This window comes from Micromonospora sp. NPDC051925 (assembly GCF_044548625.1).
GTDB lineage: Bacteria > Actinomycetota > Actinomycetes > Mycobacteriales > Micromonosporaceae > Micromonospora.
Window position 1 is genome coordinate 1 of the sequence record NZ_JBIUCH010000005.1, and the last position, 57,384, is coordinate 57,384.

Annotated in this window: 51 protein-coding genes, 1 tRNA gene and 1 pseudogene; 22 read left to right on the forward strand and 31 right to left on the reverse strand. The window is 71.4% G+C overall.

What is annotated here, in order from left to right; all coding sequences use genetic code 11:
* Positions 1–1,126 precede the first annotated feature (1,126 nt).
* Positions 1,127–2,041, forward strand: a complete 915-nt coding sequence (locus tag ACIG87_RS08015; RefSeq protein WP_396849272.1) for a hypothetical protein — start codon at positions 1,127–1,129, stop codon at positions 2,039–2,041.
* A gap of 59 nt (positions 2,042–2,100) precedes the next feature.
* Here ACIG87_RS08015 and ACIG87_RS08020 read toward each other — a convergent pair whose 3' ends face one another.
* Positions 2,101–2,829 carry a hypothetical protein gene (locus ACIG87_RS08020; protein ID WP_396849273.1) on the reverse strand — a complete coding sequence of 243 codons (729 nt, stop codon included), beginning with the start codon at positions 2,827–2,829 and terminating at the stop codon, positions 2,101–2,103.
* Positions 2,830–2,983: 154 nt separating this feature from the next.
* On the opposite strand from ACIG87_RS08020, the gene murF reads away from it, so the two are divergent.
* Positions 2,984–4,375, forward strand: a complete 1,392-nt coding sequence (murF, locus tag ACIG87_RS08025; RefSeq protein WP_396849275.1) for a UDP-N-acetylmuramoyl-tripeptide--D-alanyl-D-alanine ligase — start codon at positions 2,984–2,986, stop codon at positions 4,373–4,375.
* Between the two features lie 12 nt (positions 4,376–4,387).
* Here the strand turns inward: murF and murC are convergent, their stop codons facing one another.
* The 3 genes from murC to ACIG87_RS08040 form a co-directional block, all read right to left on the reverse strand.
* Positions 4,388–5,833: a UDP-N-acetylmuramate--L-alanine ligase gene (murC, locus tag ACIG87_RS08030; protein WP_396849277.1), complete on the reverse strand. Its 1,446-nt coding sequence runs from the start codon at positions 5,831–5,833 to the stop codon at positions 4,388–4,390.
* Positions 5,834–5,978: 145 nt separating this feature from the next.
* Positions 5,979–6,467, reverse strand: coding sequence for a helix-turn-helix domain-containing protein (locus ACIG87_RS08035; protein WP_396849279.1), 489 nt, complete (start codon positions 6,465–6,467; stop codon positions 5,979–5,981).
* A complete protein-coding gene (locus tag ACIG87_RS08040; protein ID WP_396849280.1) occupies positions 6,468–6,728 on the reverse strand; it encodes a hypothetical protein in 261 nt (86 codons plus the stop codon).
* A 260-nt stretch (positions 6,729–6,988) separates the two neighbouring features.
* On the opposite strand from ACIG87_RS08040, the gene ACIG87_RS08045 reads away from it, so the two are divergent.
* From ACIG87_RS08045 to ACIG87_RS08070, 6 genes and pseudogenes are all read left to right on the forward strand, one after another.
* Positions 6,989–8,179 carry a helix-turn-helix domain-containing protein gene (locus tag ACIG87_RS08045; RefSeq protein WP_396849282.1) on the forward strand — a complete coding sequence of 397 codons (1,191 nt, stop codon included), beginning with the start codon at positions 6,989–6,991 and terminating at the stop codon, positions 8,177–8,179.
* Between the two features lie 101 nt (positions 8,180–8,280).
* On the forward strand, positions 8,281–9,105 hold the full coding sequence (locus tag ACIG87_RS08050; protein WP_396849283.1) for a class I SAM-dependent methyltransferase: 825 nt from the start codon (positions 8,281–8,283) through the stop codon (positions 9,103–9,105).
* Positions 9,106–9,195: 90 nt separating this feature from the next.
* On the forward strand, positions 9,196–9,495 hold the full coding sequence (locus tag ACIG87_RS08055) for a hypothetical protein (protein ID WP_396849285.1): 300 nt from the start codon (positions 9,196–9,198) through the stop codon (positions 9,493–9,495).
* 57 nt (positions 9,496–9,552) lie between these two features.
* A complete protein-coding gene (locus ACIG87_RS08060; RefSeq protein ID WP_396849287.1) occupies positions 9,553–10,155 on the forward strand; it encodes a Uma2 family endonuclease in 603 nt (200 codons plus the stop codon).
* A gap of 103 nt (positions 10,156–10,258) precedes the next feature.
* Positions 10,259–10,477, forward strand: a complete 219-nt coding sequence (locus ACIG87_RS08065) for a DUF2945 domain-containing protein (RefSeq protein WP_396849288.1) — start codon at positions 10,259–10,261, stop codon at positions 10,475–10,477.
* Positions 10,464–10,808, forward strand: a pseudogene (locus ACIG87_RS08070) (DUF3140 domain-containing protein); the annotation flags it as partial. The gene ACIG87_RS08065 and the pseudogene ACIG87_RS08070, both read left to right, overlap by 14 nt.
* Before the next feature lie 162 nt (positions 10,809–10,970).
* Here ACIG87_RS08070 and polA read toward each other — a convergent pair.
* From polA to ACIG87_RS08125, 11 genes are all read right to left on the reverse strand, one after another.
* Positions 10,971–13,679 carry a DNA polymerase I gene (gene polA, locus ACIG87_RS08075; protein WP_396849290.1) on the reverse strand — a complete coding sequence of 903 codons (2,709 nt, stop codon included), beginning with the start codon at positions 13,677–13,679 and terminating at the stop codon, positions 10,971–10,973.
* A 192-nt stretch (positions 13,680–13,871) separates the two neighbouring features.
* Entirely contained in the window at positions 13,872–14,624 is a 753-nt protein-coding gene (locus ACIG87_RS08080) for an amino acid ABC transporter ATP-binding protein (RefSeq protein WP_396849691.1), read from the reverse strand.
* 50 nt (positions 14,625–14,674) lie between these two features.
* Positions 14,675–15,664: an amino acid ABC transporter permease gene (locus tag ACIG87_RS08085; protein ID WP_396849292.1), complete on the reverse strand. Its 990-nt coding sequence runs from the start codon at positions 15,662–15,664 to the stop codon at positions 14,675–14,677.
* A 5-nt stretch (positions 15,665–15,669) separates the two neighbouring features.
* The gene (locus ACIG87_RS08090) at positions 15,670–16,575 is read right to left on the reverse strand and encodes an ABC transporter substrate-binding protein (RefSeq protein ID WP_396849294.1); all 906 of its coding nucleotides are present in this window, start codon (positions 16,573–16,575) and stop codon (positions 15,670–15,672) included.
* Between the two features lie 30 nt (positions 16,576–16,605).
* On the reverse strand, positions 16,606–17,316 hold the full coding sequence (locus tag ACIG87_RS08095; RefSeq protein WP_396849295.1) for an ABC transporter ATP-binding protein: 711 nt from the start codon (positions 17,314–17,316) through the stop codon (positions 16,606–16,608).
* Positions 17,306–18,151: an ABC transporter ATP-binding protein gene (locus ACIG87_RS08100; RefSeq protein ID WP_396849297.1), complete on the reverse strand. Its 846-nt coding sequence runs from the start codon at positions 18,149–18,151 to the stop codon at positions 17,306–17,308. The genes ACIG87_RS08095 and ACIG87_RS08100 overlap by 11 nt, the downstream gene beginning before the upstream one ends.
* The gene (locus ACIG87_RS08105) at positions 18,144–19,289 is read right to left on the reverse strand and encodes a branched-chain amino acid ABC transporter permease (protein WP_396849299.1); all 1,146 of its coding nucleotides are present in this window, start codon (positions 19,287–19,289) and stop codon (positions 18,144–18,146) included. Before ACIG87_RS08105 ends, ACIG87_RS08100 begins: the two co-directional genes overlap by 8 nt.
* Positions 19,286–20,236 carry a branched-chain amino acid ABC transporter permease gene (locus tag ACIG87_RS08110; protein WP_396849301.1) on the reverse strand — a complete coding sequence of 317 codons (951 nt, stop codon included), beginning with the start codon at positions 20,234–20,236 and terminating at the stop codon, positions 19,286–19,288. The genes ACIG87_RS08105 and ACIG87_RS08110 overlap by 4 nt, the downstream gene beginning before the upstream one ends.
* A gap of 105 nt (positions 20,237–20,341) precedes the next feature.
* Complete coding sequence (locus tag ACIG87_RS08115; protein ID WP_396849302.1) at positions 20,342–21,502, reverse strand: branched-chain amino acid ABC transporter substrate-binding protein; 1,161 nt, start codon at positions 21,500–21,502, stop codon at positions 20,342–20,344.
* Positions 21,503–21,762: 260 nt separating this feature from the next.
* Complete coding sequence (locus tag ACIG87_RS08120; RefSeq protein ID WP_396849304.1) at positions 21,763–23,001, reverse strand: hypothetical protein; 1,239 nt, start codon at positions 22,999–23,001, stop codon at positions 21,763–21,765.
* Between the two features lie 62 nt (positions 23,002–23,063).
* A complete protein-coding gene (locus ACIG87_RS08125) occupies positions 23,064–23,687 on the reverse strand; it encodes an ANTAR domain-containing response regulator (RefSeq protein ID WP_396849306.1) in 624 nt (207 codons plus the stop codon).
* Between the two features lie 95 nt (positions 23,688–23,782).
* Between ACIG87_RS08125 and ACIG87_RS08130 the strand changes: the two genes are divergently transcribed.
* Positions 23,783–23,865 (forward strand) — tRNA-Leu (locus tag ACIG87_RS08130).
* A 181-nt stretch (positions 23,866–24,046) separates the two neighbouring features.
* Positions 24,047–25,042 carry an LLM class flavin-dependent oxidoreductase gene (locus tag ACIG87_RS08135; RefSeq protein WP_396849307.1) on the forward strand — a complete coding sequence of 332 codons (996 nt, stop codon included), beginning with the start codon at positions 24,047–24,049 and terminating at the stop codon, positions 25,040–25,042.
* Between the two features lie 271 nt (positions 25,043–25,313).
* Here the strand turns inward: ACIG87_RS08135 and ACIG87_RS08140 are convergent, their stop codons facing one another.
* On the reverse strand, positions 25,314–27,605 hold the full coding sequence (locus ACIG87_RS08140; protein ID WP_396849692.1) for a cellulose binding domain-containing protein: 2,292 nt from the start codon (positions 27,603–27,605) through the stop codon (positions 25,314–25,316).
* 216 nt (positions 27,606–27,821) lie between these two features.
* On the opposite strand from ACIG87_RS08140, the gene ACIG87_RS08145 reads away from it, so the two are divergent.
* Entirely contained in the window at positions 27,822–29,264 is a 1,443-nt protein-coding gene (locus ACIG87_RS08145) for a pyridoxal-dependent decarboxylase (RefSeq protein WP_396849309.1), read from the forward strand.
* A gap of 22 nt (positions 29,265–29,286) precedes the next feature.
* Here the strand turns inward: ACIG87_RS08145 and ACIG87_RS08150 are convergent, their stop codons facing one another.
* Both ACIG87_RS08150 and ACIG87_RS08155 read right to left on the reverse strand, forming a co-directional pair.
* Entirely contained in the window at positions 29,287–30,378 is a 1,092-nt protein-coding gene (locus ACIG87_RS08150; protein ID WP_396849311.1) for a sulfite exporter TauE/SafE family protein, read from the reverse strand.
* A 114-nt stretch (positions 30,379–30,492) separates the two neighbouring features.
* Entirely contained in the window at positions 30,493–30,963 is a 471-nt protein-coding gene (locus ACIG87_RS08155) for an RrF2 family transcriptional regulator (protein WP_396849313.1), read from the reverse strand.
* Positions 30,964–31,273: 310 nt separating this feature from the next.
* On the opposite strand from ACIG87_RS08155, the gene ACIG87_RS08160 reads away from it, so the two are divergent.
* Positions 31,274–32,785 carry a protein kinase gene (locus ACIG87_RS08160; RefSeq protein WP_396849315.1) on the forward strand — a complete coding sequence of 504 codons (1,512 nt, stop codon included), beginning with the start codon at positions 31,274–31,276 and terminating at the stop codon, positions 32,783–32,785.
* A 28-nt stretch (positions 32,786–32,813) separates the two neighbouring features.
* A complete protein-coding gene (locus ACIG87_RS08165; RefSeq protein WP_396849317.1) occupies positions 32,814–34,580 on the forward strand; it encodes an extracellular solute-binding protein in 1,767 nt (588 codons plus the stop codon).
* A 106-nt stretch (positions 34,581–34,686) separates the two neighbouring features.
* Here ACIG87_RS08165 and ACIG87_RS08170 read toward each other — a convergent pair whose 3' ends face one another.
* The 3 genes from ACIG87_RS08170 to ACIG87_RS08180 all read right to left on the reverse strand — a co-directional run bounded on the left by ACIG87_RS08170 (position 34,687) and on the right by ACIG87_RS08180 (position 37,800).
* Positions 34,687–35,556, reverse strand: coding sequence for an acyl-CoA thioesterase (locus ACIG87_RS08170; RefSeq protein ID WP_396849694.1), 870 nt, complete (start codon positions 35,554–35,556; stop codon positions 34,687–34,689).
* A 170-nt stretch (positions 35,557–35,726) separates the two neighbouring features.
* Entirely contained in the window at positions 35,727–37,175 is a 1,449-nt protein-coding gene (gene pyk, locus ACIG87_RS08175; RefSeq protein WP_396849319.1) for a pyruvate kinase, read from the reverse strand.
* Positions 37,176–37,434: 259 nt separating this feature from the next.
* Positions 37,435–37,800: a YciI family protein gene (locus tag ACIG87_RS08180; protein WP_396849320.1), complete on the reverse strand. Its 366-nt coding sequence runs from the start codon at positions 37,798–37,800 to the stop codon at positions 37,435–37,437.
* 238 nt (positions 37,801–38,038) lie between these two features.
* On the opposite strand from ACIG87_RS08180, the gene ACIG87_RS08185 reads away from it, so the two are divergent.
* From ACIG87_RS08185 to ACIG87_RS08195, 3 genes are all read left to right on the forward strand, one after another.
* On the forward strand, positions 38,039–40,165 hold the full coding sequence (locus ACIG87_RS08185; RefSeq protein ID WP_396849322.1) for a PP2C family protein-serine/threonine phosphatase: 2,127 nt from the start codon (positions 38,039–38,041) through the stop codon (positions 40,163–40,165).
* Between the two features lie 30 nt (positions 40,166–40,195).
* The gene (locus ACIG87_RS08190) at positions 40,196–40,813 is read left to right on the forward strand and encodes a hypothetical protein (RefSeq protein WP_396849324.1); all 618 of its coding nucleotides are present in this window, start codon (positions 40,196–40,198) and stop codon (positions 40,811–40,813) included.
* A 140-nt stretch (positions 40,814–40,953) separates the two neighbouring features.
* A complete protein-coding gene (locus ACIG87_RS08195) occupies positions 40,954–41,820 on the forward strand; it encodes an aldo/keto reductase (protein ID WP_396849696.1) in 867 nt (288 codons plus the stop codon).
* Positions 41,821–41,876: 56 nt separating this feature from the next.
* Here the strand turns inward: ACIG87_RS08195 and ACIG87_RS08200 are convergent, their stop codons facing one another.
* Entirely contained in the window at positions 41,877–42,818 is a 942-nt protein-coding gene (locus ACIG87_RS08200; RefSeq protein WP_396849325.1) for a lipase family alpha/beta hydrolase, read from the reverse strand.
* A gap of 303 nt (positions 42,819–43,121) precedes the next feature.
* Between ACIG87_RS08200 and ACIG87_RS08205 the strand changes: the two genes are divergently transcribed.
* Positions 43,122–44,072, forward strand: coding sequence for an FAD-dependent oxidoreductase (locus ACIG87_RS08205; protein WP_396849327.1), 951 nt, complete (start codon positions 43,122–43,124; stop codon positions 44,070–44,072).
* A gap of 310 nt (positions 44,073–44,382) precedes the next feature.
* On the opposite strand, the gene ACIG87_RS08210 is transcribed toward ACIG87_RS08205, so the two are convergent.
* From ACIG87_RS08210 to ACIG87_RS08235, 6 genes are all read right to left on the reverse strand, one after another.
* A complete protein-coding gene (locus ACIG87_RS08210; protein WP_396849328.1) occupies positions 44,383–44,748 on the reverse strand; it encodes a DUF3237 domain-containing protein in 366 nt (121 codons plus the stop codon).
* Entirely contained in the window at positions 44,640–45,902 is a 1,263-nt protein-coding gene (locus ACIG87_RS08215; protein WP_396849330.1) for a DUF3237 family protein, read from the reverse strand. The genes ACIG87_RS08210 and ACIG87_RS08215 overlap by 109 nt, the downstream gene beginning before the upstream one ends.
* A gap of 750 nt (positions 45,903–46,652) precedes the next feature.
* A complete protein-coding gene (locus tag ACIG87_RS08220) occupies positions 46,653–47,078 on the reverse strand; it encodes a hypothetical protein (RefSeq protein ID WP_396849331.1) in 426 nt (141 codons plus the stop codon).
* Between the two features lie 5 nt (positions 47,079–47,083).
* Entirely contained in the window at positions 47,084–47,533 is a 450-nt protein-coding gene (locus ACIG87_RS08225) for a hypothetical protein (protein ID WP_396849333.1), read from the reverse strand.
* Positions 47,534–47,881: 348 nt separating this feature from the next.
* Positions 47,882–48,145 (reverse strand): DUF6244 family protein, encoded by a 264-nt coding sequence (locus tag ACIG87_RS08230; RefSeq protein ID WP_396849335.1) that lies wholly within the window; start codon positions 48,143–48,145, stop codon positions 47,882–47,884.
* Between the two features lie 119 nt (positions 48,146–48,264).
* The gene (locus ACIG87_RS08235) at positions 48,265–48,486 is read right to left on the reverse strand and encodes a winged helix-turn-helix domain-containing protein (RefSeq protein ID WP_396849337.1); all 222 of its coding nucleotides are present in this window, start codon (positions 48,484–48,486) and stop codon (positions 48,265–48,267) included.
* A 901-nt stretch (positions 48,487–49,387) separates the two neighbouring features.
* Between ACIG87_RS08235 and ACIG87_RS08240 the strand changes: the two genes are divergently transcribed.
* The 3 genes from ACIG87_RS08240 to ACIG87_RS08250 are packed head-to-tail and all read left to right on the forward strand — an operon-like array spanning position 49,388 to position 51,146.
* Positions 49,388–49,822, forward strand: a complete 435-nt coding sequence (locus ACIG87_RS08240; RefSeq protein WP_396849338.1) for a hypothetical protein — start codon at positions 49,388–49,390, stop codon at positions 49,820–49,822.
* Entirely contained in the window at positions 49,819–50,583 is a 765-nt protein-coding gene (locus tag ACIG87_RS08245; RefSeq protein ID WP_396849340.1) for a hypothetical protein, read from the forward strand. The genes ACIG87_RS08240 and ACIG87_RS08245 overlap by 4 nt, the downstream gene beginning before the upstream one ends.
* Positions 50,580–51,146, forward strand: coding sequence for a hypothetical protein (locus ACIG87_RS08250; RefSeq protein ID WP_396849341.1), 567 nt, complete (start codon positions 50,580–50,582; stop codon positions 51,144–51,146). Before ACIG87_RS08245 ends, ACIG87_RS08250 begins: the two co-directional genes overlap by 4 nt.
* A gap of 146 nt (positions 51,147–51,292) precedes the next feature.
* On the opposite strand, the gene ACIG87_RS08255 is transcribed toward ACIG87_RS08250, so the two are convergent.
* Positions 51,293–51,493, reverse strand: coding sequence for a hypothetical protein (locus ACIG87_RS08255; protein WP_396849343.1), 201 nt, complete (start codon positions 51,491–51,493; stop codon positions 51,293–51,295).
* 391 nt (positions 51,494–51,884) lie between these two features.
* Here ACIG87_RS08255 and ACIG87_RS08260 point away from each other — a divergent pair, with 391 nt between their 5' ends.
* A complete protein-coding gene (locus ACIG87_RS08260; protein ID WP_396849344.1) occupies positions 51,885–52,232 on the forward strand; it encodes a hypothetical protein in 348 nt (115 codons plus the stop codon).
* A 105-nt stretch (positions 52,233–52,337) separates the two neighbouring features.
* On the opposite strand, the gene ACIG87_RS08265 is transcribed toward ACIG87_RS08260, so the two are convergent.
* Positions 52,338–53,012: a hypothetical protein gene (locus ACIG87_RS08265; protein WP_396849346.1), complete on the reverse strand. Its 675-nt coding sequence runs from the start codon at positions 53,010–53,012 to the stop codon at positions 52,338–52,340.
* Positions 53,013–55,652, reverse strand: a complete 2,640-nt coding sequence (locus ACIG87_RS08270; RefSeq protein WP_396849348.1) for an FtsK/SpoIIIE domain-containing protein — start codon at positions 55,650–55,652, stop codon at positions 53,013–53,015. It lies immediately after the preceding gene.
* A 164-nt stretch (positions 55,653–55,816) separates the two neighbouring features.
* Between ACIG87_RS08270 and ACIG87_RS08275 the strand changes: the two genes are divergently transcribed.
* On the forward strand, positions 55,817–57,355 hold the full coding sequence (locus ACIG87_RS08275; protein WP_396849350.1) for a M1 family metallopeptidase: 1,539 nt from the start codon (positions 55,817–55,819) through the stop codon (positions 57,353–57,355).
* Positions 57,356–57,384: the final 29 nt, after the last annotated feature.

Genomic DNA, 57,384 nt, shown 5'->3' on the forward strand with positions numbered 1-57,384 from the left:
ATCCTGCACTGGTCGTACTGGCGGCGAACATCCCAAGCCCGAGCCCGACGATCCCACTACCAGCGCAGACAGGCCAGGTGACGTTGGAGTATTAGTCAAGAAGCGGGATCGGCAAGGCCGATCCCGCGAAGAAGGAAGGAAGGGAGGAAAGGGCGTGGGCGGGGTCGGGGGCTGCGGCCTTCGGCCGGTCCCCCGCCCCGCCCCAGAAGGAAACAGAACGCACAGGACACCGGCGACGACCAGCAGGCACGGCGATCCGACGTAGGGAGCCAGACGGCGAACCCTGAGCACGGACACACACCACCCCGCCACCGACCACAGCGGGCGACGGCACGAGCCGACAGTCACCGCACCCGGCGGGACTGGGCACGAGCCGAACGGCAGCCGTCGTCGGGACGCCAGGCACCTCGCCGCCACCGCACCTCACCGAAGCGGCCAACATCGGCCAGAACCCGCAGGCCGCGATACGCCGACGCCGCCGACGCCGCCAGGCACAGCAGCGGTCCGGCTTTGAGGTGCTGCCGCGCCGGCAAGCCGGCTTGCCCTCGAATACCGGGCTGAGCACCGCAGACACCAAGCCGGCAGGCCAGGGGACTACCGCCGGCTACGCGCCGTCTCGCATCGCCAGCCTTGCCTCCTTCCCGAGTGACGCCGACCCACACGGGTGCTCTCACTTATGAAAGGGGACCGTTCCGGGGCCGAATATTCCAAGATCAACAATTAACTCGATGCTCGGCGAAGGTTATTTCTGGCCTCCGCGTACGCTCGTGAGATCAAGGTCAGGCCGGTGAGGGTGCCGGTCCGGCTGTCGGTGTGGAGTCGGGCGACGGCGAGCGCTCGCGGTGGGGGCCACGCAAACGGCATGGCAGCCGCACGCGATCCTTCGTACGCTTGTGCGGCCCCCGGCGGTGTCCGCAGCACGCCGGGGGCCGCACAGGGGTCAGTGTCGATCCCGGCCCCACCGCCGACAGGCGGCCCGGCGTGTCCCACCCAGCCCACGGCGACGTTGGGAGGACACGAACCCGTGCCCGAACACCGAGTGCCCACAAGGCACCCCTACGGCATCGTTCTGCCCGGCCACCTCAAGTTCCAGACGCCACCCGCCACCGACGAGCCGCCCGACCTGGTGACGGCGCTCGCCAAAGAAAAGAAGCTGCCCGCCGGGCGGGTCCTGGCCGCAGCTATCACCGTCCACCGGGTCGGCGTGCCGAAGGGATTGATCACCGGCACCGACGACAGCAGCCCGGCCCGCGCGGACGAGGTGCTCCGCCACATGTTGTCAGACGGCACCGCCCCAGAGACGAAAGACCAGGTGTGGCGGCACATCATCACCCAGGTCCGCGACGACCCCGACAACCGCGAGGACTGGAACCTCTACGCCCTCGGCGTCGCCACCCCCGGACTCCTCACCCGCGCTGTCCGGCTCGCGCTACCAGACGAACACGACCCCGACGAACGCTTCGGCAAAGCGCAGTTCGTGCTGATCGTCGCCCTTCTCGAACGGATGCAGGCCACCGTGACCACCGCGGCCGGTCACACCCGATGGCGGCTGGACATCGACCGGCCCAACGTGTTCTCCCGGCTTCTCGGCGGCGCGTACGACCACGCCAGCGGACGCACCGAACACCGCCGCAAGCAACGCACCCGCCGCCACGACGAAACCGCAGCAGAGCACCAAGCCCGCATCGCGCGCCTCAAAGAGGAACAGCCCCGCGAGGTGCCCATGGGAGACAGCGAGATCAACGCCCGTGCCGCCGAGCGTCAGCCCGACCCCGACCCCCGAGGCATTGACGCTGTCATAGCCCGCCTACAGGAGTACGTCGCGCAGTCCGCGCAGATGCCGGCCGCGTATCGCATCGACGCCACCAACGCCGAACTACTCGCCCGCACCTACCTCGGAGGCGAACCGCTCGGCCACGTCGCCGCCGAGCTGAACCTGTCGCAGAGCAACGCGTCCAAACGCCGCGCGACCGCCGTTCGGCAGCTCCGACGCGTCATCGCCGCCAACAAGAGCGATCCCCGCCAACAGCCGCACAGCTAGGCGCCGGAGTCCGGCCGTCCGTGGCGCGGGACCTCATCCACGGAGGGCCGGGGTCATCCTCACCCGACCGGAGTAACCGGCGAAGCGTGCTTGTCCCCGCCCCAGCCGTAGCGGGCTGCCTCCGCCACCACCCGCGTCACTGCCCCTTCGATCAACTCCCGCGACTCCGCGTCGTCTTCGATCCGCCACCCGTAGCGGGAAGCCGAATCCAGGAAGACCACGATCGCGTCCACCACCGGACTGATCCGGACCACCAGCGACCACGACGGCCCATGAACCCGCAGCACGACCCCACCGGAGCCGGAGTCGACCCGCAGCACTCCAGGCCCGCCGCGCTCCACCACACCGGGAGCATCCGACAGGGGTTGCCGCATCGCGGGATCATCGCCCACCCGCGACGGCATCACCCGTTGCGCGATCACGTCCGCCTCGCCGTGCCACACCCCGCGCGGCAGCGGGTTCACCAACGCGTCGCACACCTGCTCCGCCAGCGCCCGACGCCGCCGCGCCGCCTCCGACAGCCCTTCCGGCTCCGCTGCCAGCTCGGCGAACGGCATCGCCGGATCACCCACCGGCAGCACCATCATCGGCGTGTCCTCGCCGGCCGCTTGAGCCCGCCACACCTCGTCGTGGATGGCCGCAGTCCGCGCGTTGTAGAGATCATCAGCCCACGTCGCCCAGGCCGCCCGAGCGCGCGGCTTCGGCAGCGCCCAGCGCGAGGAACGCAAGCGCCGACGCGCTGCCAGCCGAGCCCAGGCGGTCCGGCGGACGGGCGAAATGCGGTACATAAAATATAGCTTGGCATAGCCGCAGCTGGCCTAGCGACAGTTGACCTTCCGCGAGTAGCTGTCGACGGTCAAGGCCCCACAATTCCGACTACACCCGTCGGTGACCCACCCCACTCCGCTCATCCCCGCACGGTAGGTTCACCTTGTGCTTCCGATGACCTTGCAGGAGATCGCGGCCGTTGTCGGCGGGGCCGTCCACGACGCCCCCGGAGCAGTGACGGTAACGGCCCCGGTGGTGTTCGACAGCCGGCGCGTGGAGCCCGGCGGGATGTACGTGGCGTTGCCCGGTGAGCGCGTCGACGGGCACGACTACGCCGCCCAGGCGATCGAGGCTGGTGCGGCGGGAGTGCTGGCGTCACGGCCGGTCGGGGTACCTGCGGTGGTCGTCGAGGACGTTCCGGCCGCGTATGGGCGGCTGGCCCGCGCCGTGGTGGGCCGGTTGCCGCAGACCACGGTGATCGGGGTGACCGGATCGGTGGGCAAGACCTCGACCAAGGACATCCTTGCCCAGGTTCTCCCCACCTGGGGTGAGACGGTGGCCAACCGGGCGTCGAACAACAACGAGCTGGGATTGCCGTACACGGTCACCCGCGCCACCGCCGACACGCGGTATCTCGTGTTGGAGATGGGAGCGCGCGGGATCGGGCACGTGGCCTACCTAACCCGTATCGCCCCGCCCACGATCAGCGTCGTGACCCGCGTCGGGCACGCGCACCTGGGCGAGTTCGGGTCGGTGGAGAACATCGCCCAGGCAAAGGGCGAGATCGTGGAAGCCCTGCCCGACACCCACGACGGCGGGTTGGCGGTTCTCAACGCCGACGACGCGTTGGTGGCCGCCATGGCGAGCCGCACCAGCGCCCGCGTGCTGACCTACGGCATCGAGAACCCGGCCGACGTGCGTGCCGAGAACCTGACCATGGACGAACTGGGCCGCGCCGGCTTCCGGCTGACCTATGACGGCCAGGCCGCCGAGGTGCGGTTGCGTCTCTACGGGCTGCACCAGGCATCCAACGCCCTGGCCGCCGCCACCGTCGCGCTCGGGCTCGGCCACCCCATCGAGGCGGTAGCCGACGCGGTATCGCACGCCGAGGCGGTGTCGCCGGGCCGGATGCAGGTCACCACCCGGGGCGACGGCGTGACGATCATCAACGACGCCTACAACGCCGCCCCCGACGCCATGCGCGCCGCGCTGCGCGCCCTACACACGATGACCGGGGACAGCCGCCGGGCGGTCGCGGTGCTGGGCGAGATGGCGGAACTGGGCGAGCACGCCCCCCAGGTGCACCGGGAGATCGGGCAGCAGGTAGCCGAGATCGGGGCCGGATGGCTCGTAGCGATCGGCGGAGCCGACGCCGCCCAGTACACGGCCGGAGCCGCCAGCAACGGCACGACGGTGGACCGTGCGGCGAACGTGGCCGAGGCGTGGGAGTTGCTCCGCGACGGGCTACGGCCCGGTGATGTCGTGTTGGTCAAGGCGGCCAACAGCGCCGGGCTCCTCGCGCTCGCGGACAAGCTGATCGAGGAACCCGGCGCTGTCACCGCCTGACAGGGGAAGGACTCAGGCGGACAGAGCCACCTCGGATCGGCTGCTCAGGGCGTCCAGGATCGCGGCAGCGTAGCCGGACACGTCACCGGTCCCCATCGTGAGCACCACGTCACCCCGCCCGGCCTTGGAGGCGATCACCCGGGCCGCATGGTCGGGTCCGAGAGGCATGCAGAAGTCACCCTCGCGCAGCCGGGCCAGAATCGCCGTGGTGTCCGCCGGAGATCGGCCGTCCGGCACCGTGCCGTGCACGTCGAGCAGCAGGACGTGATCGGCCTTCTCCGCGAGAATCCCGCCGATCCGATCTCCGAACGCCAGGACGCGGGCATGTCCGGACGGCTGGAACACCACGAACACCCGCCCCCGCGCCAGGGTCCGCACGCCGTCCAGATCGGCGGCGATCTCGTTCGGGTGATCGGCGTACGAGTCGATCACCGTCACCCCGGCCCGGGTGTCGACGTGCTCGAACCGGCGACGCACCCCCGCGAAGGTGCACGCCGCCCCGGCCACCTCGGCGGGGTCCAGACCGAGAGCCACCGCGCACGCCACGACCGCCGCCGCGTTGTCCAAGTGGTGGCCCGCCGGGGTCGGCAGGGTCAGCCGCACCTCGGCACCATCCGGTACCCGCACCGTCGCCGACGCGCTCCACCCCTCGGCATGCACGTCCAGGAGCCGCACGTCCGCCGCCCGGTCCCGGCCATACCGCAGCACCGTCACGTCGGGCCGCTCGTCTGCGATGACCTGAGCAGCCACCGTCGCGCCCACACAATCGGCGTTGACGATCAGGAACCCGCCCGACGCGATCCGGCAGCCGAACCCCACGTAGGCACGCAGCACATCGGCATGGTTAACAAAGTTCTCCGGGTGGTCATCGGTCACGTTCGTGATCACCGCCAACGACGGGGAAAGGAAGTGGAACGACCGGTCCGACTCGTCCGCCTCCGCGACCACCAACCGCGACCGCCCGAGCCGGGCACCCGACCCGTGCCCCCTCAGGTCCGCACCGACCAGGTACGTCGGGTCCTGACCCAGCGTGCGCAGGACGTGAGCGAGCATGCCTGCCGTGGTGGACTTGCCGTGCGATCCGGACACCGCCACCAACCGGCGCGAGGCGGCCAACGTGTCGAGCACCTGCGCCCGGTGCACCACCGGGATACCGGCGACGCGGGCCGCGCGAACCTCCGGCGTGCACTTCACAACCGTGGTGTACACCACGCAGCTTGCGCCCTCGATCTGCGCCGCGTCGTGGCCCACGTACACCCGCACACCAGCCGTACGCAGCGCCGCGACGGTGGCCGAGTCCTGGGCGTCGCTGCCGCTGACCTGGTGGCCCAGTTCGGCCAACAGCCGGGCCAGGCCGGACATCGCGGACCCGCCCACGCCCACGAAGTGCGGACGAGACAGGTCGATAGGGCCGGAGTACGCCTCGATGGTCGGGTTACCAGTGATCGTGTCGGTCATGATGCCGTGCCTCCTTCGATAGAGCTGACGGATTGGTGCCACAAGCTGACGTGCGAGGTGATCCACTCCTTTCCATAAGTGATTCGTTGCGCGCGGCCGAGTCGGCCACGCTCCCGGGGCGACTCGCCGGGGGTCCGCGTCGCCGTCATCCGTGACCCCGTTCGTCCGCTAGGCCGGACGCAGCGGACGGGGCATCAAGGAACGACATCGCGGCCAGTTCTCTTAGCAGGCGGTGAAGATCCCGACACACGCACATGTGCGGCGCTTGAAACGGAACCTGTCGAATCCGCTCCGCTGTTGCCTGATCACGCAGCCGCCGCGCCAGTTCCGCCGCAGCAACAGACCTCGCTACCAGCACTCCATTCGCGCCCAACGCGATGTCGCACGCCACCCAGAACTCCCGGGGAGCCGGCTGCCGCCCGATCTCCACATTCGCGATCGTGCTCCGCGACCACCGCACCTCCTTGGCGAGCCGCGACTGAGTGACGCCCAGACCCCTGCGCGCCGCTCTCAACTGAGTGCCCAGCAGCCGACGAGCATCCGCCAGCGCCTCCGGCGTCACGTGCCGAGGTACCGGATCAGCAGTCACGCACTCCGCAGCGGCGAGCGACAGCATCACGGCGTCGGTACTCATCTACGGAACCGGGAACAGCGCGGGCGCACCGACACGGCGCGCGTTGATCAACTCCGGACGCGTCGCGCCGGGCCGTCGACTCGGAAGGCGGAGCGTCCGAGAGAACACCGTCACCGCCCCCTCCCTCTTGTAGCAGGGGCCGTGTGTGCCGCACGCCAGGCATCGGCCGGTGGCGCTGGAGGTGATGTGCGTGTCGAGCGTGCGCTGTGCATCGGATAGCTGTTCCTCGGCGGAGTTCGCGTAGTAGGTGGTGGCGCTCATCCCGTCCCCCTCAGGTGAGCCGGCACGCGGATCGTTCGTTCGGGGGTGGTCTGGCCTCGTCAGCAGCCGGGGCGCACCCATCCGCGCACCTACTCATGATCGACAGTCGCTAATCTGGGGTCGCGGCGGCCGACACGTGTCGGGTTCGTCGGTCGCCGCGCCTGGACACAGCGTTGCGAGACGAGCACGCTTGTTGAAGTACCGCGCCGTCTACAAGCGTCGACAGTTGGGGCGTTCCTGTGGTCGATACCTTCGGGCAAGTGCTGAGATCGATACGTGAGGCAGCGGGCCTCAGTCTCTCGGCACTGGCAACGCGCACCCGGTACCACAAATCAGAGATCGGCCACGTCGAGACCGGTCGCAGACGAGCGAGCTTTGCTCTTGCCGCTGCCTGCGATCGGGAACTAGGAACCTCCCCGCTGCTCTCCGTCCTTCTGGAACTTGACGACGGACAGGGAGACAACGTGAAGCGACGAGCGATGTTGGCAAGCATCGGCGCGGCCACAACGATGGGTGGCCTCGGGTTGACCGTCCTTGCCGATCTAGTGCGGGATGGCCTACTCGACGCCGCCGAGGGAGGCGAGGACTGGGATGCCACGATTGCGGCGTACAACCGGCGCTTCGTAACTGAGCCCTCCACCGAGTTCGGCCGCTCACTGCTGAGTCAGCTCATGCTCGCCCGGCACCAGATCGCGGACCAGGGCAAGACGCCCGAGCGGTTGAGAGCCGTTGCCGAGCTGGGGCAGTTGTACGGGCTGTGGCTCGGCAACCAGGGCGACGTGTCGGCGGCTCGCAATTGGTACCGGACCGCCGCCCACCTCGCGGACCGCAGTGAGCACACCCCGACGCGCGTCTACGTACGTGGTCGTGCACTCTCACGGGGGATCTATGAGGGCTACACGGTGAGGGAAACCATCGACGGAGTAGACGAAACCCTCAGCCTTTCCAAGGTTCCCACGCTCGGCGCGCTTGAGGCGTACTCCGCCCTCGTGCACGTGCACGCCCTGACCGGCAACCTGGCGGAGGGGCGGCGGGCGGTGATCGGCATGCGCAGGGTCGCGGATGGGCTGCCCGAGGCTGACGTGTTGAAGGTTGCCGGCCCGGTCCAACGAACGGCGTCCTTCAACAGCTACCTAGAGTGTCGGATCGGGTCGATGAAGGAAGCCGAACGAGCCTTCTCCGAGGCCGAGCCCGTGCTACGCCCCGTGCCGGTATGGCTGGCCGACGCCCGGATCTACTACGGACGGGCAAGGGTGAGTCACGGCGACACGGCCGGCGGCGTGGCTTTCGCCCTGGACGCGATCAGGCGTCTCCGTCATGACGTCCGGGTTGTCGGCCTCGGCGTGAGTGACCTGCTCACCGCCGTCCCCGCCGGCTACCGCTCAGACGAGTTGGACGAGTTGAGGACCTTCGCCGCTGCTGGCTCGGCTCCGTGGGAGAACCTGTCCTGACCTCGCAGGCGCGTCACGGGACGGTCCCTCCCGGGGCCGTCCCGGTTCAGTTGGGCGCGCTATAAGCCCTGCCAGGTGCCGCGAACCGTAACGTTACCGGGATGACCCAGCACCCGGAGCCGACTGAACCCCTAGTCATCCGTCGAACCGTGTCGGACAGGGAGACGAGGGCGGCAAACCGACGTTGGTGGGACAGGGACGCCGACAACTACCAGGAGGCGCACCGGGCATTCCTAGGCGATGTTGACCTGGTGTGGTGCCCCGAGGGTCTTCGCGAAGCCGACGCTCGGTTGCTCGGCGACGTCAAGGGGACCCGGGTCCTGGAGATCGGCTGTGGCGCGGCGGCCGGCTCCCGATGGCTCGACGGCCAGGGAGCCGACGTGACCGCCCTGGACCTGTCCGACGGCATGTTGCGCCATGCCAGGCTCGCCGCCGAACGCTCAGGCGTATCCGTGCCGCTGGTGCAAGCTGACGCTCTGGCGATGCCGTTTCCTACCGGCACCTTCGACGCCGTCCACACGGCTTTCGGTGCCGTTCCCTTCGTCACCGATACCGAAGCGCTCATACGCGAGGTGTTCCGAGTCCTGCGCCCCGGCGGCACGTGGGTCTTTGCCACCTATCACCCGATGCGCTGGGTTTTCCTGGACGAACCAGGCGAGGCCGGTCTCATGGCGGTCAACTCCTACTTTGATCGCCGCCCGTACGTGGAGCATGACCCGGCGGGGGTGCCCACCTACGTCGAGCAGCACCGCACCTTCGGTGATCACATCCGCGTACTCAACGCCGCAGGCTTCTACCTTCTTGACGTCATCGAACCCGAGTGGCCGGCAGGCCACGAAGAGGCATGGGGACAGTGGAGCCCCATGCGTGGCCGACTCTTTCCCGGCACCGCGATCTTCAAGGCGCTTCGGCCGGATGCCTCGTGACGCAGGCTGAGAACGGCCGCGTTGACGGCGCGTTGAGCACGTCGGGCATCTGAGCAGGCGTTTTTGATATTGCAAGATCATACCCACTTGATGCGCTGGATCTTCCTGGACGACCCGGGCGCGGGCGGGCTGACCGCGGTGCACTCGTACTTCGACCGCTCACCCTACGTGGAACAGGACGAGCGGGGGGTGGCCAGCTACGTGGAGCAGCACCGCACCCTCGGCGACCGGATCCGCGAGCTGGTCGACGCGGGTTTCCGCCTGGTCGACCTGGTGGAGCCGGAGTGGCCGGCGGGACACCGGGAGACCTGGGGACAGTGGAGTCCGCTACGCGGGCGGCTCTTCCCCGGCACCGCCATCTTCGTCACCGAGAAGCCGGCCGACACCTGACCGGAGTCGCACCGTCGGTGCGACACGGCCTTCCCTCCCCGGCGGTACGCTCCCCCCATGAGCGCCGAGCCCATCCCGACATCACCTGGCCCCTGGTGTCCGGACCCGATGCGGCAGCAGCGTGCCGACTACACGCTGGAGGATCTGCTCGCCCTGCCGGACGACGCCCCCCGCGTCGAACTCGTCGACGGAGTAATCCAGGTGACACCCTCCCCCACCCTGGGCCATCAGGACACCGCGAGCCTGCTGTGGCTGTGGTTGCGCTCTCACGCGCCGGACCACCTCCGCGTCGCCCAGGCGGTCGGGGTCGGCTTGAGCCCCAACACCAGCCGTCAGCCGGATGTGCTGCTGTACCGGGCCGAGGTGCCGGCCGACCGGTTCCGGTTGCGGCCGTCGGACGTCGTGCTCGCCGTGGAGATCGTCTCGCCCGGCACCCGGCGGGTCGACCGGTTCGCCAAACCGGGTGAGTACGCCGCCGCCGGCATCCCGTTCTACTGGCGCGTCGAGCAGGACCCGGTGCACCTCTACGCGTACCGGGTCGGCGACCGGGTCGGCCCCGGCGGCGAGCGGCAGTACGAACTGGTCGCCGACAGCGCCGAGCTGATCGAGTTGGCCGAGCCGTTCGACATCAAGCTGCCGATCGCCGAGATCACCCCGTAGCCCCGCCCCTGCAGCCGGCGGGATCGACAGGTGGCCGGCGGGATCGACCCGCACGCGGCCGACGCCCGTCGTTTCGGGGCATCGGCGTCGGGTATCCCCGAGCATGGGTAAGCAGCGGTTTCGCAAGGGTGACCACGTCTCCTGGGCCAGCCACAGCGGTCGCGCCCACGGGGTGGTGCAGGAGGAGATCACCGAACGTACGCACGTCCGCGGACACACCGTGAACGCCGCGCCGGACGACCCGCAGTACCGGATCCGCAACGACGACTCGGGGCGGGACGTCGCCCACCGGCCGGAGGCGCTGCGTCATGAGCTGCGGTGACGACCCGCAGGAGACCTACCGGGAGTTCACCGAGGCGGTGAACATGAAACCCGGCGAGTTGTCCTCCTGGTTGCAGACCGACGAGTCCAAGCGGGTCGGCTGGCACAAGGGCGGCCGGGCCGGCGGCGGCGAGTCGGTCGGGCACTCGTCCGGCCGACGGATCGTCGACCTGCTCCGCCGCAAGCGGGCCGAACTCTCCGCCGCCGACTACCAGCACATGCGCACCGTGGTCGGCTACGTGCACCGGCACCTGGCGCAGCGGCCCGCCGGCGACGTCCGGGAGACGAAGTGGCGCTGGTCGCTGATGAACTGGGGCCACGACCCGCTGCGCTGAGCACGGTGCCGCGTGGCAGGCAAACGGCCCGCCGGCCGGGGATGTCAGGCCGGACCGGTGAGGTCGACGTCCCCGGTCTCGACCGGCTCCCGCAGGCCAGGCTCGATTTCTCCCGCGAGAGCGGTCCACGAGTGGCTGAGGCTGGCGGGCCCCACAGGGCTAGTGGTCGGCGCTGTTCCAGTCCCGGCCCTCGCCGACGGAGACCTCCAGCGGCACCGACAGCGGGTACGCGGCACCCATCTCCCGCCGGACCAGCGCCTCCAGTGCCTCCCGCTCACCGGGGGCGACCTCGAAGACCAGCTCGTCGTGCACCTGGAGCAGCATCCGGGACCGCAGGCCGGCGTCGCGCAGCGCGGTGTCGACGCGCAGCATGGCGACCTTGATGATGTCGGCCGCCGAGCCCTGGATGGGGGCGTTGAGCGCCATCCGCTCGGCCATGTCCCGGCGCTGCCGGTTGTCGCTGACCAGGTCGGGCAGGTAGCGGCGGCGCCCCAGGACGGTGGAGGTGTAGCCGTCCTGGCGGGCCCGGGCCACCACCTCGTGCAGGTAGTCGCGGACCCCGCCGAAGCCGGCGAAGTAGTTCTCCATCAGGCCGCGTGCCTCCTCGGCGGTGATGCCGAGCTGTTGGGACAGGCCGAAGGCGCTCAGCCCGTACGCCAGGCCGTAGTTCATCGCCTTGATCTTGCGACGCTGGTCGGGGGTGACCTCGCCGACCGGGACCTCGAAGACCGAGGACGCGGTGGCGGCGTGGAAGTCGTGACCGGAGTTGAACGCCTCGATCAGCGCCTCGTCCAGTGACAGGTGCGCCATGATCCGCATCTCGATCTGACTGTAGTCGGCGGTGAGCAGCGTCTGGTAGCCGTCACCCACCACGAAGGCCCGGCGGATGCGCCGCCCCTCCTCGGTGCGGATCGGGATGTTCTGGAGGTTAGGGTCGGTGGAGGAGAGTCGACCGGTGGCCGCCACGGTCTGCTTGAACGTGGTGTGGATGCGGCCGTCCTCGGCGACCGACTTGAGCAGGCCGTCCACGGTGGTCTTGAGTTTCGCCACGTCCCGGTGGCGCAGCAGGTGCTCCAGCACCGGGTGCGGGTTCTGGGCGTACAGCCACTGGAGGGCGTCGGCGTCGGTGGTGTAGCCGGTCTTGATCTTCTTGGTCTTCGGCAGCCCCAGCTCCCCGAAGAGCAGCTCCTGGAGCTGCTTGGGCGAGCCCAGGTTGAACTCCCGCCCCACCGCGGCGTATGCGCTCTGCGCGGCGGACTTCACCTCGCCTGCGAAGTGGGCCTCCAACTCCTGGAGATAGTCCAGGTCGGCACCGATGCCGACGCGCTGCATCCCGGCGAGCACCTCGGACAGGGGCAGCTCCACCTCCGCCATCAACCGGGCGGACTGCTCGCCGTCACGGGACAGCTCGGCGTCGATCGCGTCGGCCAGGTCGAGGGTGGCTCGGGCCTGGAGCATCAGGTTCTGCTCGGCCACGCCGTCGTCGCCGAGGCCGTCGAAGGTGAGCTGCCCGGTCTCCGGCGCGTCGACCCGCAGCTCGCGGTGCAGGTAGCGCAGCGCCAGATCGGCCAGGTCGTAGGAGCGCTGGTCGGGGCGGGCCAGGTAGGCGGCGAGTTCGGTGTCCCGGGCGACGCCGGCCAGGGGCCAGCCCCGGCCGGCGAACGCCAACCGGGCGTGCTTGCTGTCGTGCAGCACCTTCGGCTGTGCCGGGTCGGCCAACCAGGCGGCCAGGGCACGCTCGTCGGCCTCGACCAGGGTGGTCGGGTCGAGCCACGCCGCCGGGCCGGTGGCCAGCGCGAGGGCCAGCGCGTCGAGCTGCGGCTCGTAACGCTCGCGGGGGTTCGTCGGCTTGGCCGGGGTCTTCACCGCCACGCCGACCTGGGTGCCGACCGGGGCGTGCGTGGTCAGCCAGTCGGCCAGCGCGCCGGGCTCGGTGAGCACCTCGCCGGCCAGGTCGAAACCGGCCTCGGCCTCCGGCTCCACCGCCTCCAGGTACTGGTAGAGCCGGTCGCGCAGGATCCGGAACTGGAGGGTGTCGAAGACCTGGTGCACGGCCTCGCGGTCCCAGCCCTGCCAGCGGGCGTCCTCGGGGCGGATCGGCAGCTCCAGGTCGGAGACCAGGCAGTTGATCTCGTAGTTGCGGATCACGTCGGCGAGCCGCTCGCGCAGGCTCTCGCCGGCCTTCCCCTTGATCTCGTCGGCGCGGGCGATCACACCCTCGACCCCGCCGTACGTGGTGATCCACTTGGCGGCCGTCTTCGGGCCGACACCCGGGACGCCGGGCAGGTTGTCGCTGGTCTCGCCGACCAGGGCGGCCAGGTCGCGGTAGCGCTGCGGGCCGACGCCGTACTTGGCCTCGATCGCGGCCGGGTCCATCCGGGCCAGGTCGGAGACGCCCTTACGCGGGTAGAGCACGGTGACCTGGTCGCCGACGAGCTGGAACGCGTCCCGGTCGCCGGTGCTGATCAACACCTGCATGCCCTGGTCACGGGCCTGACAGGCGAGGGTGGCGATGACGTCGTCGGCCTCGTAGCCCTCCCGCTCGACGACCGGGATGCGCAGCGCGTCGAGCACCTCCTTGACCAGGCTGACCTGGCCCTTGAAGTCGGTCGGCGTCTCGCTGCGGCCGGCCTTGTACTCCGCGTACTTCTCGGTGCGGAAGGAGCGGCGGGACACGTCGAAGGCGACCACGATGTGGGTCGGCTGCTCGTCGCGGAGCACGTTGATCAGCATCGAGGTGAAGCCGTAGACCGCGTTGGTCGGCTGCCCGGTCGTGGTGGAGAAGTTCTCCACCGGCAGGGCGAAGAACGCCCGGTATGCCAGGGAGTGTCCGTCGACGAGAAGCAGGCGCGGCGTCGTAGCTGTCACGGCAGCGACTCTAGTCCGTACCCCCGACAACCCCGGGCGGCGGCACGGCCGACACCCCCGGTCGACGCCGGACCGCCCCGGGAGCAGGACGGACGGCACCTTGGCAGAACCGGCCAGCGGGCGGTTCGGCGCGAAGGTGCCGGGCGGAGCCGGCGGCCCGGCGCGGCGACGGACGCCGCGCCGGGCCCACGGTCAGAGCACCTTGGCCAGGAAGGCCCTGGTCCGCTCGTGCTGCGGGTTGGCGATCACCTCGCGCGGATCGCCGGCCTCGACCACCACGCCGCCGTCCATGAAGACCAGCTTGTCGCCGACCTCCCGGGCGAAGCCGATCTCGTGGGTCACCACGATCATGGTCATCCCGTCCCGGGCCAGGTCCTTCATCACGTCGAGGACCTCGCCCACCAACTCCGGGTCGAGCGCGCTGGTCGGCTCGTCGAAGAGCATCAGCTTCGGCCGCATGGCCAACGCGCGGGCGATCGCCACCCGCTGCTGCTGCCCACCGGAGAGCTGACCCGGGTACGCCCCGAGCTTGTCGCCCAGCCCCACCCGCTCCAGCAGCTGCGCGGCCCGCTCCCGGGCCGCCGCCTTCTTCTCCCGGCGGAGCAGCACCGGGGCCTCGACCACGTTGCCGAGCACGGTCATGTGCGGGAAGAGGTTGAACCGCTGGAACACCATGCCGATCGCCCGGCGCTGCGCGGCCACCTCCTTCTCCCGCATCTCGTGCAGCTTCCCGCCGCGCTCCCGGTAGCCGATCAGGTCGCCGTCCACCCGGATCGAGCCGGCGTTGATCTTCTCCAGGTGGTTGATGCAGCGCAGGAAGGTCGACTTGCCGGAGCCGGACGGCCCCAGCAGGCAGCACACCTCCCCCGCGCGGACCTCCAGGTCGATGCCCTTGAGCACGTCGAGGGGGCCGAACGACTTGTGCACCTGCTCGGCCCGGACCATCAGGCCCGACTCCACCGTCGGCGCGGCGGTCTGGCCCGGAATCAGCTCGCTCATGCCGGACCCACCGTCCCCGCGTTTCCGCCGCCGCCGGCCTCCGCCGCCATCCCCCGCAGCCGCAGCCGGGCCCGGCCGGCCGGGCCGTAACCCTTGCCGAAGTGCCGCTCCAGGAAGTACTGCCCGACCAGCAGGATGCTGGTCAGGAAGAGGTACCACAGGCAGGCCGCGACGTACATCGGGAAGATCTGGAAGGTGCGCTTGCCGACCGCGTCGAGCTGGAAGAACAGCTCCACGCTCACCGGCACGTAGAGCAGCAGCGAGGTGTCCTTGAGCATCGCGATGGTCTCGTTGCCGGTCGGCGGGATGATCACCCGCATGGCCTGCGGCAGCACCACCCGGCGCAGCAGCTGACCCCGACTCATGCCCAACGCCTGGGCCGCTTCGGTCTGTCCCTCGTCGACCGACTGGATGCCGGCCCGGACGATCTCGGCCATGTAGGCCGCCTCGGACAGCGCGAGCCCCAGCAGGCCGGCCATGAAGCCGGTGAGGATGTCCCGGGAGGAGAATCCGAACAGCCGCAGGTGCAGGTTGTCGATGCCGAAGAGCTGGCCGAGCTGGGTGTCGAACGGCACCCCGAACTCGATCCGGCTCCACAGGATGCCGATGTTGCCGAAGACCGCCAGCAGCACCAGCCGGGGCACCGCCCGGAAGAACCAGGTGTAGAGCCAGGCCACCCCGCGCAGGATCGGGTTGTCGGACAGCCGCATCACCGCGACCACCACGCCCAGCGTGACGCCGATGAGCATCGCGCTCACCGTCATCAGCACCGTGCCGCGCAGCAGCCCCTCGATGATCGGCGGACGGAACATCTTGTCCACCATGAACGACCAGTTGAAGGCGGCGTTGGTGACCAGCAGGTGGACGAACATGGCGACCAGCACGGCCAGCACGGCGACCGCGACCCAGCGCCCCGGGTGCCGTACGGGCACGGCGCGGAGAGGCTCCGGCCGCGCCCGTACGGTGGTTGTCTCGTGGGATTCCATGACCGTTACGGGTTGATCGCGGGGTCCGTGATCGCGCCGTCCGCCACCTTCCACTTGTCCAGCACCGACTTGTACGACCCGTCGGCGATCAGCGCCTTGGTCGCGTCCCGGACCGCCTCGGCGAACGCCGCCTGGTCCTTGCTGACCACGTAGCCGTACGGGGCCGCCTCGTACTGCTTGTCGAGCAGGTCGAGCGCGCCGTTGGACTGGGTCACCGCGTACACCCCGACCGGGTAGTCGGCGAGCATCGCGTCGTCCTTGCCGGAGACCACCGCGGCGGTCGCGGCGTCCTGGCCGGGGAACTGCTCGATGGTGATCGCCGGCTTGCCGGCGTCGGTGCACGCCGTGGACCGCTTCTTGATGTCATCGACCTGGACGGTGTCCTTCTGCACGGCGATCTTCTTGCCGCAGGCACCGTCCAGGGTGATCCCGGCCGGGTTGCCCTTCTTGGTCACCCACTGGGTGCCGACCTGGAAGTAGCTGACCATGTTGGCCTGCTGCTTACGCTCGTCGTTGATGGTGAACGACGAGACGCCGACCTCGTACTTGCCGGTGCCCACGCCGGAGATGATGTCGCCGAACGGAGCGGAGACGAACTCCGCCTGCAGGCCCAGCTTCTGGGCGACGGCGCGGAACAGCTCCACGTCGAAGCCGATGACCGTCTTGCCGTCGGCGTCGAGGAACTCCGCCGGGGCGTAGGTGGAGTCGGTGCCCACGACGATCTTGCCGTCGGCCTTGATCGCGGCCGGCACCTTGTCGGCCAGGGAGGTGTCCGCCGAGGCGCTGACCGAGGGGCCGCCGCCGGGCTGCTCGGTGCTCTCCTCCTCGCCGCAGGCGGCGAGGGAGAGCAGCAGGGCGGTCGCACCGGCGACGCCGAACGCCGCCCGCCGACCAGGGGAGAGGTGGAACATGGGTGTACTCCTTCGCGAGGGGGGCGACGGTCAGGCCACGCCGAGGTAGGCCTCTTTGACCGACGGGTCGTGCAGCAACTCCGCGCCGGTGCCGCTCTTGACGATGCGGCCGGTCTCCAGCACGTACGCCCGGTGCGCCCGGGCCAGCGCCTGCTGGGCGTTCTGCTCCACCAGCAGGATGGTGGTGCCCTGCTGGTTGATCTCCGTGATGATGGTGAAGATCTGCTGGATCAGCATCGGGGCCAGCCCCATCGACGGCTCGTCGAGCAGCAGCAGCTTGGGCCGGCTCATCAGCGCCCGACCGACGGCCAGCATCTGCTGCTCGCCGCCGGACAGGGTGCCGCCGGCCTGCTTGCGCCGCTCGGCCAGCCGGGGGAACAGCTCCAGCACCCGGTTGAGGTCCTGGGCGATGCCGGCCCGGTCCCGCCGGGTGTAGGCGCCCATGTCGAGGTTCTCCAGCACGCTCATCCCGGGGAAGATGCCGCGCCCCTCGGGGGCCTGGCACAGCCCCCGCCGGACCCGCAGGTCCGCCCGGAGCTTGGAAATGTCCTCGCCCTCGAAACGGATCGTCCCGGAGGCGATCGGCCGGATGCCGGAGACCGCCCGCATGGTGGTGGACTTGCCGGCGCCGTTCGCGCCGATCAGGGCGACGATCTCGCCCTCGCCCACGGTCAGGCTGATCCCGTGCAGCGCCTGGATGCGCCCGTACAGCAGGCTGACGTCGTCAATCTCAAGCAGCATCGTCCGGTACCCCCAGGTACGCCGCGACCACCTTCGGGTTGTCCCGCACCTCGGCGGGCAACCCCTCGGCGATCTTCTTCCCGAACTCGAGCACCACGATCCGGTCGGTGACACCCATGACCAGGCGCATGTCGTGCTCGATCAGCAGCACGGTCACGCCGGTGTCGCGGATCTGCCGGATGAGCTGGAGCAGCTCCTCCTTTTCCGCCGGGTTGAAGCCGGCGGCCGGCTCGTCCAGGCAGAGCAGCACCGGGTCGGTGGCCAACGCACGGGCGATCTCCAGCCGGCGCTGCTCGCCGTAGGAGAGGTTGCGGGCGAACTCGTGCATCCGGGGCCGGATGCCGACGAACTCCAGCAGCCGCTCGGCCTTCTCCCGGCCCTCACGTTCCTCACGCCAGTGCCGGGGCAGCCGGAACAGCGCCGAGACCACGCTGGTCTTGTGGTGCGCGTCGGCACCGACCTGCACGTTCTCCAGCGCGGTCATCTCCGGGAAGAGGCGGATGTTCTGGAACGTCCGCGCCATGCCCATCTGGGTGATCTGGTGCCGCTTCTTACCGCTGATCTTCTCGCCCCGGAACCGGATCTGCCCCTCGCTGGGCTGGTAGATGCCGGTCATCGCGTTGAAGCAGGTGGTCTTGCCGGCGCCGTTCGGGCCGATCAGCCCGAGGATCTCGCCCTTGTAGAGGGTGAAGTCGACGTCGTTGAGCGCCACCACACCGCCGAACCGCAGCGTGACGTGGTCGACCTCCAGCAGCGGTTCCCGCGCCGGGATCGTCTCGGCGGCGGGTGCGCCCGCCTGGGCCGGAACGGCCGGGGTCTGTTCGGTGTCACTCACCGACGATCACCTCCTTGCGACGGTCCTTGAACTCCGCCGCCCGTCGTCGGTTGGGAATAATGCCCTGTGGCCGGAAGATCATCATCACCACGAGCACCAGGCCGAAGAAGAGGAACCGGTACTCGTACAGCTCCACGCCGAACAGCTCGATGCCGCGGAACCGCTCGATCATGTACGCCACCAGGCCACCACCGACGATCGCGCCGACGATGTTGCCCGAGCCGCCGAGGATGACCGCGGCCAGGATGATGATCGAGTTGAGCAGCTCGAAGTTCTGCGAGTTGACGAAGTTCTGCTTGCCGGCGAAGAGCGCCCCGGCCAGGCCAGCGATCGCCGCGCCCGAGGCGAACGCCCAAAGCTTGAACTTGAACGTCGGCACGCCCATCAGCTGGGCGGCGTCCTCGTCCTCGCGGATCGAGATCCAGGCCCGGCCGACCCGGCTGTGGGTCAGGTTCCGCACCCCGATGACCACCAGGATGATCAGCGTGAGCACCAGCCAGTAGTACGGGCGGGCGTCGAGCACCCCGAAGAACGGCTTGCCGTCGGCGTACTTGCCCGGCGGGTGCGGGATCTGGTTGAAACCCCGCTGACCCTTGAGGAACTCGGAGCTGACCGCCGCGATCCGGATCATCTCGGCGAAGCCGAGGGTCACCAGGGCCAGGTAGTCACCGCGCAGCCGCAGCGTCGGCGTACCCAGCATGATCCCGGAGACCATGGTGAGGGCGATCGCGATCGGCACCACCAGCAGCCACGGCCAGAGCGTCTTGAGGTCGCTGCTCGGCGAGGTCAACACCGCCACGGTGTACGCACCGACGGCGAAGAAGCCGAAGTAGCCGAGGTCGAGCAGGCCGGCGAAGCCGACCACGATGTTCAACCCGACCGCCAGCAACACGTAGATCGAGACGGTGAACAGCACCTGGGTGAAGTTGGAGCCCGTGGTCGGGATCGGCCCCAGGTACTGGTAGAACTCCTTGTTCGGCAGCGCGTAGAAGAACGCGATCAGGGCGACCAGCAGCACCCAGCGCACCCAGCGCGGAGCGTCGTGCCACCGCTGGGCGACCGCCTCGCGGCCGTGCCGCAGGCGCACCCCGATCCCTTCCTGCTGCTCCGGGGTCGGCGGATTTACGGTCGTTGTCATGCCCGTGCCCTTCCCAGCGATTCGCCCAGCAGACCGGTCGGCCGGAACATCAGCAGCACCACCAGCACGGCGAAGGCGGCGAAGTCCTTCCACTCGCTACCGAACAGGCCCGCCGCGTAGTTCTCCACCACGCCCAGCAGCAGGCCGCCGAGGAGCGCGCCCCGCAGGTTGCCGATGCCGCCGAGCACCGCGGCGGTGAACGCCTTGAGCCCGAGCAGGAAGCCGACGCTGTAGGTCAGGGTCTGGATCCGCACGTCGTAGAGCAGGCCGGCGACGCCGGCCATGGTGCCACCGGCGATGAAGACCATCAGGATGATCCGGTCCTTGTTCACGCCCATCAGCGCTGCGGTGTTGGGGTCCTGGGCGACCGCCCGGATGCCCCGGCCGACCCGGCTACGGTTGATGAACTGGTCCAGCGCGACCATCATCACCAGTGAGGCGCCGAGGGTGAGCAGCTGCACCCCGTCGATCGGCACCCCGAAGATGTGGAACAGCGGCTTCTGGCTGATCAGGATCGGTGCGCCTTCGGGGAGCCGGCGGGTCCAGATGCCGAACGCCTCGGAGATCGCGATGGACGCGCCGATCGCGGTAATCAGGAAGGCCAGCGGCGGCGCGTTGCGCTTGCGCAGCGGCCGGTACGCCACCCGCTCGATCACGGTCGCCGTGCCGGCCGAGGCGATGGCCGCGACGATCACCGCGACGAGCAGGTAGAACAGGACCGAGCCGACCCCGCTGACCTGGGAGTCCTGGTCGAGGCCGAAGCCGTTCCAGGTCCAGATGGCGGCGAACGCGCCGGCGATGAAGACCTCGGAGTGTGCGAAGTTGATGAGTCTGAGTACGCCGTAGACCAACGTGTAGCCGAGCGCGACCAGGGCGTAGATCGCGCCCTGTGTCAGGCCGGTCGTGGTGAGTTCCCCGAAGTTGGAGAACAGTCCGTCGAAGTTCACGGGAGGCCGCTCCGTCAGGTGTGGAGAAAAAGGTGGTGCGGCCGGGAGCGAGCTAGCTCCCGGCCGCACCCGCGATCTGTCGTCAATCGCTCACGGCGACCGTGGTCAGGACTTCGGGATCTCCTGGTCGGGGACGACCTTGCCGCCCTGCACCTTGAACGCCCAGACCTTGACCTGCGCCGGGTCCAGCTCGCCGCCCTCGACGAACTTGTAGGTGGCCGCGACACCCTCGCCGCTGTAGCCCTTCACGAACTCCAGCAGGTCGGCCCGGGTGGTCTTCTTGGCCTTGATGCCGGCGAGCAGGATGTTCGCGGCGTCGTAGGCGGTGTCGCTGTAGGTGCCCGGGTCGGTGCCGTTGAGCGCCTTGAACTCCTCGACGAACGTGCCGCGCGCCTCGGCGGCCGGCGCGCACGGGCAGGTGAGGATGGTGCCCTCGGCGGCGGCGGCACCGGCCGAGGTGATGTACGCGGGGTCGTTGGTGCCGTCACCGGCGACCAGCGGGGCGGTGACGCCGGCAGCGGTGAGCTGCTTGCGGATCAGGCCGGCCTCCTGGTAGTAGCCGCCGTAGAAGACCGCCTTGACGTTGGCGGCCTTGACCTTGGTCACCACGCCGGAGAACTCGACCTGCTTGCCCTCGCCCTGGACCTTGTCCGAGCCGACGACCGCGCTGCCGAGGACCTTCTTGACCTCGTCGGCCAGACCCGTGCCGTAGGCGGACTGGTCGTCGATGACGTAGACCTTGTCGGCCTTCATCACGTTCTTGATGTAGTTGCCGGCCGCCGGGCCCTGGCTGAAGTCGTTGCCGACCGCCCGGAAGAAGGTCTTCCACTTCTGGTCGGCGAGGCTCGGGCGGGTGGCGGAGGGGGTGATGGTGACCAGGCCAGCCTCGTTGAACAGCGGGCCGGCGGCCTCGGACTCACCCGAGTAGGCCGGGCCGACGATGCCCAGGATCTTGGCGTCGTCGATGGCCTTCTGCGCCAGACCGGGGGCCTGGTCCGGGCTGCCCTGCGAGTCGAGCTCGACCAACTCGACCTTGCAGTCGGCGTTCTCCTTGTTGTATTTGTCGACGGCGAGCTTGGCGCCGTTCTTCTCGTTGATACCCAGCGCCGCCGAGCTGCCGGTCAGCGCGCCGAAGAACGCAATCTTGCTGCCGCAGCCGTCCCCCCCGGACGCCTCGTCGTCGCTGCCGCTGGAGCAAGCGGTGCCGCCGGCGACGAGCGCCAGCATGGCAACTCCACCGATCACGCGTGCGAGCTTCTGCCTCAAGGCCGGAACCCTCCTCCGTTACATGGCCCGAACCACCCGCTGCCTATTGGCCCTTGCGGGAGGCGGACGAACCAGACCGTCGTCGCCGGTCTGGGGCGGGACGTTATCCCACCAGGAAGCTGCGACGTAAGCCCCAGCAAGCGGGGTTGATCGAACCGTTACACGCCGTGGTGGATTGGAAACGATCGCTGTAAGAACCATCGGTTCCGCGTGATCTTCGCTTTTTATCCACAGGTAAGGAGCATTACAGGAGCCACCCGCTACCAGCCGGCACTCGCCACCGCCCCCCACCAGGCCCGAGATCCTCGACCGTCGTCGGCCATCAACAGAAGTCGATCTACCCCACCGGCCACCGCCATGGCCGTGTCCCCCCCGTCGGCCACCGTCAACGGCACCGTCACGGCCCGCCACGACGCGCCACCGTCCGACGACGCCCACGCGGAACGACCGGCGCCGTCACCGGTCACCGCCACCAGAACCCCCCGCGCCACGGTCAGCCCCACCACCGACAGCACCCCCGGACCGGCCGCCCCGAACGCCCCGACCCGCTGCCACCGTGACCCGTCGTCGGCCCGCCACACGGCGAAGCCGTCGGGAACCGGGCCGACCGCCACCGGCACGCCGTCGAGCAGCGTCACCCGCTCCGCCCGACCCCGCCCGCCCCGGGTCGGCAGCTCCGCCCGCCGCCAGGACCGCCCGTCGACCGAGGTCCAGGCCAACGGCGTCAGCGCGGTGCCACCCGCCGGCAACAGCGACCCGACCACCAGCCAGCCCGCCGGCAGGGCCACCACGTCGTACGCCGCCGTCCGCCCCCGGGCGTCTCCGGCCAGCTCCGGCAGCCCTTCGGCCAGGGTGAACCCGCCCGCGTCCGGCGACGTCCAGACCGCCGCGCCGTCCACCCGACCGCCCGCGATCAACCAACCACCCGCACCGGCCGCCAGCCGGGACGCGCTGACGGCGCGCGGCCCACCGAACAGCTCGAACGCCGCCGGCACCTCACGCAACGCCCCGGCGTCGTCGCGCACCCAGGTGCCGGTACGCGGATTGCCGTGCACCCCACCGTTCTTGGCACCCAGCGCCGCCACCCGGCCCTCGCCCCGTCCGCCCGCCGGGCCCGGCGCGCAGGCCGCCGCGTAGAGCACATGCTGTCGGCCGTAGAAGGTCCGCGCCGCGATCGGCACCGGACTCCAGGAGGATCCGTCCGTGCTGGACCAGGCCGCCGGGCGGGTGTCACCGGCGGCGTCGACGACCCCGCCGACCAGGAACCAACGCCCGGCACAGGAGACCGCGTCGCGGAGCAGCAGCCGTCCGGCCGGGCCGGGCGGTGCGGGCAGGGTCAGCTCCTGCCAGGCGGGATCCACCGGTGCCGATCGGCCGCCGCCCCCCGCCGATCGCCCGGCCGCAGCGCCACCCTGGTCACCTGCGGTGCCAGGACGATCGCAGCCGGCAACCAGCATGGCGAGGACGCCGAACACCGCGAGAACGCGTCGGGCAGACACACATCGATGCTAGCCAGCGGACCGCCGCCGTGGGGGGCCGGCGTCACGCCGACGCGCCGCCGTCAGGAGGTGGGCTGTTCGGCTACCTCGCCACCGGCGGTCTCGGCGAGGATCCGCTCGGCGACCTCCTTCATGGTCATCCGGTGGTCCATCGCGGTGCGCTGGATCCACTTGAACGCCTGCGGCTCGGTCATCCCGTACGTCGTCATCAGCGCACCCTTGGCGCGCTCGACCGTCTTGCGGATCTCCAGCCGGTCGGCGAGCCCGGCCACCTCCGCCTCCAGGGCGGCGATCTCGGAGTAGCGGGAGAGGGCGATCTCCACCGCCGGCACCAGGTCGCTCTTCTGGAACGGCTTCACCAGGTACGCCATCGCGCCGGCGGCTCGCGCCCGCTCCACCAGGTCACGCTGGCTGAACGCGGTCAGGATGATCACCGGGGCGATCCGGGCACCGGCGATCCGCTCGGCGGCGGCAAGCCCGTCCATGATCGGCATCTTGATGTCGAGGATGACCAGATCGGGCTTCAACTCCTCGGCCAACCGGACGGCGGTCTCGCCGTCGCCGGCCTCGCCGACGACCTCGTAACCCTCCTCGACCAGCATCTCGGCCAGGTCCAGTCGGATGAGCGCCTCGTCCTCGGCGATCAACACCCGCCTGCGCTCGGCATCCGTCTGCGTCTCGGCCACCAGCCCTACCCCCACCATCGATCCCGCACGGCTACCGCCCATGCTCCCGCATGAGCCTAGTCGGGTACAGTGAGCCACGCGCCCCTCGGGGTGACGCCGGGATGGTGGAACGGCATACACGGAAGTCTCAAACACTTCTGCCCGAAAGGGCTTGCGGGTTCGAATCCCGCTCCCGGCACCTCGGTCATACCTGCGTTCGGCAACGCACGTGTTCATCCACCTGCGCCACGCCGCACCCGTGAAGCTTCTTGATCATGGTTGGCTGACCCCACCACCACGGGCCCCGGCAGAGCCGAGAGCAGGCCAGGGGAACAAATCCGGCGCGGGACGGGTTGGCCAGTGTCGTGATCGACGTACCGATGTCTGTTCTTGATCTTGCTCCGGTCGCCGCCGGGGCCACCGCCGGTGAGGCACTCGGGCACACCACCGAGCTGGCCCGCCGTACCGAGGAGCTGGGCTACCGCCGGTTCTGGGTGGCCGAGCACCACAACATGCCGGCGATCGCCAGCTCCGCACCGGCGGTGCTGCTCGCCCACCTGGCGGCGCACACCACCACGATCCGGCTGGGCTCGGGCGGGGTGATGCTGCCCAACCACGCGCCGCTGGTGGTCGCCGAACAGTTCGGCACCCTGGAGGCGTTGCACCCGGGCCGGATCGACCTGGGCATCGGCCGCGCGCCGGGCACCGACCAACGGACCGCGCTGGCGTTGCGCCGCACCATGGAAGGGCTGTCGGCGGAGGGCTTCCCCCGGGAACTCGCCGACCTGATGAACTACTTCAGCGGCGACGACCCGGGCGCGATCACCGCCACCCCGGGGCTGGGCCAGTCCCCCGTGGTCTGGCTGCTCGGCTCCAGCGGGTTCAGCGCCCAGCTCGCCGGGCTGCTCGGGCTGCCGTTCTCGTTCGCGCACCACTTCAGCGCGCAGCACACCCTGCCCGCGCTCCAGCTCTACCGGCAGCACTTCCGGCCGTCGCGCTGGTTGGCGCAGCCGTACGCGATGGTGGCGGTGAACGTGGTCTGCGCCGACACCGACGAGCGGGCCGAGTGGTTGTCCGGGCCGAGCGCGCTGTCGTTCCTCAAGCTGCGGTCGGGGCGGCCCGAGCCGCTGGCCAGCCCCGAGGACGCCGCCGGGTACCCGTACAACGAGGTGGAGCGGGAGTTCGTCCGGCAGCGCCGTGACGGTCAGGCGCTGGGTTCGCCCGAAACGGTCCGTCGGCAGTTGACCGAGCTGCTGGCCCGCACCGGCGCGGACGAGCTGATGCTCACCACGATGGTGTACGACGTGGCCGACCGGGTGCGCTCGTTCGAGCTGGTGGCCGAGAAGGTGGTCGGCGGGCTCTCCAGGAGCGCTTGAAACACGCTCTTCATAGCCGCGTCACCCCACCGTCGCGCAAGACCTCTAACTTTATGACCGGTGGTGGTACGGCACTCCCGGTCGGGACGGGTCGGGGGTGCTGCGGTGTGGTGCACCGGGTCGCCAGCTGTGCGGATTCCGCGGCTGGCGGCCCGGTGCCTGCTTGTGGGCCCGAGGCAGGTCGCCGGCCCGCCACGTCCGGGCCCGGCTGCCGGCCCGGGAGCCGACAGCCGGGTGGACACGGTCGACGGACCGCCCTCTCCCTGCCCGGTCAGCGCAGGTAGATGTTGGGCGTGGGCGGGGTGGACATGCCGTCGCCGATGAAGAAGCCCGGGTGCGGCGGCTGGTTGTAGGCGGTGTTCTGCCAGGCGATCGCCGTGCGGTACTGGGCATCGTGCATCAGCGTGTAGATCCGGGTGCTGGTCTGCGTCGGGGTGCTGTAGATCCGCAGCGCCCGGCTGTCGTTGGTCCGCCAGATCACCTCCTCGCGCCAGTCGCCGAGGATGTCACCGGAGAGCGCCGGGGTCGACTTGGTGCCGTTGTTGGACGCCACGTCGCTGCCGGTGAGCAGCCGGGTCTCGCCGCCGGTGCCGTACTTGTCGATCTTCGTGGCGTCGAGCAGTTCCCGCACCGGGTCGCCGTCCCACCAGGCGAGGAAGTTCGTCGACGACGGCTTGCGGCCGATGTTCTGCCCCTTGGTGTTGGACAGCGTGGAGACCGCCGCCGACCACGACTCGGCCCCGGGGCTGCCGGCCCAGATGTCGGCCGAGACGCCCCGGCCGTTGTCGCCGGACGCCGCGGTGGACCAGAGGATCTGACCGGTACGCGCGTCGGCGAACCAGGAGCTGGGCTTGCTGGCGTCCTCGTCGACCTTGAAGATCTCCAGGCCGGCCCGGCTCGGGTCGAGGTCGCCGACGTGCAGGGCGTCGCCGTGGCCGTTGTTGGTGGAGTAGAGCAGCCGGCCGTTGTCGTCGATGGTGGCCGCGCCGTACACGATCTCCTGGCGGCCGTCGGCGTCGACGTCGGCGACGGAGAGCTGGTGGTTGCCCTGGCCGGCGGCGGCCGAGTTGCCGGAGGAGTTCGAGTCGAACGTCCACCGCTTGGTCAGGGTGCCGTTGCGGAAGTCCCAGGCGGCGATGACCGCCCGGGTGTAGTAGCCGCGCGCCATGATCAGCGACGGGCGCTGCCCGTCCAGGTAGGCGGTGCCGGCGAGGAACCGGTCGACCCGGTTGCCGTACGAGTCGCCCCAGGAGGAGACGGTGCCGCGTGCCGGGTCGTAGTTGACGGTGGAGGCGATGGCGCCGGTCTGACCGTTGAACATGGTCAGGTACTCCGGGCCGGACAGCACGTAGCCGCTGGAGTTGCGGTAGTCCGCCGACGACGAGCCGATCAACTGACCGGTGCCCGAGCGGGTGCCGTCGGCGGTCTTCATGGCCACCTCGGCCTTGCCGTCGCCGTCGTAGTCGTACACCTGGAACTGGGTGTAGTGGGCACCGGCGCGGATGTTGCGGCCCAGGTCGATGCGCCACAACCGGCTGCCGGTGAGGGTGTACGCGTCGACGTAGACGTTGCCGGTGTAGCCGGACTGGCTGTTGTCCTTGGCATTCGACGGGTCCCACTTGAGCACGATCTCGTAGCGGCCGTCACCGTCGAGGTCGCCGACGCTGGCGTCGTTGGCCGAGTAGGTGTACGCCTCCCCGCTCGGGGTCGTGCCGCCGGCCGGTGGCTGGATCGGCACGTCCAGGTAGCCGTTGGCGAACTGGAGCGCGGATGCGGACGCCGCCTGCTCGGCACCGTTGACCACGGCCCGCACGGTGTACGCCGAGCCGGCTGCCGCCCCGTTGTCGAGGTAGTTGGTGGCCCCGGTGATCGGCGAGGCGTTGACCTTGGTGGAGCCCCGGTAGAGGTTGAACGACACCCCGGAGGTCTCGGTGCCGAGCAGTCGCCAGGAGACCAGGTTGCCGCTACCGGAGCGGACGCTGATCAGTCCCCGGTCGAGGTTCTCCATCTGCTTCGATCCGGCCGGCGGGTCGGTCGGCGGCGTGGTCGGTGGGGGTGTGGTGGGCGGCGGCGTGGTCGGTGGGGCGGTGGTGGGTGGCGCGGTCGTCGGCGGCGCGGTGGTGGGTGGCGCGGTCGTCGGCGCGGTGCCGCCGGTGCAGGTCGTGCCGTTGAGGACGAAGCTTCCCGGCACCGGGTTGCTGCTGTTGTTCCACGAGGCGTTGAAGCCGAAGTTCGCGGTGCCGTTGGTGCCGATGGCGGCGTTGTAGCCGGCGTCCTTGGCGCTGACCTGCGCGCCGGACTGGGTGACCGTGGCGTTCCACGCCTGGGTGACCTGCTGACCGGCGGTGTAGGACCAGGTCAACGTCCAGCCGTTGATCGGGTCGCCGAGGTTGGTGACGATGACGTCGGCGCCGAAGCCGCCGCCCCACTGATTGGTGATCGTGTAGTCGACCCGGCAGCCGGCGGCGGCGGCCGAGGCCGTCACGGCGGTCAGGGTACCGGCGGCGAGGGTGGTGGCCGCGGCGGCGGCGAGCAGCGCGGCTCGACGACGGGTTGGGCTCAGGAGCACGGGAACGCCTTTCACAGAGGTCAGCGCACGGCGATGACGCCGGCCTGCCCGGACCGGCGGGTGGTACGCCCTACTGACGGTGGCGACGGGACACCTTACATCGACATCCGTAGTTCGACTCCGCGCAGGTGGATCGTAGGACAACGCTTTCCGCCCGCACAACCCGTGCCCGCTCTTGCCCCCGGGCGACCCACCTGATCGACTCGGCCCATGGCTGAGCACATGGACCCCGAGGAGTTCCGCCGCGCCGGGTACGCGGTGGTCGACTGGGTCGCCGACTACTGGCGGACCCTCGACCAGCGCCCGGTGACCGCCCAGGACCCACCCGGCACGGTCACCGCCGCCCTGCCGACCACCCCGCCCGAGCACGGTGAGCCGGTCGCGGCGATGCTTGCCGACCTGGACGAGATCATCGTGCCCCGGGTCACCCACTGGCAGCACCCCGGCTTCTTCGGCTACTTCCCGGCCAACACCAGCGGCCCCAGCGTGCTGGGCGACCTGATCAGCTCGGGCCTCGGCGTCCAGGGGATGCTCTGGGCCACCAACCCGGCCGGCACCGAGCTGGAGACGGTGGTGCTGGACTGGCTGGCCGACCTGATGGACCTGCCGGCGACGTTCCGCTCCACCGGCCCCGGCGGCGGCGTCATCCAGGACTCGGCCTCCTCGGCGACGCTGGTCGCCACCCTGGCCGCCCTGCACCGGGCCAGCAAGCGCCGCTGGCGGGAGGTGGGCGTCGACCGCCGGTACCGGGCGTACACCTCGACGCACGGGCACTCCTCGATCGAGAAGGCGGCCCGCATCGCCGGCCTCGGCGAGCAGGGCGTCCGCGCGATCGAGGTGGACCCGGAGACCCAGGCGATGCGGCCGGCGGCGCTGCGCACGGCGATCGAGGCGGACCTGGCCGCCGGCGAGGTGCCGGCGATCGTGGTGGCGACCATCGGGACCACCTCCACCACCGCCGTCGACCCCCTGCCGGAGATCGGCGCGATCTGCGCCGAGTACGGCGTCTGGCTGCACGTCGACGCCGCGTACGCCGGGGCGGCAGCGGTCTGCCCCGAGCTGCGCTGGTCGCACGCCGGCGTCGAGCACGCCGACTCGTACTGCTTCGACCCGCACAAGTGGCTGCTCACCGGCTTCGACTGCGACGCCTTCTGGGTGGCCGACCGGGGCGAGCTGATCGAGGCGCTGACCGTCATGCCGGAGTTCCTGCGCAACGCCGCCAGCGAGTCCGGCGCGGTGATCGACTACCGGGACTGGCAGGTCCCGCTGGGCCGCCGGTTCCGAGCGCTCAAGCTCTGGTTCGTCCTGCGTTGGTACGGCGCCGAGGGGCTGCGTGCGCACCTCCGCTCCGGGATCGCCCTGGCCGACCGGTTCGCCGCCCGGGTGCTCGCCGACGACCGGTTCGCGCTGGCCGCCCCGCACCCGTTCTCCCTGGTCACGTTCCGGCTACGGGCCGGGGACGAGGCCAGCGCGGCGCTGCTGGGCCGGGTCAACGACAGCGGTCAGGTGCTCCTGACCCACACCCGGGTCAACGGCCGGTACACCCTGCGCCTGGCGGTGGGTTCGCCGCTGACCGGGCCGGAGCAGGTGGACCGGGCCTGGGAGTTGCTGTCCGCGGCGGCGACCGACGTCCTGGCCGGTGCCGGGGGCTGAGCCGCGGGCGCACCCGTCGAGGTCACCGCTCGGCGACGGCCAGACGGTCATCGGCCCCGTTCGACGCGGACCCGGACGCCGTGGTGGCAGGCCCGCCCGGCGCGGCCGGGGACGGCGCTGCGACGGCCTCACCCGGCGCGGCCGGTGCGGTGTCCGCGGCGGAAGCCGGCGCGGCCGGGGACGGGGACGGGGCTGCGGCGGCCGCACCCGGCGCGGCCGGGGGCGGGGATACCGCGGCGTCGACGATGGCGCGGGCGCGGCGGGTCCGGCGCAGCGCACGGACGGCCAGCACCAGGGCGGCCAACCAGCTTACGGCGAGCAGCGCGTAGACGACCGGGCGGACGGTCGGCCCGGCGTCGCCGGCGTTGAGCAGGGTACGGGCGTTGGTCAGCACGATCACCCCGCCGATGGTGGCACCCAGCAGCTGGGCGGGGACGATCCGCACCAGCCAGGCGGCCACCGGCGCGGCGATCAGGCCACCGATCAGCAGCGCCGCGACGGTGGGCAGCAGGAAGCCCTCGCTGCCCAGACCGATCAGGAAACCGATGCTGGCCGCCCCGGCCACCACGAACTCGGCGGTGTCCACCGAGCCGATCACCTTGCGTGGCTCCATCCGACCGGAGACCAGCAACGCCGGGGTGGCCACCGGACCCCATCCCCCGCCGCCGGTGGCGTCGACGAACCCGGCGACCAGGCCGAGCGGGCCGAGGAACCGACCGCGCAGCCGCCCGGCATCGGCACGCTGGCGCAGCGGTCGGGAGAAGCGCACCAGCAGGTACGCCCCGAGGGTGAACAGGATGCCGGCCATCCACGGGGCGGCGTTCTCGGTGGAGATGGAGCTGAGGAAGGTAGCGCCGACGAACGCGCCGATCGCGCCGGGCAGGGCGATCCGCCCGACCACCCGCCAGTCGACGTTGCCGAACCGCCAGTGCGCGACGCCCGCGGCGAAGGTGGTGCCGATCTCGGCGAGGTGCACCGACGCCGAGGCGGCGGCCGGCGCGACTCCGACGACGAGCAGCAGAGTGGACGAGGTGAGCCCGTACGCCATGCCGAGCGCACCGTCGACGAGCTGCGCGGCCAGCCCGACCAGGGCGAGGATCAGAAGCTTGCGCACGAGCCCTCCGAACTTATCGGCATCTCCTATCGACTTGGTCGAGAATGCGGCACGACCGCTCTCGGGTCAACCCCCTGATCGGTAGGTGAGACGCGCACCGCCCGTGTCGGCGCGTCAGCTCCAGGCGCGTGGGTCGGCGGCCAGCTCGTTGATCCGCCCCGGCAGCACACCGGCCGCCACGTCGGCGATGCTGACCTGCTCCAGGATCTCCCGCTCGCTGGCCCGCAACGCGATCCAGACCTCCTGCAACGCCCGTGCCGCGCCGCGGTAGCCGAGCTGCTCGGGGCGCTGCCCCCGGACGTGGGCGAGCGGACCGTCGATCACCCGGATCACCTCGGCGAGGGAGATCTCCGCCGCCGACCTGGCCAACCAGTAGCCACCCTCCGGACCCCGCTGGGCGTGCACGATGCCGCCCCGGCGCAGCTGGAGCAGGATGCTCTCCAGGAACTTGGGTGGGATCTCCTGCGACCGGGCGATCTGCTCGGCGGTGACGGGACGGGAGCGCCCGGCGTTCCCACCATCGGCGACCGACGCGAGTTCGGCGGCCGCACGGAGGGCATAGTCGACCCGAGCGGAGAGACGCATGGCCGCAAGGTTAGTCGGCAGCCCCACCGGCCGGGCTGCCGCCCTCCACCGAACGGTCGAGCGGCGTCGGCTGTCCACCCCGCCCGTGCAGGCGGTTCGCCGACGCCGGCGACGACGGATCACCCCGGGTGGGACCGGCGATGCGCTCGACGACGGGACGGTCCACCGGGGCCGGGACGTCCCCGCCGCCAGCCGGGCGACGGCACCCGGTGGCGCGGGCATGGCATCATACCGGTGTCGCCGGCAGGGTCGCCGGTGGACGACACACACCAGCGCACCGGAGCACCGGCCGATAGGGGCAGCGACAGCGATGCCGGACGTGACACCGCTGAACCCACGGGATCCGCGCCAGGCCGGGCCGTACGAGCTGATCGGTCGACTCGGCGCGGGCGGTCAGGGTGTGGTCTACCTGGGCCGTGACGAGCAGGGCCGGTGGGTCGCGGTCAAAGTGATCAACGTGGACCTGCACCAGCATCCCCGGGCGAAGTCCCAGTTCACCAAGGAGATCGCCGCCGCCCGCCGGGTCGCGCCGTTCTGCACCGCGCAGATCCTCTTCGCCGACGTGGACGGCGAACTGCCGTACGTGGTCAGCGAGTTCATCGAGGGCGTCACCCTGCAACGGCACGTACGGGAGCAGGGCCCGATCGGCGGCAACGCGCTGCACCGGCTGGCCGTGGGCACCGCCACCGCGCTCGCCGCGATCCACCAGTCCGACGTGGTGCACTGCGACCTGAAGCCGGACAACGTGATCCTCGGGGCGGACGGCCCTCGCGTCATCGACTTCGGCATCGCCCGCGCGCTCGACGTCACCGAGACGATGACCAGTCGGATCATGGGCACCGCCCCCTACATGGCCCCGGAGCGGTTCCGCGACGACGCGGTCGGGCCGGCCAGCGACGTGTTCGCCTGGGCGGGGACCATCGCCTTCGCCGCGGGTGGAAGCCCACCGTTCGGCACCGGGGCCGTCGCGGTGGTGATGCACCGGGTCCTGCACGACCCCCCGGAGCTGACCGGGCTATCCGGCCCGCTGGCCACCCTGATCGGACAGTGCCTGGACAAGGACCACCGGGCCCGGCCGACCGCCCAGGAGGTGCTGCTACGGCTACTCGGGCGGGACACCCACCCGAGCGTCGACGTGCCGCTGCAGACCGTGCTGCGGGCCGGCACCGACGCCGCGGCCACCCAGCAACTGCCCGCCGTACCGCCGCCCCGGACGCTGAGCGCCACCCCGCCGGCACCTCCGCCACCCACCCTGCCGGCGACCCGTCCGGCATCGGACGACCCGCTCCCGACGGCGGGGGGCCCGACGGCGGGTGACCCGGGCACCTCGACCGCCCGGCGGACACCGCCCGAGCCGACCACCCCGGCGGCGAGTCGTCCGGCGACAGCCTGGACCGCCCCGCCAGCCCCCACCGAGCCGGCGACACTCCCGGCGACCAGAGCGACCACCGCATCCGCGCCGACGCCGACGACTGCGGGCCCACCGGTCACCCTGATGGCGAACCGGCCGACGCCGGACCGCCCGGCCACGGCGGCGTCACCGCCGGCCCGCCCGGACGGCTTCGCCCGGCGGATGCGTCGGCAGTGGGCCGATCCCTGGGGGATGTCCACCGCGATCTTCCTCGGCTCGGTGGGCGCCGCCGCCGGGTACGTCGCCACGACCGCCGTGGGCACCGCCGCCGCCGTCGGCTCCGTCACCCTCGTCGTGGTCTACGGTGTCCGTCTGCTGGTCGCCACCGCGCTGACCCCGTCCGCGCCGTCGGACGCACCTGCGCCGGAGGCCGCCGAACGGCCCGTGCCGGCACCCCGTACCGACGCCTGACCCGCCGAACCAACCCCTGGAGGACCCGATGGCCACCGCTGAGCGTCCCGCCCGGTCGTGGCTGCCGAACGCGGTGGCCGTCGTCGCGGGGCTCGCGGTGATCGCCGCGGCGTACCTGTTCGTCCGGCCGACGCCCACCACGGACCGGGCCGACTGCGTACGGTTGGAGGTCAACTCCTCCACCGAGAAGAGCGAGCTGGTCACCCAGCTCGCCGACCGGTACAACGCCGCCGACCGACGTTTCGGCGGACGCTGCGCGCAGGTGACCGTGCACGGCCTCAACTCCGGCGAGGCGATGGAGGCACTGGCCGGTGGCTGGTCGCTCACCCAGCCGCAGGTCGCGGAACCGCAGGTGTGGCTGCCCACCTCGTCACTGTGGACCGGCCAGCTACGGCTGCTGGACCAGACGGCCGGCCGGGCGGCGCAGACCCCCGGCCAGTACCCCTCGATCGCCAACAGCCCCCTGGTCATCGCCATGCCGAAGGACAAGGGCGAGCTGGTGCAGCAGCGCGGCCAGCTCGGCTGGGCGGACGTCCTCGGCCTCTCCGGCGACACCGGCTGGGCGGCGTTCGGAAAGCCCGAGTGGGGCCGGTTCACCTTCGGCAAGGACAACCCGCACCTGTCCACCTCCGGCCTGGCGGCCACCATCGCCACCTACTACGCGGCGGTCAACCGGGCCAGCGACCTGACCAGCGAGGACCTCGCCCAGCCCGCGGTGACCCAGTTCGTCCGGCGGATCGAGGCCAACGTCTCGCACTACAGCGACGACTCGGTGGACCTGCTGCGCAACCTCGCCGAGGCCGACGCCGCCGCCACCGGGGACGCCCCGGCGACGGACATGAGCGCGATCGTCCTCCAGGAGGAGCTGGTCTACCTCTACAACCAGGGCAAGCTCAGCCCGAACGGCAGCAAGCCCCGGGTTCCGCTGGTGGCGGTGCACCCCAAGGAGGGCACCTTCAACCTCGACCACCCGTACGTGGTGCTGCCCTCGGCCGACCCGGCACAGCGCGAGGCCGCCGAGGACTTCCTCACGTTCCTCCAGGACGCCCCGCAGCAGCGCAGCTTCGCCGCACTGGGCTTCCGGGACAGCGAGCGCCGGCCCGCCGACACACTGCTGGCCGCGGTCCCCGGGCCGGGCGGCGACCGACTCAACTACTTCGACCCGCCCACCCCGGAGGTGGTCGGCGCGATCCTCGGCCGCTGGGACACCCTGCGCAAGAAGGCCAACATCCTGCTCGCCGTGGACACCTCCGGCTCGATGAAGGCCAAGGTCGCCGACCAGACCCGGTTCCAGGCGGCGACCGAGGCCGCCGGCAAGGCGATCGAGCTGCTGAACTCCGCCGACCAGGTGGCGCTCTGGTCGTTCTCGAGCGAGACCCCGCAGCGGCCGAGGAGGCCGTACAGCGAGGAGGTACGGCTCGCGCCGCTGAACCGGAAAACGTTCAACAGCAAGCTGACCGGGCTGCGGATCGGCGGCAACACCGCGCTGTACGCCACGGTCCGCGCGGCGCACCGCACCCTGCTCGACAAGTACGACCCGAACCGGATCAACGCGGTGGTGGTGCTCACCGACGGCAAGAACGAGTACCAGAAGGACAGTGACCTCGACCGACTGCTGCGGGACATCGCGCTGGACCCGAAGAAGCCGGTCAAGGTCTTCTGCGTGGCCTTCGACCAGGATTCGGACCTGGACGCCCTGGACCGGATCGCCAAGGCGTCGGCCGGCAAGGCGTTCGACGCCAAGGACCCGACCACCATCGACGACGCGTTGGTGAAGGTGGTCAGCAGCTTCTGACCAGGCCGCCGGGTCGGCAGTCGCTGACCCGGCCGCTCTGGTCGGCGCGGTCGCCGATCAGGCCGCCGGGTCGGCAGCGGCCCGGCCGCTGGTCTGCAGCGTCCGGTCAGGCGCCGGCGCGGCGCAGCAGGCCCTCCTGCACGGCGCTGGCGATGTGCCGGCCGTCGGTGGTGAACATCCGGCCGGTGGCCAGGCCACGCGCGCCGGAGGCGGACGGGCTCCAGCAGTCGTAGAGGAACCACTCGTCGGCCCGGAACGACCGGTGGAACCACAACGCGTGGTCCAGGCTCACCCCCACCACGCCGCCGGGCCCCCAGACCTCGCCGTGCACCGACAGGACCGAGTCCAGCAGGGTCAGGTCGGAGGCGTAGGTGAGGGCGCAGGCGTGCAGCAGCGGGTCGTCGGGCAGCTTGCCGTCGATGCGCATCCAGACCCGCTGGTGCGGGTCGGCCGGACGGTCGCCGGGGCGGACCCAGCCGGGCTCACCGACGTAGCGGACGTCGATCGGACGGGGAATCTGCCCCCAGATGCCGAGCCGTTCCGGGTAGCGGGCGAGCCGGTCGGACATCGTCGGGACGTCGTCCGGGCCGGGCACGTCGGGCGGGGTGGGAGCCTGGTGTTCCAGATCCTGTTCCTGCCGCTGGAACGAGGCCGACATGAAGAAGATCGGCACGTCGTGCTGCAACGCCACCGAGCGGCGTACCGAGAAGGACCGCCCGTCACGGACGTTCTCCACCTGGTATTCGATCGGCTCGGCCGGGTCGCCGGGGCGGACGAAGTAGCCGTGCAACGAGTGGACGAACCGCTCCGGGTCGACGGTGCGCCCGGCGGCGACCAGTGCCTGACCGGCGACCTGCCCCCCGTACACCCGCTGAGGGCCGACCGGGGGGCTGATCCCCCGGAAGGTCATCTCGCCGATGTGGTCGAGGTCGAGGACCCCGAGGAGCTGGTCGACCGCGGCCTGGCCGGTCGCCACCGGGCGCTCGGTCACGGTGCCGTCTCCGGGACCGGCGGACCCGACGCGTCGCTCACTGTGCCAACCCGGTTCGCGACTGCGGGGCTCGCAAACCCGGCTCACTCCTCACGCTCACTGTGCCAACCCGGTTCGCGACTGCGGGGCTCGCAAACCCGGCTCACTCCTCACGCTCACTGCAACGCCCGGGCGGAGGCGGCGTCGACCAGCGAACCGAGCTGGTGCACACGCAGGGTGTTGGTGGAGCCCGGGGTGCCGGGCGGGCTGCCCGCGACGATCACCACGTAGTCGCCGGGGGTCGCCTGGTTGAGGCCGAGCAGGGCCTGGTCGACCTGGCGGAACATGTCGTCGGTGTGCTGCACGAACGGCATCAGGAAGGTCTCCACGCCCCAGCAGAGCGCGAGCTGGCTGCGGACCTCGGGGACCGGGGTGAACGCCAGCAGCGGCAGGTCGCAGTGCAGCCGGCTGAGCCGCTTGACGGTGTCACCGGTCTGCGAGAAGGCGACCAGCGCCTTCGCGCCGATGGCGCGGGCGATCGAGGACGCCGCCACGGTGAGCGCGCCGCCGTGGGTACGCGGATCGTGCTGGAGCCGGGGCACACCGATCGAACCGGCCTCGGTGGTGGTGATGATCTTCGCCATGGTGCTGACGGTGAGCACCGGGTACTTGCCGACGCTGGTCTCGCCGGAGAGCATCACCGCGTCCGCGCCGTCGAGCACCGCGTTGGCCACGTCGGAAGCCTCGGCGCGGGTCGGGCGGGAATTCTCGATCATGGAGTCGAGCATCTGGGTGGCCACGATGACCGGCTTGGCGTTCTCCCGGCACAGCTGCACGGCCCGCTTCTGCACCAGCGGCACCTGGTCCAGCGGCAGCTCGACACCGAGGTCGCCCCGGGCCACCATGACACCGTCGAAGGCGAGCACGATCGCCTCCAGGTGGTCGACCGCCTCGGGCTTCTCGACCTTGGCCAGCACCGGGCGACGCACACCCTCCTCGTCCATGATCCCGTGGACGAGCTTGATGTCCTCCGCCGAGCGGACGAAGGAGAGCGCGACCAGGTCGACGCCCAGGCCGAGGGCGAAGCGCAGGTCCTCGGCGTCCTTGTCCGACATGGCCGGGACGCTGACCGCCACGTTCGGCAGCGAGACGCCCTTGTTGTTGGAGACCGGACCGCCCTCGGTGACCAGACACCGGATGTCGTTGCCGGTGACGTCGCTGACCTCGACGGCGACCCGGCCGTCGTCGATCAGCAGCCGGTCACCCGGCTTCACCTCCTGGGGCAGCTTGCGGTAGGTGCAGGAGACCCGCTCCTTGGTGCCGAGGATGTCGTCCCCGGTGATCACCACCGAGTCGCCGGTGCGCCACTCGTGCGGCCCGTCGGCGAACTTGCCGAGCCGGATCTTCGGGCCCTGCAGATCGGCCAGGATGGCGACCGGGATGCCGACCGCCTCGGATGCCTCGCGGACCAGGCGGTACACCGACTCGTGGTCGGCGTGACTGCCGTGGCTGAAGTTCAGCCTGGCCACGTTCATGCCCGCCTCGACAAGGCCCCGGATCCGCTCCGGGGACGAGGTGGCGGGGCCAAGGGTGCAGACGATCTTCGCGCGGCGTGTCACGCCCATCAGGCTAGTCTCTCCTCCGGGTCGACCTGCTGGCCGACCCCTTGCGGACTGAGGAACAGGGGTCCGACGACGCGCGGGGTGGGCGCGTGGCCGGCGGGACGCGGGCCACGCCGGGACGTCGGGGAGGCGCGGGCTTCGGCGACCGCGCGCCGGGAATCGTACCGCCCGGGGGCAATCGCCGTCCGGGCGCTCCCGTGGCTCATCCGCCCCGCCGACGACACCGCTGGCCGCCGCCGCCCGACGCCCACGCCCACCGGTCCTAGCTGTCGGTCTTGACCAGCGGGAACTCCAGCGAGCCGGCCGGGCACAGGAAAGTCAGCACGTCGACCATGTAGAGCCCGGCCTGCACCGCCGGGTCGGCCTCCATCACGCTGCGTACGTCGTCGACCGAGCCGGTGCGGGCCAGGCCGATGCCGATCGGCGGGGCGGGCTCCCGGGCCGGACCGTCGATCGAACCGGCCACCAGCACCAGTCCCCGACGTTGCAGGGCCCGCATGTGCGCGGCGTGCTCGGCCTGGAGCCGTTGCACGGTCTCCTCCGGCAGCACCCGACCGGCCGGGCCGGGATAGAGCACGATGCACTCGTAGGTGTCCAGTGCGAAGTCCAGCTGCGGCGTACCCGTCATGGCGTCCCCTCCCGCGTCGGCGCCACACCGCGCCGGTCTCCCCCGGACCCGGCCAGCCTCCCACGGTGGGGCCGCCCCTGGCTGCCGGTCGGGGCAACTGCCCGTGTGGTCGCCCGGTCACCGGCCCGCGCGCGGGCGACCGGCACGACCTCGGTGATCGACAGACGTACTCGTCGGCCGGCGCTGGTACGGTCCGACTGATGGGGAAGCGCTCGATCCGCAGAGCGGAGGTCCCGACATGACTCGCTCCGCCGCCGTCATCCCCCGGCCACCGGACGACGCACGCTGGCGGGGCCTCCTCTCCTGCGCCGGACACGCCGGCCGGCGGATCGTCGACCACGACTGGACCGGCACCCCGCTCGGGCCGCTGGGCTCCTGGCCGCAGAGCCTGCGCACCGCCCTGGTCATCTGCCTGCACACCCCGGCCCCGACCGCGATCTGGTGGGGCCCGGAACTCGTGCTGCTGCCCAACGACGGGTACCTGGCCCTGCTCGACCCGGCCGGACGGGACGTGCCGGGCCGGCCCGGCACGGCGATCTGGCCGGCGGCCGTGCCGGCGCTGACCGAGGTGCTGACCGCCGCCCGGGTCACCTGCCGGCACGAACGGGAGGTCGACTCCGGCGCGGGGCGGCACCGGCTGGTCTTCTCGTCGAGCCCGATCGTCGACGCCGCCGGCCACCCGGGCGGCGTCTTCACCACGATCACCGAAGCCGCCACCGAGGCCGACGTTCCCGCTGATCACGCCGGGGATCGACGGCGGGCGCTGCGGCAGGCCGAGGGGCTGGCCCGGCTCGCCGGGTCGCTCAGCGCCGCCGGGAGCCGGGAGGCGGTGACGGACGTGGTCACCACGGTCACCCCGGCACTGGTCGGCGCGGCCGAACTCCGGATCGCGGTCGCCACGGCGGGCGCGCTGGACTTGACGGTGGCCGGCGGCACCCGGCCCGGACGGCTGGCGGTCGCCGACGACGAACCGCTGGCCCGTGCGGTACGCGAGGAGACGACCGTGCCGCTGCCCGACGGGGTCTGCCTGCCGCTGCGCGACGGTGGCGGCGCGGTGCTCGGCGCGCTGGAGGTGCGGTGGGACGGGCCGGTCGCCGACGAGGAGGCCCGACGCACCCTGCTCGACGCGGTGGCGGGGCTGTGCAGCCAGGCGTTGCGGCGGGCCGAGCTGACCGCGTCGGCGCGGGCGATGGCGGAGTTCGCCGCCCGGCTCAGCGTCACCCGGTCCACCGACGAGGCGATCGAGGTGATCCTGGACGTCGCGCCGATGGCGCTCGGCGCGGCGCTGCCCGGCCTGGCGACCCGGGACGAGGGCCGGCGCATCCGGCTGTGGCACGGCGAACTGCCGACCGGGCTGATCGCCACCTTCGACGACCTGACCATCGACGATCCGCGACCGCTCGCCCATGCGCTGCGCACCGGTGAGCGGATCATCCTGCGCAACCGGGCCGAGTTCGCCGCCCGGCATCCCGGCCTGCCGGACCCGGCGGGCGCGTACGGCATGGTGACCACGGTCGTGCTGCCGCTGCTGGACGCGTCTCGGCGACCCATCGCCGCGCTGGGCTTCGGCTGGCCCCGGGAACGTCCGCTGCACGACGACGACCTGGCGTTGCTGGACACCATCGCCGACCTGTGTGAGCAGACCCTGGAGCGGGTCCGGTTGGCCGCCGCCGAGCACGACCTGGTGACCCGGTTGGCGGGTCGGCTGCGCGCCTCGGACACGGTCGGGCCACCCGGTCTGGAGTTGGCCACCCGGTACCAGCCGGCGATGAGCGGCCTGCACCTGGGCGGTGACTGGTACGACCTGGTCGACCTGGACGACGGCCGGCTGGCCGTGGTGGTCGGGGACGTGGTGGGCCACCAGGTCGAGGCGGCGGCCGACATGGCCCAGCTCCGTACGGTGGTGAACACCCTGATCCGGTCCGGGGTGCCCCTGGCCGAGGTGTTCCCCCGGTTGACCGGGTTGCTCGGGGTCGGGTTCCTCGGCACCTGCCTGGCGATGGTGGTCGACCCGGTGGCCGGCGCGGCGCAGATCGCCCGGGTGGGGCATCCGCACCCGGTGCTGCTGCGGCCGGGCCGACCGCCGGAGACGGTCTGGACCGGGCACTCGCTGCCGCTCGGGCTGGTCCGCGACCCGGTGCCGGTGACCACCGTGGCGTTCGGCCCGGGTGACCTGCTGGTGGCGTACACCGACGGGCTGGTGGAGCGGCGCGACCAGACGTACGAAGCCGGGGTGGCGGCGCTGCACGAGGTGATCGTGCCGGTGCGGGACCAGCCGGCGGAGGTCATCGCGGACACCATCCTGACCAAGCTCTCCGGCTCCGACGACGACCAGGCCCTGGTGGTCATCCGGCACGTCGGCTGAGTGTCGGACCCGGCCCCTACGCTCCGGTCCATGGGTACGAGCTATCAGACGGTGCTCGCCACGGGCGAGTTGGCACCCCTGCGGGCGGCCATGGCCGAGGCGGAATGGGAGGCGTACGTCGCGCCGGTCGGCAAGTTGCGGTGGGCGGTCGTCCCCCGGGACCGGGACGGCTATGCCGACACCGACCTGTTGGCCTCGTTCCTCAGCCAGGCGACGGGTTCGCCGGCCGTGTCGTTCGTGGTCTTCGACTCGGACGTGATGTCGGCGTCGATCTTCGTCGCCGGCGAGGAGATCCACGGGTACGTCTCCGACCGGTCGTTCGTCGATGTCTTCTCAGACGACGACGGCACCGAGTATCTGGCCGGGTTCGACGGCACCCGGTACCCGCTGGGGTCCACCCCGCCGACCGGGCCGGGCGGGGCCGATCCGGAGAGATTCGCCCTGTTCGGCAGCGGCCCGGTCGACCTGGCCCCGCTGGGCGCGGCGCTCCGCGGGGAGGTGCCGCCCGACGACGCGCCCCGGCTCTTCGCGGAGCGACAGCACCACGCCGTCCTGACCGCGCTGCACCTCGACTGCGCGCTGCTCACCACGGCGTTCGCGCACGTCGACCCCGCTGACGTCGACGGCCTGCTCCACCTGACGCCCTGAGTGTCGCCGCCGGTGTCGGGCATGGTGTCGGCGCACACGTTCGATCCGTGGGTGTTGCGGACGGCGATCTGCGGGAAAGCCGGTATCGCCGGTGGCTACATTTGCCGCTGACGACGACGGACATGATCGGAGTACTTCTGATGGGGACCAGCGCACCGCCCGCGAAGGCGTCAGGCACCTACCGGATCGGCGGCGATCTCCAGGTCGACCGGCTCGGCTACGGGGCCATGCAGATCACCGGGCCGGGGGTGTGGGGCGACCCGAAGGACCCGGCCGAGGCGGTCCGGGTGCTGCGCCGGGCGTACGAGTTGGGCGTCACGTTCATCGACACCGCCGACTCGTACGGGCCGTTCGTCTCCGAGCTGCTGATCAGGGAGGCGCTGCACCCGTACGCCGACGACCTGGTGATCGCGACCAAGGCCGGGCTGACCCGGTCCGGGCCGGGCGACTGGCGGCCGGTGGGGCGACCGGAGTACCTGCGCCAGCAGTGCGAACTGAGCCTGCGCCACCTGGGCCTGGAGTCCATCGGCCTCTACCAGCTGCACCGGATCGACGCGAAGGTGCCGCTGGCGGATCAGCTCGGCGAACTTGCCCTGCTCCAGCAGGAGGGCAAGATCCGGCACATCGGGCTGTCCGAGGTGACCGTCGCGCAGATCGAGGCGGCCCAGAAGATCACCCCGATCGTGTCGGTGCAAAACCTCTACAACCTGGCCGACCGCAGCGCCGAGGACGTCCTGGACCACTGTGAGCGCAACGACCTGGCGTTCATCCCGTGGTTCCCGATCGCCACCGGCAACCTCGCCAAGCCGGGCGGCCCGCTGGACGCCATCGCCACCGGCCACGACGCGACGCCCGCCCAGCTCGCGCTCGCCTGGCTGTTGCGCCGCTCGCCGGTCATGCTGCCCATTCCGGGTACGTCCTCGGTCGGTCACCTGGAGGAGAACGTCGCCGCCGCCCAGGTGCAGCTCACCGACGACGAGTACGACGCCCTGGCGAAGGCCGCCTGACGGTACGCCGACGGCCGGTCACCCCGAACAGGGGTGGCCGGCCGTCGGCGTACCCGCTACAGGGCGAGGCAGTTGGGGCGGATCGGGGCGTCGGTGAGCGCCTGGCGGACCACCGTGTACGTGGTGCCGTCGAGCACGAGGCCCAGGTGGCCGACCACCCGCAGCGGGCACGACGCCTGCACCAGGACGTTGGTGGCCCCGTCGGCGAGGATGGCGTTGTCGACCGGACGGACGAGTTCGTCCTGGTTGGTGCGGATGGTGGTCCAGCGCACCGCGCCCGGGGTGTCGTCACCGGCGTTGAGGTCGGTGAGGAAGTCCGAGCCGATGGACATCTGCTGGCAGGCGATGATGCCGACGCAACTGCCCAGGCCGACGAACGCGAGGATGTTGGCCACGTAGGTGCCCTGTTGGGGGCTGCCCAGGCTGACGTAGCGGCCGATCCGGTCGGTGCCGCCGAGGAACTTGGCGTACCAGCGGGCGACCAGGCCACCCTCGGAGTGGCCGACGACGTCCACCCGGGCAGCCCCGGTGGCGGCACGCACCTGGTCGACGTAGGTGGCGAAGGCGCGGGCGGACTCGGTGATGTCGCCGAACCCGAGGCCGGGCAGTTGGTAGACGTACACCCGGAAGCCGTCGGCGCGCAGCCGGGCGGCGATCGGCTCGTAGGCGATGGCGACGCCGACCAGGCCGCCGACCACGATGACCGGGTTGGCGGTCGCGGCGACCCGGGCGGACGCCGGATCGCCACCGGCCCGACCGCCGGTGGCGGCGGCAGCCTGGTCGGTGCCGGTACCGCCGGCCCGACCGGCGGAAGTGGCGGCCTGATCGGCGGTGGTAGCGCTGGAAGTGGCGGCCTGGTCGGTGGTGGCGGTGGCCCGGCCGGTGGCGGTGGTGCTGGTCCGATCGGTGGCGGTGGGCGGGGTGGCCACGGCGGCGGTGGCCGGGACGAGCAGGGCGGCGGCGAGGGTGGTCGCGGCGAGGATCGTACGGAGCAGCATGGCTGCGCCTCCGGTGCGAGGTACCCGGTGAGCCGGGGACGGCGGGCGGGGGATCCGATCGATCGTGGGAACGATGATGCGTGGCCTGTTTCACGCCCGTCAATGGAAAGTTACGCACCGGTAACCCATTGTCGCGCTCACTGCACAAACGGGCACAGCAGGCACCTCACCGCGCACCCAGCCGCCTGGTCAGCAGAAGTGTGACTTGTCGCCGACGGGAGATTCCGTCTTGGACAGTGGCCGCCGGACGGGGAGACGATCCAGGTCCGGCCGCTGCCCCGGCGGCCCGTCGGGAGGCGCACGATGGACACGGACGTGCTGGTGGTCGGCGGTGGCATCATCGGGTTGACGGCGGCCCTGCGGTTGCGGGAACGGGGCGCACGGGTGGCCGTGCTGAGCGCCGACGAACCCGGCGACACCGTGTCGGCGGTGGCCGCCGCCGTCTGGTATCCCAGCCACACCGACGCGGATCCCCGGGTGCTGCGCTGGGCCGCCGACACCCACGCGGAGTTGCACCGGCAGGCCGGGGCAGGCGTACCGGGGGTGGTGGCCCGGCCGACCCGGATGCTGCTGCGCCAGCCGTGGGACGGCCCGCCGTGGTGGGCGGCGGCGACCGGCGACCTGGTCGCCCACCCCGGCTTCGGCCCGTACGCCACGGAGCTGCGGTTCACCGCGCCGACGGTGGAGATGCCGCCCTACCTGGACTGGCTGCGGGACCGGTTCACCGAGGCCGGCGGCCTGCTGCGGCGCGGCCGGCTGGCCCGGCTCGACGACGGCTTCGCGCTGGCCCCGACGGTGGTCAACGCCACCGGCCTGGCCGCCGGCCGGCTCGCCGGGGATCCGGCCGTGCATCCGGTACGGGGACACCTGGTGCTGGTGGCGAACCCGGGCCTGACCACCTCGGTACGCGACGAGGAGAACCCGGCCGGCATCACCTACGTGCACCCCCGCCGGCACGACGTGGTGCTCGGCGGCACCTTCCAACCGGACGAGTGGGACACCCGCCCCGACCCGGTCACCGCGACGGCGATCCGCGACCGGTGCGTGGCGCTGGTGCCGGAGCTGGCCGACGCGCCCGTACTCGCGGCAAGGATCGGGTTGCGGCCGGCCCGGCACGGCGGGCCGAGGGTGGCGGTGCAGGCCGGGCCGGGGCCGGGGCGGCGGCTGGTGCACGCCTACGGCCACGGGGGTGCGGGGGTGACCCTGGCCTGGGGGTGCGCGGACGAGGTGGCCCGGCTGGCCCTCACCACCTGAGCCTCCGTGCCGTCCGCACCCTCCACCCTGTCTTGTACCGTCCGCTCGCTCTGCTCCGACGCGGCCGGCGAGCGGCGCGATCCTCGCCGACGCGGCCGGTGAGCGGCGCGTTCCTCGCCCGGCGACACCCATGCCGGAGGACCGGTATGCCGAGCTGTCATGAATATGCCTGACCGGCATACGCGCTCGGTGGTGATCCCCCGGACCAGCAGCTCCTGCCGCACCGGCCCGGGGTGGTGGGCTGGCCCGGGGTGGTGGGCTGGCCCGGGGTGGTGGGGCGGAGCGGCATCCGGCAGCGCCCGCCGCTGACCTATCGGCGTTCGTAGAAGGTGATGCTCACGCCGCCCGGGGCGGAACCCGGGTCGGAGCTGAGCCAGGTGTTGGCGTTGAGGAAGGCGTAGGGGCCGGTGGCGCGGGCCTCGAAGGTCGGCACCAGCCGGCCGAACGCCCCGCAGTTACGGACCAGGATCAGCTCCCGGTCGTTGGCGGACAGCACGTACCGGGCGTCCAGCGTGGTGGTCGCGCCGATGAGCTGGTAGTCCGCGCCGCCGGCCAGGATCGATCCGGTCACCCGGCCGCTGGTCGTACCGCCGGTGATGGGGATGATGTTGCGGGTGCCGCGCTTGCTGGCGCCGACGGCGAGGCTGGAGCCGAGCGTGACGGTCTCGGTGAACACCGTGGCGCCCCTCGTGCCGCTGCCCGTCGCGCAGTCCCACGACTGGTTGGCGACACCGGCCGGGTCGGTGAGCTGGACGGCTCGGCCGGGGACACCCCGGAGACGTCGTACACGGCCAGTTCGAGGGTGTCCGTGGTGGTATTGACCGTCCGGGTGCCGGCGTACGTCCCGGTGTTCAACCAGGCGTACGGGCTGGAGTTCGGGGCCTCGAAGTCGGGCACGATCCGTACCGTGGAGTCTCCGGCCGGTGCGACCCCGCAGCCGCGCAGATAGATCAGGGTGCCGTCGCCGGTGCGCAGGATGTTGATCTGCTCAAGCTCGGTCGCGCCGTTGCTGAGGGTGAGCTCCAGGTCCAGTCCGCCGGCGAGGAGGGTGCCGTTGATCCGGTCACCGGTGACCGTGCCGCCCCTGATGTCGAGGATGCGGCGACGGCCGTACTGGGTGGTGCCCACGTCGCGGATCGCGCCGAGCTGGGCGGTGGCACGGAAGACGAGCCGGCCGCGCGCCGGTGCCACGATGCCTCCGGATCTGCCGCAGGTCCAGGACGGGTCGGGCACGATCGTCGGCTCCGCGCCGCTCGGCGTCGTACTCGGGGTGGGTAGCGGCGTGCTCGGAGTGGGTGACGGCGTGTCCGGAGTGGGTGACGGCGTGCCCGGAGTGGACGGTGGCGTGCTGGGGGTGGGTGACGGCGTGCCCGGGGTGGGCGAGTTCGGCACCGTGGGCGTGGCGGACGGGCCGGTGCTGCCGGTGCAGGGGGTGCCGTTGAGCGCGAAATCGGTCGGCGTCGGGTTGCTGACGTTGTTCCATGACCCGTTGAAACCGAACGACGCGCTCGCTCCGGTGGCGAGCGAGGCGTTCCAGGTGGTGTTGCCGGCGGTGACCCGTCCGCCGTTCTGACTGAGGGTGCCGTTCCAGTACTGGGTGACCTGCTGCCCGGCGGTGAACGACCAGGTCAGTTGCCAACCGTTGAGCGGGTCACCGAGGTTGGTGACGGCGACGTTCGCACCGAAGCCGCCGCCCCACTGGCTGGAGATCGCATACGTCACCCGGCAACCGGTGGCGGCGTAGGCCGAGGTGGTGACGCCGACCGCGCCGACCAGGGTGGCAACGGCGAGCACTCCCGCGAGCAGCGGCCGACGGTGAACGAGTCTCATCTGATCCTCCCGTATCGGCAGCTCAGCTGCCTGAACACAGGGACAGGCTTCGCTCAGTGTCCCGATCGGACAAGAATCTGTCAATCGATTTGCATGGATGCTTTCCAGGTGGTGGGCTCTCCTGGCGGGCTGTGTACGGATCGGCGCAGATCCGCCAAAAGGTGTGGTTCCACGAGGCCGGATGGACTTGGCAGTTCGGCGAGCCCCAGCAGTCGGCGAAGACGGCGCGATCGGTCCGGCCACGCCGAAGCGACGACTCGCGGGCATGACGGCGGCGCGGCATGACGGCCGCGCGGGCGCGGCAACGGCGCACGGGCACGGCAACCGCGCACGGGCACGGCAACCGCGCACGGGCACGGCAACCGCGCACGGGCACGGCAACCGCGCACGGGCGCGGCAGCGCAATCCGGCACCCGGAGTCCGGACGGTCTGGGAGACGCGCCTCGTGGTGGCACCAAGGCGGTCGGGCCCTGCTGTGGATTCAGGTTGCGAGCATCGGCACCCGACGGGCAGCCCTCTTTGTGAAGAGTTGTTGTCGCCCTGGCGACAACAACTCTTCACAAAGGAGACCGCGACCCAACGCGCGGCGGAGCGGCGCGCGGGCAGGCGGGCGGGCGGCGCGCGGGCGGGCCAGCACGCGGCGCGCGGGCACGCGGGATCGAATCCCGCCCGGTCGTCGTGTTGATGCCCGCGTCGCGATCAGCACCCTGCGATCAGTCGGCGGACGGGCCATCGTCGCTTCACCATCAGCTAGCGGACAGTGCTGATCGATTCTGCGATCGGGAGCAGTTCACCACCGAACCGCTCGACGTCGACCAGCACGTCGACCGCCACTCCGGGCCGGACGAGCCAGAACGCCTCCCCCTCGCCGACGAACCCGACACCCTCGCCGTGGCCGAACTCCGTCAGCGGCCACCCGTCAGGGTCGCGCTCGTGGTACTCGGCCAGGAAGTCGCGCAGTTCCGTGAGGCCGGTCAACCGCTCGCCGCGCAACACGTGCACCCGCAGGTCAACCCGGTATCCGTCCTCCACCGCACGTTCCCAGACCCGGCTGGCGAAGTTGACGTCCTCCCACTCGGAGGCGAAGTCCGAGACCAGCTCACCGGCCCCGTCCGGCACCCGCCCGACGTGGAACCCGTCCAACTCCCCGCCGTCCCGCCCGCCCGTCTCCACCACCGCCATCACCCCGCCGCCTCAATCGCCGCCTCCACCTTGTCCAAGTAGTTGAACCACCACTCCCCCTGCTCCTGCTGGGAGGCAGTGGTGAGCAGGTTGGCAGCAATGACGAAAGGCAAAACGATCACCGCTTCTTGCGACAGGACATCGGCGATCGACCGTCGCTGGACCAGAGCATCCAGGAAACTGGCGACCTCGGCACTGCTCGGCCCGATCCAACTTTCCTGGCGTTCGATGTCGCCAGCGATCTCCTGAATCTGCACCGAGGTCGGTGCACCAGAATGGACGTCGAAGACCACGAAAGCGCAGATCGTGACCGCGAGTTGCACACCTTCTTGCAGCTCAACTGGACCTGACAGGCGGGTGATCGCCTCGTCGAACCGGGCCGCGTCCCGTTGAACGGCCGCGTCCAGCACGGCCCGTACCAGGGGCTCTATTCTCTCGTCAATCTTCATTGCCCGGCCTCCCTTGGCGATGCTTCTCTTTCCAAGCCTTGAACGCTCCTGTCGCACCGGCTACGGCCAAGACAGTACCAACGACCGTTTTCGGCAGTACGGGGAGAAATTCCTGGAAGGTCGCATAGCCAGCGGCAGAAGCGGATGCCCACCAGCCGATCGCCTCCGGACTGATTCTCGCCCGTGGGGCAGCCGGTGGACTGGCGTTCTCGCGACGCTCGCTTCGCCTCTGCCTGTCCACGCCACCGTCCGAGCTATCCAGCCTTCCCATAGGGCCGGGCGCGGCTGGACGGATGACCGGAAGCGCGGTCGCGGGTGGTTGGTGGGTCGTGCTACCACCACCCGAGGTCAGTTTCCCAGCGCGCGTACCTTCGTGATCGTCTCCTGGACCTGCTGCTTGGCCGGCTGACCACCCTGGGCGGCCTGGGCGAGCGCCTGCCGGTAGCTGTCGATCATGCCGATCAACGGGCCAGCGGCGATGCCCTGCAACGCTCCGGCGACCAGGGAACGCGCCTCGGCGGCGTCCTGCGCAGCCGCCGCCGTCTTCGCCCGCGCCTCGTCCAGCTTCTGCGACGCTGCTGCCAGCTTCGCGATCATCTCCGCCGCGCTCACACACACTCCCCCGGGTCGACCGACACACCACAGTCACGCCGCCGCACCGGCAATGACCACAGGGGAGCCTACGAGGTGAACACCGAACGCAGCCACCCCGTAACGGTGACGCATCCCGGTCACTCCCGCTCGGCGACAAACACCCCGAGCCCGTGGACGCCCTGCACCCATCCCTGCGTCTGCAGGACGAGGATGGCTTGCCGAACGACGGTCGTCGAGACGCCGTGCTCGGTCTTGAGCTGGATGGTGGAGGGCAACTGGTCCCCCGGCGCAAGGTCTCCTGATTCGATCTGACCACGGATGTGGTCCGCGAGTTGTTGCCATTTGGGCTTGACGGGCATGTGTGTACTCCCAGGTCTGCCCCGCCATTCGATCACGTGCCACTACCTGTGACAAGTAACGTGTTGTCGTGCTTGCTATGCGTGACTAGATGTGTAAAGCTGCCATCGATCGGCTCCCAGGTCTGCAACCCGGAGTTGGTCTGTTCCTCACCCGCACAGAGCGCCCGGTCGGGTCATCCCCCGACCCGACCGGGCGTGCCGCCACCTGCCCATCCGCCGACGACGCCCAATCCGGGCCCGCCCGACGACACCTCACCCCACCAGGCCCACCCCACCAACAGCCCCACGCCCGAGGAGATCGACCGCCGGGAGCCTCCCCGATGAACCAGCCCACTCGGAAGCAGACCCGCTTCCGCCCGATCAGGACCACTTCGCGCAGCAGGTGGCCGGGATCAACCCGAGCACCACTCCGACCACGACTCAAGGGAGCTGATGTAGCGGTATCGGACCGGCCCGGACACCGCTACATCAGCCCCCTTGAGTCGATCTACCCGGCACGACCGGCACTCAGGTGCGGACCCAGGATCGGATTGCGCTTTTGCACACGACACGCCGATACGAGTACGCAAAATCGCAATCTGATCATGGCGACCCGATTGCCTCCACTGCCACCGACGGAATTCGACCGTCGCCGCCGTGCCTCGACTACCACCCGACACGCCTCGACTACCGCTCAGCCCTCGGCTACCGCTCGGCGACGTACAGGCCGACCCCTGGGACGCCGACGACCAGACCTTCGGCCTTCGGCCTTCAGGGTCAGCATCGCGTTGCGCACGACGATCGACGACACGCCGTGAATCTGGCAGAGCTGCTAGGTGGAGGGCAGCTTCTGCCCGCACGCGGCCCCTACCCGACCCATCAGACCCCGCCCGAGGAGACCGACCAACCGGGAGCTGCCCCGATGGACGACCGACCCGACAACCACCCCGACCACGACCACCACGCCGACCACCGGCCTGGCCCCGACCACCAGCACCGAGCCGACCGGCACCACCGACCGCATCCCGCCCAACGGCAGCACGACAACCCCCGACGACAGCACGACAACCAACGCCCACAGCAGGACAACCAGCGCGCGCACGACAGCCAACGACCGCACGACAACCGTCGGCCGTACGACAGCCAGTCGGCGGACACCGACGTTCCCCCGGAGCCCGGTGGCGACCTGGGTCTGCTCGTCTCCGACCAGGACCTCGAGGACGCCGACGACATCCTGTTCGCCCATCTCCCGCGCGTGGTGACCCGCCAGCTCTGCGGCTGCGGCGAGGACTACCCCTGCGAGCAGGTGCGGTACGCCCGGCTGATCAAGGCCGCCGCGCCCCGGAGACGCCGGTGAACGCCACCGACCTGCGCCGGTACGCCGCCGAACGGGCCACCGAAGCGCGGCGGACGCTCGCCGAGCACGGCACCGAGGCGTACACCGGGATCTGTCGGAGCTGTGGGCGGCCCGGACCGTGCGACGCGCAGCGGGCGGCGCGGGCCTGGTTGGCCCACTATGGCGGGACGGTGGACGATCTGCGGGCCGCCTGGCTGGTGACGCTCGCGGCGGCTGACCGGGCCGGGGCGCAGTTGCACGGGGCGGTGCCGCCGGGGCGGCGGGTGCCCTGGCAGGACGCCGTGGTCGAGTGCTGGCGGGCGTTGAACCTGGCCTACGCGGTACCGGACGAGCAGGGCGGTTCGGCCGGTGAGCTGCTGGCCGAGCTAGGGAGGGCGCGACTCGACGCGGAGCTTGCCACCGCGCTCATCGGCGTGGTCCGGCACCGGCTCGGGGCGGCCGAGGACCGGCTTCGGCGTACCGGCGGGGCGGCGGAACTGGTCGCGGCCCGGCGGCTCGGGGCGGCCCGGCACCGGCTCGACCTGGCCGCCGCCCGGCTCGCGGTCGGCGGCCGACGCGTCGACCGTTACACCGCGAACCTGGCCGGTCGGCCGGAGCCGGAGCCGCCGCCACCGCCGGCCACCGGTGCGGTCACCGCCGTGGCGGTGGGCACCCGCTCGGCGGTACGCCTGATCGCCGCCCGACGCCGCCGCCAGCGCCCCGGCCCGTTGGGCCTACTCCGCGACCAGACCCGCCGCCGACCCCGAGAGGACACCTGGTGAACGATCCGACGGCCGCCCTGCGCGGTCTGCTCACCGGCCGGCTCCGCAGCCACGACCGGCGGCTGCGCCGGTTCAGCGAACCACAGTGGCGACGGTACGGCGACCTGCTCGCCGGGGCGCTGCTGGTCGCCGTGCGACGGCGGTTCGTGGCCGGCCAGGACCGCGCCCCGGTGATCCGGTTCGTGGCGGCGGCCCGGGAACGCTACGACCCGACGGGCCGCGACGTCGACCCGGTACGCGCCGAGGCGCTGATCTGGGCGGCGCTCGGCGAACGCCCACCGGTGCCGGACGATCCGGCGGCCGTGGTCGCCCGGACGGTGCTGCTGCTCGGGCTGCTGGAGGACGAGGGGCTGCTCCCCGCCGAGCTGGACGCCTTCCTCACCGCCGCCGAAACCGCCGCCGGAGCCGAAACCGCCGCAGACACCAACACCTCAGTAGGCACCGACACCGCCGTAGGTGCCGGGCCGGCAGGCTGCGGGTCAGCGGCCGAGCCGGAACAGCATCAGGTAACCGAGGTAGGCGACCGGCACCAACACGATCCCGACCCGGTGCAGGCGAAATAGGTACCGACCGCGCGGTCCAGCGGTGACCATGTCGGCAACAGCGGCCGCGGAGGGCTTACCGACCGACTTTTCCGCTGGTCGTCCCCGTACGAAGACCACCGGGAAAGCGGAGGCACCGAATTCGGGAGATCAGAGAACGGCGGAGATCAGCAGACGTTCGCCGTATTCCAACTCACCTTCGTCACGCCCATGGGCACATAGAAGAATCCGTCGCCGGGGGTAGCACAGTCCGTGCCGGTCATAATCGTTCCGGCAGCGTTGAAGCGCCAGCTAATCGCGGCGTTCCGGTTCGTGTAGTTGTAGTAGTTGAAACCCGTGATGTTGCCGGTCCACTCGGTGGTGGTCACCAGGGACGGAGTCGCCGTGGGAACCCCGTTCGGGTGATCCCAGTGGGGCCAGACGCAGAATGTGCCCGGCTGGCAGTTCCCGGGCGGGTAGACGCCGGCGCCCAACTGGGGTGCCGCCGAGGCAGGTGGGGCAACGGCCAGCACACCTGCGACGGCCCCGGCGATGGCGAGTGATTTCAACAGCACGGCAACCTACTTCCATTGATGTAGATGGATCGGAATTCAAACTACCGCCGGAAAGTTGCACGGTCAAGCACCTGGCGCCCCCGAGCACCGGTCGAGATCCGCGACGGGGATGGTTGACACGGGGAATACAATCGATCCAGACCAATTTCTTCGGGGCTGAACGCGCTCCGGCCCCGTTCCTGAACACCGTTAGGAAGGGAAGCTCATGCGCAGTTTCACCAGCCGTATCGCTGCGGGTCTCGCCGCCGCACTGATCACCACACTGGCCGTGACGGTACCGGCGTCGCCCGCAGCCGCTGTCGAGACGCTCAAGGTCCCCGACGTCGGCCTCGTCTTCTACCAGGCCACCACGCAGATCATCGTCGGCAGGCAGGCCACGCCCGACGGTATCTGCCGCCCGGTCCCGGCAGAGGCGATCTGGGCGATCGGCTGGAACGGCTTCGGTTCCGTCTCCGGCTACCGGACCTCCGACTGCACCGGTACCGCGTCCGAACTGAACAACTTCCACAGCTGGCCGTACGAGGGCTACTACCTCTCCTACCGGGCCGGCTGACCAGCATTCCCGGTGGTCGTTCCCGGACGACCACCGGGACGAGGTCCCTTCTTCACCGCCGCCGAAACGGCTGCCGCAGCAGCCGCCAACGGCCCCGCAGGCACCTCAGCGCACCAGGCGGAACAGCAGCAGGGTCACGCAGTACGCCAGCGGCACCAGCAGGGCGCAGACGACGAAGCCGAGCGGGGCGTACCGGGGCGGGTCGGTGTCGGCCAGAGCCGGCCGTCCCCAGCGGCCGAGGACCAGCCAGCCGGCCACGAAGGAGAGTAGCGGCAGGCCGGCGCAGGTCAGCGCGCCCAGGGTGACGCCGTCGACCACGCCGATGCCGTTGGCGACCACCAGCACCAGCATGGTCAGCGCCCCGACGGCGGCACAGCCGACGTAGACGGCGACCGCGCGGGCCGTCGGTGACCAGGTGGGCAGCAGGGCGGGCCGCTGGGCCAGCGCCTCGGCCTGCTGGCCCCACCGGTCCGCCTCGTCGACCAGTCGCCCGACCTCCGCCAACACCACGGCCGGATCACCGTCCACCCCGGACGCGATCTCCACCCCGGAACCGGCTGCCCCGGGACCGGGGGCCGGGTCGGTCACCGGGGGTAGGCCGGCCGCCGCGCCGAGCTGGGTGAGGCGCTGCTCCTGGGCGGCCAGCCGCTGCCCGAGCTGGGCCACCCCGGCGTGCAGGGTGCGGCGGCGCTCCGTCTCGGCGGCGGCACCCCGCTCACCCTCCCGGATCCGGGCGGAGAGCTGGCGGACGGCCGCCGCGTACTCGTCGTAGCCGGCCACTCAGCGTTCCTCCTCGTCGGGCTGGTACCCGGGGCGGACGAACGGCACGATCAGCGTGCTGCGCTGGTCGTGCCGGTCGACCAGCAGGGCCCGGTCCGGGCGTGGGGTCCAGGACAGGTCGGTCACCCCGAGATGCAGCCCGAGATCGTCGGCGGACACGTTCAACGCCACCAGACACGCCACGTCGTCCCGGTTCTGGGTGCCGCCGAGGTCGTCGGCGAGCCGACGCAGCCCCCGCCACCAGCCGAGCAGGTGCACCCCGTGCCCCGGCCCCTCCCGCAGCAACGCCCGCAGGTCGTCGTGGCCCGAGCGGTACGTGTCGGGGTCGGCGGCGGCGAGGACCGCGCCGGCCGCATCCACCCCGAAGACCACCAGGTACGTCCGGCCGCGTTTCCCCGGGCCGGTCGCCAGCTCGCCGATCCGGGCGCGTAGCCCGGCCGCGTCGACCTGGGTCACCGGATGCCCGGCGGCCTTCAACCCGGCGGCCGTGTCGTCGGCCAGGTCGTCGGCGGCGGCGACCAGCGGGGCCAGCACGAACTCGGCCTCCCCGGGCCGGTGCTGACCGGCGAGGCTCAGTGCGGCGGCCCGCAGCACGTGCCCGCCGGTCGCCGAGGTGCCCACCACGCCCAGGTGCCGGCCGGGCGAGGCGTCCAGGTCGAACCGGGCGGTGCTGCCGGCCACGTCGACCGTCCGGCCCACCAGCACCGCCGGGCGGCGGACGGCGGCAACGGCCGGGACCGGCTCGTCCTCCAGGTGCGCGGTGGCGTAGCCACGGAAGACCGCGGGCGGTCCCACGTCGTCGGGACGGGCGTCCCACAGCTCGTAGCGCAGCCGGGCGAGCTGCCGGGCGTCGGCGTGCGCGTCGGGGAACCGCAGCAGGGTGTCCGCGCCCGCTGCCCCGGCGGCGGTGTTGACCACCGCCGTGCCGATCTCGGTCGCGCCGGCGACGACCCCGCGCGGGCCGAGCACCGCCTCGCCGCCGGGCAGCGCCACCCGCAGGGCGAACTGCCCGAACAGCGACTCGGCCCGGCCGTACAGGGCTTCCACGCCGGTGGTGCTCTGGCTGGCCAGCACCAGGTGTACGCCGTACGAGCGGCCCTTGCGGGCCAGCTCCTCCAGCAGGTCGACGGCCTCCCGGGCCAGCCGGTCGTTGCCGGCGAACAGGACGTGGAACTCGTCGATCACGGCCACCGTGCGGGGCACCGGCTCGGTGTCCGGCAGGTCGGCCAGCTTGGTCACCCCGTGCCGCTTGAACAGCCCGGCCCGCCGGCCCAGCTCACGGCGCAGCTCCCGCAGCACGGCCAGGCCGTACTCGCGATCGGACTCGACGCCGACGGCACGGGCGTGCGGCAGGAACGACGGGTCACGTTCGGTGGGGACGAACTCGGTGAAGCTGACCCCTTCCTTGAAGTCGAGCAGCCAGAGCTGGAGCGCGGTCGGGGGGTAGCGGGCCGCCAGCCCGTACAGCACGTCGAGCAAGAAGACCGTCTTGCCCGCGCCGGTGCGGCCACCGACCAGCCAGTGCGGGGTCGCGTCGTCGAAGGCCAGCGTCACCGGGGTACGACCGGAGCGGCCGACCACGGTCCGCAGGCCGGCGCGGGCGGACTCGGTCCAGCGCCGTTCGGGCAGCAGGTCGGCCAGGTGCAGGGCGGTGTCCCGGCGCAGTTGCGCGCCCAGCCGGTCGGCCAGCGCCTGGACGGCGGCGGCGGGCGGATCGCCGTCGAGCAGCACCGGTACGGCCAGCCCGGTGCCGTCGTCGCTGAACGGTTGCCCCGGCGGATCTCCGATGCGGGCGTAGCGTTCGTCGAGGCGTACCTCGGTGGTGCCGCCCAGCGACGGCGGGGCCTGGCCGGGCCCGGTCACCGCGCGCCCGGCGAACAGCACGCACACCCCGGCGGACGGCCCGGCGTGGGTCAGCGCGGCGAGCCGGGCCAGCTCGCGCGGGCCGGGCGCGGACGCGGCCACCACCAGCAGCAGCCCGCCCTCCCCCGCACCGACCTGCCCTGTGCCGGACTGTCCCGGGCCGACCTGTCCACTGCCGACCTGGCCAGCGCCGGCCTGGCCAGCCCCGAAGTGTCCCGGGCCGAGCTGGCGCGGGCCGAGCTGTCCCGGGCCGGCGTGCTGGGCGGCGCGGGCGTGCGCCTCGGCCACGTCCAGCAGCGCGCCGATCTCCGCCTCGGTGGTGGCAACGCCGCCGAGGACCCCGGCGTCGCGCAGCGGACGCAACGGCATGAAGGTGGCGCCCAGCGCGGCCGGGTCGATGCCGACCACCCGCACCGTGCCCGGCGCGGCCGTGCTGAGCAGCCGCAGCACCAGCACCCGCAGCAGCACCGCCACCCGGGGATCGCGGGCGTCACTGTCGACCGCCAGGTGCCGGCCGGCGCCCAACGGCAGCAGCAGCGGGAACCGACCGTCCGCCGTGGACGCCTCACCGATGCGCACCGGGGCCGGTCCGCCGAGCGCCGGCGGGGCGGCCAGCGCGTCGGCCAGCCGGGCCAGCCGGGCGACCAGGTCGGCGGTGCGTTCCGGGACGGGCTGCCCGGTCAACCGGTCCAGCAGCGTACGGGCGACGGTCCACCGCTGCCGGGCCTGCCGGTGCGCGGCGACCGCCTGCCCGTACGCCGATGCGAGCCTGCCCACCCACTGCTCCCCACCGACGTCCGAACGAATCGAGGGAACCCTAGCGCCCAACGGGGTTGCGGCGCACGACCCGCCGCGGCGGGGACCGCCGATCCGGGGCGGACGGTTTCACCGTCGTCGATTAGGTTGTCGGTGCGAACACCCCGATGGAGGGAGTCCACCCCGTGCGACGTGTTTTCACGGCGGCCATCGCCGCCCTGACCGTCACCACCGCCGGCACCCTGGTGACCGGCACCCCCGGCCAGGCCGACGCCCGACCGGGCAAGAGCCGGTCGGTCGCGGTCTCGGCCGGGCCGAAACCCGGCAGCCCCGGCCTCGGCGACCCCTACTTCCCCGACTACGGCAACGGCGGCTACGACGTCGACCACTACGACGTGCGGCTGCGCTACGAGCCGGCCACCGACCGGCTCAGTGGCACCACCACCATCCTGGCGACGGCCATCCAGGACCTCTCCCGGTTCAACCTCGACTTCCTGCTCGACGTCGAGTCGGTGAAGGTCAACGGTTGGACCGCCCGGTTCGCCCGGGAGGGCGCCCACGAGCTCGCGGTGACCGCGCCGCGCGGCATCACGACGGGCCAGGCGCTGACCATCGTGGTGACGTACTCCGGGGTGCCGTCGGAGACCCTGGTCGACGGCTACACCGGGTGGACCCGCACCGCCGACGGCGCGCTCGCCGTCAACGAGCCCGAGTCGGCCTGGTGGTGGTTCCCGGCCAACGACCATCCGCTCGACAAGGCCACCTGGGACATCTCGGTGTCGGTGCCCACCGGTGTCGAGGTGGTCAGCAACGGCGTCCAACCCCGGCCCCCGCTGGCCGAGGCCGGCAACCGGACCCGCTGGAGCTGGCGCAGCACCAAGCCGGGCGCCACCTACCTGGCGTTCCTGGCGATCGGCCAGTACGACATCGTCACCGACACCGCGCCGAACGGGCAGCCGGTGGTGAACGCCTACAGCACCACGTTGGGCGAAGGGGGGCCCGCCGCGCGGGCCAGCATCGAACGGACCGCCGAGATCGTCGACTGGGAGAGCGGCATCTTCGGGCCGTACCCGTTCGAGGCGCAGGGCGGCGTGGCCGGGCCGGTCGACGGCATCGGCTTCGCGCTGGAGACGCAGACCCGCCCGGTGTACGGGCCGGGCTTCTGGCGACGCGGCAGCAACCCGTACGTGGTGGTGCACGAGAACGCCCACCAGTGGTTCGGCGACTCGGTCTCGGTGGCGAACTGGAGCAACATCTGGTTGAACGAGGGCTTCGCCTCGTACGCCGAGTGGCTCTGGTCGGAGGCGCAGGGTGAGGGCACCGCGCAGGAGCTGTTCGACTTCACCTACGACGGCTACCCGGCCGACGACGCGTTCTGGCAGGTCCTGCCGGGCAACCCGGGGGCCGGTGCGGTCTTCGACGACGCGGTCTACGACCGGGGCGCGATGGCGCTGCACCAGCTCCGGCTGACCATCGGCGACGACGCGTTCTTCCGGCTCCTGCCCGCCTGGACGGCCGAGCACCGGTACGGCAACGGCACCATCGCCCAGTTCCAGGCCCTCGCCGAACGGATCTCCGGCGTCGATCTGGACTCGGTCTTCACCACCTGGCTGTTCACCGCCGGCCGCCCCACCCCGGCCGCCGCCACCCGCACCTCGACCGCCCCGGCGCAGCCGAGGTCGTGGTCCCAGATCCGGACGGCGCACCAGCTGATGGCGCGTTGACCGAACCCGGTTCGGGCTGCCCGCCCCTG

Excerpts from the sequence above, each read along its gene's own strand:
- ACIG87_RS08020 (WP_396849273.1), bottom strand. The coding sequence starts at position 2,829 with ATGTACCGCATTTCGCCCGTCCGCCGGACCGCCTGGGCTCGGCTGGCA.
- murF (WP_396849275.1), top strand. The coding sequence starts at position 2,984 with ATGACCTTGCAGGAGATCGCGGCCGTTGTCGGCGGGGCCGTCCACGAC.
- murC (WP_396849277.1), bottom strand. The coding sequence starts at position 5,833 with ATGACCGACACGATCACTGGTAACCCGACCATCGAGGCGTACTCCGGC.
- ACIG87_RS08035 (WP_396849279.1), bottom strand. The coding sequence starts at position 6,467 with ATGAGTACCGACGCCGTGATGCTGTCGCTCGCCGCTGCGGAGTGCGTG.
- ACIG87_RS08040 (WP_396849280.1), bottom strand. The coding sequence starts at position 6,728 with ATGAGCGCCACCACCTACTACGCGAACTCCGCCGAGGAACAGCTATCC.
- ACIG87_RS08050 (WP_396849283.1), top strand. The coding sequence starts at position 8,281 with ATGACCCAGCACCCGGAGCCGACTGAACCCCTAGTCATCCGTCGAACC.
- ACIG87_RS08055 (WP_396849285.1), top strand. The coding sequence starts at position 9,196 with ATGCGCTGGATCTTCCTGGACGACCCGGGCGCGGGCGGGCTGACCGCG.
- ACIG87_RS08060 (WP_396849287.1), top strand. The coding sequence starts at position 9,553 with ATGAGCGCCGAGCCCATCCCGACATCACCTGGCCCCTGGTGTCCGGAC.
- ACIG87_RS08065 (WP_396849288.1), top strand. The coding sequence starts at position 10,259 with ATGGGTAAGCAGCGGTTTCGCAAGGGTGACCACGTCTCCTGGGCCAGC.
- ACIG87_RS08080 (WP_396849691.1), bottom strand. The coding sequence starts at position 14,624 with ATGGTCCGGGCCGAGCAGGTGCACAAGTCGTTCGGCCCCCTCGACGTG.
- ACIG87_RS08085 (WP_396849292.1), bottom strand. The coding sequence starts at position 15,664 with ATGGAATCCCACGAGACAACCACCGTACGGGCGCGGCCGGAGCCTCTC.
- ACIG87_RS08090 (WP_396849294.1), bottom strand. The coding sequence starts at position 16,575 with ATGTTCCACCTCTCCCCTGGTCGGCGGGCGGCGTTCGGCGTCGCCGGT.
- ACIG87_RS08095 (WP_396849295.1), bottom strand. The coding sequence starts at position 17,316 with ATGCTGCTTGAGATTGACGACGTCAGCCTGCTGTACGGGCGCATCCAG.
- ACIG87_RS08105 (WP_396849299.1), bottom strand. The coding sequence starts at position 19,289 with ATGACAACGACCGTAAATCCGCCGACCCCGGAGCAGCAGGAAGGGATC.
- ACIG87_RS08135 (WP_396849307.1), top strand. The coding sequence starts at position 24,047 with ATGTCTGTTCTTGATCTTGCTCCGGTCGCCGCCGGGGCCACCGCCGGT.
- ACIG87_RS08145 (WP_396849309.1), top strand. The coding sequence starts at position 27,822 with ATGGCTGAGCACATGGACCCCGAGGAGTTCCGCCGCGCCGGGTACGCG.
- ACIG87_RS08155 (WP_396849313.1), bottom strand. The coding sequence starts at position 30,963 with ATGCGTCTCTCCGCTCGGGTCGACTATGCCCTCCGTGCGGCCGCCGAA.
- ACIG87_RS08160 (WP_396849315.1), top strand. The coding sequence starts at position 31,274 with ATGCCGGACGTGACACCGCTGAACCCACGGGATCCGCGCCAGGCCGGG.
- ACIG87_RS08165 (WP_396849317.1), top strand. The coding sequence starts at position 32,814 with ATGGCCACCGCTGAGCGTCCCGCCCGGTCGTGGCTGCCGAACGCGGTG.
- pyk (WP_396849319.1), bottom strand. The coding sequence starts at position 37,175 with ATGGGCGTGACACGCCGCGCGAAGATCGTCTGCACCCTTGGCCCCGCC.
- ACIG87_RS08180 (WP_396849320.1), bottom strand. The coding sequence starts at position 37,800 with ATGACGGGTACGCCGCAGCTGGACTTCGCACTGGACACCTACGAGTGC.
- ACIG87_RS08185 (WP_396849322.1), top strand. The coding sequence starts at position 38,039 with ATGACTCGCTCCGCCGCCGTCATCCCCCGGCCACCGGACGACGCACGC.
- ACIG87_RS08190 (WP_396849324.1), top strand. The coding sequence starts at position 40,196 with ATGGGTACGAGCTATCAGACGGTGCTCGCCACGGGCGAGTTGGCACCC.
- ACIG87_RS08195 (WP_396849696.1), top strand. The coding sequence starts at position 40,954 with ATGGGGACCAGCGCACCGCCCGCGAAGGCGTCAGGCACCTACCGGATC.
- ACIG87_RS08200 (WP_396849325.1), bottom strand. The coding sequence starts at position 42,818 with ATGCTGCTCCGTACGATCCTCGCCGCGACCACCCTCGCCGCCGCCCTG.
- ACIG87_RS08205 (WP_396849327.1), top strand. The coding sequence starts at position 43,122 with ATGGACACGGACGTGCTGGTGGTCGGCGGTGGCATCATCGGGTTGACG.
- ACIG87_RS08215 (WP_396849330.1), bottom strand. The coding sequence starts at position 45,902 with ATGAGACTCGTTCACCGTCGGCCGCTGCTCGCGGGAGTGCTCGCCGTT.
- ACIG87_RS08225 (WP_396849333.1), bottom strand. The coding sequence starts at position 47,533 with ATGAAGATTGACGAGAGAATAGAGCCCCTGGTACGGGCCGTGCTGGAC.
- ACIG87_RS08235 (WP_396849337.1), bottom strand. The coding sequence starts at position 48,486 with ATGCCCGTCAAGCCCAAATGGCAACAACTCGCGGACCACATCCGTGGT.
- ACIG87_RS08240 (WP_396849338.1), top strand. The coding sequence starts at position 49,388 with ATGGACGACCGACCCGACAACCACCCCGACCACGACCACCACGCCGAC.
- ACIG87_RS08260 (WP_396849344.1), top strand. The coding sequence starts at position 51,885 with ATGCGCAGTTTCACCAGCCGTATCGCTGCGGGTCTCGCCGCCGCACTG.